Annotated in this window: 60 protein-coding genes and 3 pseudogenes (1 of these 63 cut by a window edge); 28 read left to right on the forward strand and 35 right to left on the reverse strand. The window is 57.7% G+C overall.

The window, feature by feature from the left end; translation table 11 throughout:
* The coding region (locus tag CKW25_RS17090) for a transposase (RefSeq protein WP_141228961.1) at nt 1-121 on the forward strand (121 nt) is incomplete at its 5' end.
* A gap of 182 nt (nt 122-303) precedes the next feature.
* Here CKW25_RS17090 and CKW25_RS17095 read toward each other — a convergent pair.
* The 5 genes from CKW25_RS17095 to CKW25_RS17115 are packed head-to-tail and all read right to left on the reverse strand — an operon-like array spanning nt 304 to nt 4,209.
* The gene (locus CKW25_RS17095) at nt 304-939 is read right to left on the reverse strand and encodes an SCO family protein (RefSeq protein WP_095080889.1); all 636 of its coding nucleotides are present in this window, start codon (nt 937-939) and stop codon (nt 304-306) included.
* Complete coding sequence (cyoE, locus tag CKW25_RS17100; protein WP_095080890.1) at nt 936-1,835, reverse strand: heme o synthase; 900 nt, start codon at nt 1,833-1,835, stop codon at nt 936-938. The genes CKW25_RS17095 and cyoE overlap by 4 nt, the downstream gene beginning before the upstream one ends.
* Nucleotides 1,823-2,902, reverse strand: coding sequence for a heme A synthase (locus tag CKW25_RS17105; RefSeq protein WP_095080891.1), 1,080 nt, complete (start codon nt 2,900-2,902; stop codon nt 1,823-1,825). Before CKW25_RS17105 ends, cyoE begins: the two co-directional genes overlap by 13 nt.
* A 10-nt stretch (nt 2,903-2,912) precedes the next feature.
* Complete coding sequence (locus CKW25_RS17110) at nt 2,913-3,503, reverse strand: hypothetical protein (RefSeq protein ID WP_095080892.1); 591 nt, start codon at nt 3,501-3,503, stop codon at nt 2,913-2,915.
* Nucleotides 3,469-4,209, reverse strand: a complete 741-nt coding sequence (locus tag CKW25_RS17115) for an SURF1 family protein (RefSeq protein WP_095080894.1) — start codon at nt 4,207-4,209, stop codon at nt 3,469-3,471. Before CKW25_RS17115 ends, CKW25_RS17110 begins: the two co-directional genes overlap by 35 nt.
* A 70-nt stretch (nt 4,210-4,279) precedes the next feature.
* On the opposite strand from CKW25_RS17115, the gene CKW25_RS17120 reads away from it, so the two are divergent.
* Nucleotides 4,280-4,483, forward strand: coding sequence for a twin transmembrane helix small protein (locus CKW25_RS17120; protein ID WP_095080895.1), 204 nt, complete (start codon nt 4,280-4,282; stop codon nt 4,481-4,483).
* A gap of 6 nt (nt 4,484-4,489) precedes the next feature.
* Here CKW25_RS17120 and CKW25_RS17125 read toward each other — a convergent pair whose 3' ends face one another.
* The 4 genes from CKW25_RS17125 to coxB form a co-directional block, all read right to left on the reverse strand.
* Nucleotides 4,490-5,377 carry a cytochrome c oxidase subunit 3 gene (locus CKW25_RS17125; RefSeq protein WP_095080896.1) on the reverse strand — a complete coding sequence of 296 codons (888 nt, stop codon included), beginning with the start codon at nt 5,375-5,377 and terminating at the stop codon, nt 4,490-4,492.
* Between the two features lie 33 nt (nt 5,378-5,410).
* Nucleotides 5,411-5,968: a cytochrome c oxidase assembly protein gene (locus CKW25_RS17130; protein ID WP_095080898.1), complete on the reverse strand. Its 558-nt coding sequence runs from the start codon at nt 5,966-5,968 to the stop codon at nt 5,411-5,413.
* A 69-nt stretch (nt 5,969-6,037) separates the two neighbouring features.
* Nucleotides 6,038-7,624, reverse strand: a complete 1,587-nt coding sequence (ctaD, locus tag CKW25_RS17135) for a cytochrome c oxidase subunit I (protein ID WP_095080900.1) — start codon at nt 7,622-7,624, stop codon at nt 6,038-6,040.
* A gap of 83 nt (nt 7,625-7,707) precedes the next feature.
* Nucleotides 7,708-8,835, reverse strand: a complete 1,128-nt coding sequence (gene coxB / locus CKW25_RS17140) for a cytochrome c oxidase subunit II (protein ID WP_095080903.1) — start codon at nt 8,833-8,835, stop codon at nt 7,708-7,710.
* 374 nt (nt 8,836-9,209) lie between these two features.
* Here coxB and CKW25_RS17145 point away from each other — a divergent pair, with 374 nt between their 5' ends.
* On the forward strand, nt 9,210-9,860 hold the full coding sequence (locus CKW25_RS17145; RefSeq protein WP_095080907.1) for a hypothetical protein: 651 nt from the start codon (nt 9,210-9,212) through the stop codon (nt 9,858-9,860).
* A 238-nt stretch (nt 9,861-10,098) separates the two neighbouring features.
* Here CKW25_RS17145 and CKW25_RS17150 read toward each other — a convergent pair whose 3' ends face one another.
* Nucleotides 10,099-10,830: a carbonic anhydrase gene (locus tag CKW25_RS17150; protein WP_095080909.1), complete on the reverse strand. Its 732-nt coding sequence runs from the start codon at nt 10,828-10,830 to the stop codon at nt 10,099-10,101.
* A gap of 382 nt (nt 10,831-11,212) precedes the next feature.
* Here CKW25_RS17150 and CKW25_RS17155 point away from each other — a divergent pair, with 382 nt between their 5' ends.
* Nucleotides 11,213-11,779, forward strand: coding sequence for a hypothetical protein (locus tag CKW25_RS17155; RefSeq protein ID WP_095080912.1), 567 nt, complete (start codon nt 11,213-11,215; stop codon nt 11,777-11,779).
* Nucleotides 11,780-12,222: 443 nt separating this feature from the next.
* Here CKW25_RS17155 and CKW25_RS17160 read toward each other — a convergent pair.
* The 3 genes and pseudogenes from CKW25_RS17160 to CKW25_RS17170 form a co-directional block, all read right to left on the reverse strand.
* Nucleotides 12,223-13,059: pseudogene (locus CKW25_RS17160) on the reverse strand (PA0069 family radical SAM protein); the annotation flags it as partial.
* A gap of 105 nt (nt 13,060-13,164) precedes the next feature.
* A complete protein-coding gene (locus CKW25_RS17165) occupies nt 13,165-13,407 on the reverse strand; it encodes a hypothetical protein (protein ID WP_095080917.1) in 243 nt (80 codons plus the stop codon).
* A 256-nt stretch (nt 13,408-13,663) separates the two neighbouring features.
* Nucleotides 13,664-14,296, reverse strand: coding sequence for a recombinase family protein (locus tag CKW25_RS17170; protein ID WP_095080923.1), 633 nt, complete (start codon nt 14,294-14,296; stop codon nt 13,664-13,666).
* Between the two features lie 166 nt (nt 14,297-14,462).
* Between CKW25_RS17170 and CKW25_RS17175 the strand changes: the two genes are divergently transcribed.
* The 3 genes from CKW25_RS17175 (at nt 14,463) to CKW25_RS17185 (ending at nt 16,297) form a co-directional block, all read left to right on the forward strand.
* Nucleotides 14,463-15,023 carry a hypothetical protein gene (locus CKW25_RS17175; protein ID WP_095080925.1) on the forward strand — a complete coding sequence of 187 codons (561 nt, stop codon included), beginning with the start codon at nt 14,463-14,465 and terminating at the stop codon, nt 15,021-15,023.
* 146 nt (nt 15,024-15,169) lie between these two features.
* Nucleotides 15,170-15,370 carry a hypothetical protein gene (locus tag CKW25_RS17180; RefSeq protein WP_095080926.1) on the forward strand — a complete coding sequence of 67 codons (201 nt, stop codon included), beginning with the start codon at nt 15,170-15,172 and terminating at the stop codon, nt 15,368-15,370.
* A 3-nt stretch (nt 15,371-15,373) separates the two neighbouring features.
* Nucleotides 15,374-16,297 (forward strand): DUF4352 domain-containing protein, encoded by a 924-nt coding sequence (locus CKW25_RS17185; RefSeq protein ID WP_143497361.1) that lies wholly within the window; start codon nt 15,374-15,376, stop codon nt 16,295-16,297.
* Nucleotides 16,298-17,063: 766 nt separating this feature from the next.
* Here the strand turns inward: CKW25_RS17185 and CKW25_RS17190 are convergent.
* From CKW25_RS17190 to CKW25_RS17225, 6 genes and pseudogenes are all read right to left on the reverse strand, one after another.
* Entirely contained in the window at nt 17,064-17,318 is a 255-nt protein-coding gene (locus CKW25_RS17190; RefSeq protein WP_095080930.1) for a hypothetical protein, read from the reverse strand.
* Complete coding sequence (locus CKW25_RS17195) at nt 17,318-17,794, reverse strand: hypothetical protein (RefSeq protein WP_095080932.1); 477 nt, start codon at nt 17,792-17,794, stop codon at nt 17,318-17,320. Before CKW25_RS17195 ends, CKW25_RS17190 begins: the two co-directional genes overlap by 1 nt.
* A gap of 174 nt (nt 17,795-17,968) precedes the next feature.
* Nucleotides 17,969-19,363, reverse strand: coding sequence for a hypothetical protein (locus CKW25_RS17200; protein WP_143497364.1), 1,395 nt, complete (start codon nt 19,361-19,363; stop codon nt 17,969-17,971).
* Nucleotides 19,364-19,596: 233 nt separating this feature from the next.
* Nucleotides 19,597-19,770 carry a hypothetical protein gene (locus tag CKW25_RS26675; protein ID WP_172736556.1) on the reverse strand — a complete coding sequence of 58 codons (174 nt, stop codon included), beginning with the start codon at nt 19,768-19,770 and terminating at the stop codon, nt 19,597-19,599.
* Between the two features lie 1,766 nt (nt 19,771-21,536).
* Complete coding sequence (locus CKW25_RS17220) at nt 21,537-23,318, reverse strand: recombinase family protein (protein WP_095080943.1); 1,782 nt, start codon at nt 23,316-23,318, stop codon at nt 21,537-21,539.
* Nucleotides 23,319-23,365: 47 nt separating this feature from the next.
* Nucleotides 23,366-23,593 (reverse strand): annotated as a pseudogene (locus CKW25_RS17225) (radical SAM protein); the annotation flags it as partial.
* A 234-nt stretch (nt 23,594-23,827) separates the two neighbouring features.
* Here CKW25_RS17225 and CKW25_RS17230 point away from each other — a divergent pair.
* A complete protein-coding gene (locus tag CKW25_RS17230; protein WP_095080945.1) occupies nt 23,828-24,130 on the forward strand; it encodes a hypothetical protein in 303 nt (100 codons plus the stop codon).
* Between the two features lie 216 nt (nt 24,131-24,346).
* On the opposite strand, the gene CKW25_RS17235 is transcribed toward CKW25_RS17230, so the two are convergent.
* Together CKW25_RS17235 and prlC are read right to left on the reverse strand one after the other, a co-directional pair.
* Entirely contained in the window at nt 24,347-24,628 is a 282-nt protein-coding gene (locus CKW25_RS17235) for a YheV family putative zinc ribbon protein (RefSeq protein ID WP_095080947.1), read from the reverse strand.
* Nucleotides 24,625-26,676 (reverse strand): oligopeptidase A, encoded by a 2,052-nt coding sequence (prlC, locus tag CKW25_RS17240; RefSeq protein WP_095081297.1) that lies wholly within the window; start codon nt 26,674-26,676, stop codon nt 24,625-24,627. The genes CKW25_RS17235 and prlC overlap by 4 nt, the downstream gene beginning before the upstream one ends.
* 89 nt (nt 26,677-26,765) lie before the next feature.
* Here prlC and CKW25_RS17245 point away from each other — a divergent pair, with 89 nt between their 5' ends.
* Both CKW25_RS17245 and CKW25_RS17250 read left to right on the forward strand, forming a co-directional pair.
* Nucleotides 26,766-27,311 carry a gamma carbonic anhydrase family protein gene (locus CKW25_RS17245; protein WP_095080949.1) on the forward strand — a complete coding sequence of 182 codons (546 nt, stop codon included), beginning with the start codon at nt 26,766-26,768 and terminating at the stop codon, nt 27,309-27,311.
* A 19-nt stretch (nt 27,312-27,330) separates the two neighbouring features.
* A complete protein-coding gene (locus CKW25_RS17250) occupies nt 27,331-27,981 on the forward strand; it encodes an HAD family hydrolase (RefSeq protein WP_095080951.1) in 651 nt (216 codons plus the stop codon).
* Nucleotides 27,982-28,042: 61 nt separating this feature from the next.
* Here the strand turns inward: CKW25_RS17250 and CKW25_RS17255 are convergent, their stop codons facing one another.
* Nucleotides 28,043-29,134 carry an aminopeptidase gene (locus CKW25_RS17255; protein ID WP_095080953.1) on the reverse strand — a complete coding sequence of 364 codons (1,092 nt, stop codon included), beginning with the start codon at nt 29,132-29,134 and terminating at the stop codon, nt 28,043-28,045.
* Nucleotides 29,135-29,193: 59 nt separating this feature from the next.
* Between CKW25_RS17255 and CKW25_RS17260 the strand changes: the two genes are divergently transcribed.
* Together CKW25_RS17260 and CKW25_RS17265 are read left to right on the forward strand one after the other, a co-directional pair.
* A complete protein-coding gene (locus tag CKW25_RS17260; RefSeq protein WP_095080955.1) occupies nt 29,194-29,610 on the forward strand; it encodes a hypothetical protein in 417 nt (138 codons plus the stop codon).
* Between the two features lie 40 nt (nt 29,611-29,650).
* Complete coding sequence (locus tag CKW25_RS17265) at nt 29,651-30,070, forward strand: hypothetical protein (protein WP_095080957.1); 420 nt, start codon at nt 29,651-29,653, stop codon at nt 30,068-30,070.
* Nucleotides 30,071-30,076: 6 nt separating this feature from the next.
* Here the strand turns inward: CKW25_RS17265 and CKW25_RS17270 are convergent, their stop codons facing one another.
* Together CKW25_RS17270 and CKW25_RS17275 are read right to left on the reverse strand one after the other, a co-directional pair.
* Nucleotides 30,077-30,310: a DUF1161 domain-containing protein gene (locus CKW25_RS17270; protein WP_095080959.1), complete on the reverse strand. Its 234-nt coding sequence runs from the start codon at nt 30,308-30,310 to the stop codon at nt 30,077-30,079.
* Between the two features lie 114 nt (nt 30,311-30,424).
* A complete protein-coding gene (locus tag CKW25_RS17275; RefSeq protein ID WP_095080962.1) occupies nt 30,425-30,856 on the reverse strand; it encodes an OsmC family protein in 432 nt (143 codons plus the stop codon).
* 236 nt (nt 30,857-31,092) lie between these two features.
* Between CKW25_RS17275 and CKW25_RS17280 the strand changes: the two genes are divergently transcribed.
* On the forward strand, nt 31,093-32,094 hold the full coding sequence (locus tag CKW25_RS17280; protein WP_095080965.1) for an LLM class flavin-dependent oxidoreductase: 1,002 nt from the start codon (nt 31,093-31,095) through the stop codon (nt 32,092-32,094).
* 68 nt (nt 32,095-32,162) lie between these two features.
* Here CKW25_RS17280 and CKW25_RS17285 read toward each other — a convergent pair whose 3' ends face one another.
* Both CKW25_RS17285 and CKW25_RS17290 read right to left on the reverse strand, forming a co-directional pair.
* The gene (locus CKW25_RS17285; protein WP_095080967.1) at nt 32,163-32,384 is read right to left on the reverse strand and encodes a DUF1161 domain-containing protein; all 222 of its coding nucleotides are present in this window, start codon (nt 32,382-32,384) and stop codon (nt 32,163-32,165) included.
* A gap of 131 nt (nt 32,385-32,515) precedes the next feature.
* Entirely contained in the window at nt 32,516-32,731 is a 216-nt protein-coding gene (locus CKW25_RS17290) for a dodecin (RefSeq protein WP_071552613.1), read from the reverse strand.
* Between the two features lie 153 nt (nt 32,732-32,884).
* Between CKW25_RS17290 and CKW25_RS17295 the strand changes: the two genes are divergently transcribed.
* Nucleotides 32,885-33,211, forward strand: coding sequence for a YqjD family protein (locus CKW25_RS17295; protein WP_095080969.1), 327 nt, complete (start codon nt 32,885-32,887; stop codon nt 33,209-33,211).
* On the opposite strand, the gene CKW25_RS17300 is transcribed toward CKW25_RS17295, so the two are convergent.
* The gene (locus CKW25_RS17300; RefSeq protein WP_095080970.1) at nt 33,208-34,101 is read right to left on the reverse strand and encodes a LysR family transcriptional regulator; all 894 of its coding nucleotides are present in this window, start codon (nt 34,099-34,101) and stop codon (nt 33,208-33,210) included. The two genes, CKW25_RS17295 and CKW25_RS17300, sit on opposite strands and share 4 nt — an antisense overlap.
* Before the next feature lie 112 nt (nt 34,102-34,213).
* Between CKW25_RS17300 and trpB the strand changes: the two genes are divergently transcribed.
* Nucleotides 34,214-35,434, forward strand: coding sequence for a tryptophan synthase subunit beta (trpB, locus tag CKW25_RS17305; RefSeq protein ID WP_095080971.1), 1,221 nt, complete (start codon nt 34,214-34,216; stop codon nt 35,432-35,434).
* Nucleotides 35,434-36,246, forward strand: coding sequence for a tryptophan synthase subunit alpha (trpA, locus tag CKW25_RS17310; RefSeq protein WP_095080973.1), 813 nt, complete (start codon nt 35,434-35,436; stop codon nt 36,244-36,246). Before trpB ends, trpA begins: the two co-directional genes overlap by 1 nt.
* Before the next feature lie 49 nt (nt 36,247-36,295).
* Here trpA and CKW25_RS17315 read toward each other — a convergent pair whose 3' ends face one another.
* The gene (locus tag CKW25_RS17315) at nt 36,296-36,622 is read right to left on the reverse strand and encodes a DOPA 4,5-dioxygenase family protein (RefSeq protein WP_095080974.1); all 327 of its coding nucleotides are present in this window, start codon (nt 36,620-36,622) and stop codon (nt 36,296-36,298) included.
* A gap of 84 nt (nt 36,623-36,706) precedes the next feature.
* On the opposite strand from CKW25_RS17315, the pseudogene CKW25_RS17320 reads away from it, so the two are divergent.
* Nucleotides 36,707-37,075, forward strand: a pseudogene (locus CKW25_RS17320) (glycine betaine ABC transporter substrate-binding protein); the annotation flags it as partial.
* 185 nt (nt 37,076-37,260) lie between these two features.
* The gene (locus tag CKW25_RS17325; protein ID WP_095080975.1) at nt 37,261-38,829 is read left to right on the forward strand and encodes a SulP family inorganic anion transporter; all 1,569 of its coding nucleotides are present in this window, start codon (nt 37,261-37,263) and stop codon (nt 38,827-38,829) included.
* Between the two features lie 59 nt (nt 38,830-38,888).
* On the opposite strand, the gene aroE is transcribed toward CKW25_RS17325, so the two are convergent.
* Entirely contained in the window at nt 38,889-39,710 is an 822-nt protein-coding gene (gene aroE / locus CKW25_RS17330; RefSeq protein ID WP_095080976.1) for a shikimate dehydrogenase, read from the reverse strand.
* A gap of 13 nt (nt 39,711-39,723) precedes the next feature.
* Nucleotides 39,724-40,638: an oxygen-dependent coproporphyrinogen oxidase gene (hemF, locus tag CKW25_RS17335; protein WP_095080978.1), complete on the reverse strand. Its 915-nt coding sequence runs from the start codon at nt 40,636-40,638 to the stop codon at nt 39,724-39,726.
* A 164-nt stretch (nt 40,639-40,802) separates the two neighbouring features.
* On the opposite strand from hemF, the gene CKW25_RS17340 reads away from it, so the two are divergent.
* Nucleotides 40,803-41,780: an NADPH:quinone reductase gene (locus tag CKW25_RS17340; RefSeq protein WP_095080980.1), complete on the forward strand. Its 978-nt coding sequence runs from the start codon at nt 40,803-40,805 to the stop codon at nt 41,778-41,780.
* Between the two features lie 42 nt (nt 41,781-41,822).
* Here CKW25_RS17340 and CKW25_RS17345 read toward each other — a convergent pair whose 3' ends face one another.
* The 3 genes from CKW25_RS17345 to CKW25_RS17355 all read right to left on the reverse strand — a co-directional run bounded on the left by CKW25_RS17345 (nt 41,823) and on the right by CKW25_RS17355 (nt 44,656).
* Nucleotides 41,823-42,380: an L-threonylcarbamoyladenylate synthase gene (locus tag CKW25_RS17345; RefSeq protein ID WP_095080981.1), complete on the reverse strand. Its 558-nt coding sequence runs from the start codon at nt 42,378-42,380 to the stop codon at nt 41,823-41,825.
* 67 nt (nt 42,381-42,447) lie between these two features.
* Nucleotides 42,448-43,551 carry a DNA-processing protein DprA gene (gene dprA / locus CKW25_RS17350; RefSeq protein ID WP_095080983.1) on the reverse strand — a complete coding sequence of 368 codons (1,104 nt, stop codon included), beginning with the start codon at nt 43,549-43,551 and terminating at the stop codon, nt 42,448-42,450.
* Nucleotides 43,552-43,630: 79 nt separating this feature from the next.
* Nucleotides 43,631-44,656 (reverse strand): LysM peptidoglycan-binding domain-containing protein, encoded by a 1,026-nt coding sequence (locus CKW25_RS17355; RefSeq protein WP_095080984.1) that lies wholly within the window; start codon nt 44,654-44,656, stop codon nt 43,631-43,633.
* 153 nt (nt 44,657-44,809) lie between these two features.
* On the opposite strand from CKW25_RS17355, the gene def reads away from it, so the two are divergent.
* The 5 genes from def (at nt 44,810) to CKW25_RS17380 (ending at nt 49,549) form a co-directional block, all read left to right on the forward strand.
* Nucleotides 44,810-45,316 carry a peptide deformylase gene (gene def / locus CKW25_RS17360; protein WP_095080986.1) on the forward strand — a complete coding sequence of 169 codons (507 nt, stop codon included), beginning with the start codon at nt 44,810-44,812 and terminating at the stop codon, nt 45,314-45,316.
* 70 nt (nt 45,317-45,386) lie between these two features.
* The gene (gene fmt, locus CKW25_RS17365; RefSeq protein WP_095080987.1) at nt 45,387-46,346 is read left to right on the forward strand and encodes a methionyl-tRNA formyltransferase; all 960 of its coding nucleotides are present in this window, start codon (nt 45,387-45,389) and stop codon (nt 46,344-46,346) included.
* Nucleotides 46,343-47,653 (forward strand): 16S rRNA (cytosine(967)-C(5))-methyltransferase RsmB, encoded by a 1,311-nt coding sequence (gene rsmB, locus CKW25_RS17370; protein ID WP_095080988.1) that lies wholly within the window; start codon nt 46,343-46,345, stop codon nt 47,651-47,653. The genes fmt and rsmB overlap by 4 nt, the downstream gene beginning before the upstream one ends.
* Before the next feature lie 22 nt (nt 47,654-47,675).
* Entirely contained in the window at nt 47,676-49,049 is a 1,374-nt protein-coding gene (gene trkA, locus CKW25_RS17375) for a Trk system potassium transporter TrkA (protein WP_095080989.1), read from the forward strand.
* Nucleotides 49,050-49,234: 185 nt separating this feature from the next.
* Nucleotides 49,235-49,549, forward strand: a complete 315-nt coding sequence (locus tag CKW25_RS17380) for a tetratricopeptide repeat protein (RefSeq protein ID WP_095080990.1) — start codon at nt 49,235-49,237, stop codon at nt 49,547-49,549.
* Nucleotides 49,550-49,619: 70 nt separating this feature from the next.
* Here CKW25_RS17380 and CKW25_RS17385 read toward each other — a convergent pair whose 3' ends face one another.
* A complete protein-coding gene (locus CKW25_RS17385) occupies nt 49,620-50,507 on the reverse strand; it encodes a lysophospholipid acyltransferase (protein WP_095080992.1) in 888 nt (295 codons plus the stop codon).
* Between the two features lie 42 nt (nt 50,508-50,549).
* The gene (locus CKW25_RS17390; protein WP_095080994.1) at nt 50,550-51,107 is read right to left on the reverse strand and encodes a DNA-3-methyladenine glycosylase I; all 558 of its coding nucleotides are present in this window, start codon (nt 51,105-51,107) and stop codon (nt 50,550-50,552) included.
* Nucleotides 51,108-51,188: 81 nt separating this feature from the next.
* Here CKW25_RS17390 and glyQ point away from each other — a divergent pair, with 81 nt between their 5' ends.
* From glyQ to CKW25_RS17410, 4 genes are all read left to right on the forward strand, one after another.
* Complete coding sequence (gene glyQ, locus CKW25_RS17395; protein WP_095081300.1) at nt 51,189-52,142, forward strand: glycine--tRNA ligase subunit alpha; 954 nt, start codon at nt 51,189-51,191, stop codon at nt 52,140-52,142.
* Entirely contained in the window at nt 52,139-54,193 is a 2,055-nt protein-coding gene (gene glyS / locus CKW25_RS17400) for a glycine--tRNA ligase subunit beta (protein WP_095080995.1), read from the forward strand. Before glyQ ends, glyS begins: the two co-directional genes overlap by 4 nt.
* 6 nt (nt 54,194-54,199) lie before the next feature.
* Nucleotides 54,200-54,733 (forward strand): D-glycero-beta-D-manno-heptose 1,7-bisphosphate 7-phosphatase, encoded by a 534-nt coding sequence (gmhB, locus tag CKW25_RS17405; RefSeq protein ID WP_095080999.1) that lies wholly within the window; start codon nt 54,200-54,202, stop codon nt 54,731-54,733.
* Between the two features lie 84 nt (nt 54,734-54,817).
* Nucleotides 54,818-55,288: the 5' portion of a 1-acyl-sn-glycerol-3-phosphate acyltransferase gene (locus CKW25_RS17410; protein WP_095081003.1), read on the forward strand. The gene runs 300 nt beyond the window's last position; only the first 471 of its 771 coding nucleotides appear in the window; the start codon lies at nt 54,818-54,820; the stop codon falls past the right edge of the window.

Below are 55,288 nucleotides of genomic sequence, written 5' to 3' on the forward strand. Positions count from 1 at the left end.
CACGGGGCAGTTGGAAGGCATCAATAATCGAATCAAGGTCATCAAGCGGATGGCGTACGGTTACCGGGATAGCGAATTCTTTTTCATGAAGATAAAGAGCGTTTTTCCCGGTAATCCGTGAAGAACCATTTTTTTGCTATCCATTGTGGCGAGGGAGCTTGCTCCCGCTCGGCTGCGCAGCAGTCGTAAACCAATCAACGCGGTCCCTCTGAACCAACGCACTGGACGATATTGGGGCCACTTCGTGGCCCAGCGGGAGCAAGCTCCCTCGCCACAAAAAGCCCCACTCTCCTCCTACAACCCCTACTGACGCTTGAGCATCTCCGGCAATTGCACCACCAGCTTCTGGTTGTTCAACGGCGCTCGAATGAAACCGCGCTGGGTGCCGTCCGGGCCGATCACCGCCAGGTTACCGCTGTGGTCGACTGTGTAGTTGGGTTTGCTGGTATCGGCCGGGATGAACGGAATGCTCATCGCATTGGCGACTTTTTGCAGTTCCTCCACCGAGTTCGGCGTCAGGCCGATGAACTGCGGGTCGAAATAGCCCAGGTACTGCTTGAGCTGCTGGGGCGTGTCACGGTTCGGGTCGACGCTGACCAGGACGATCTGCAGTTTGTCGGCCGCATCGGCCGGCAGCTCGCCTTTGATCTGGCGCAACTGCGCCAGGGTGGTCGGGCAGATGTCCGGGCAGAAGGTGTAGCCGAAAAACACCAGGCTCCATTTACCCTTCAATTCGTTGACCGTGACCGGCTGGCCATCCTGGTTGGTCATCTGCACGTCCGGCAGGTTACGGCTTTGCGGCAACAGGATGATCCCGGCATCGATCAACGCAGTGGGATCGCCCTGCCCCTTGCCATTCAGCACTTTGTTGATGGTCAGCCCCAGCACCAGCGCAATCAGGGCAACAAGTATGAAGACGGTTTTCTGGGTTCGTGTCATAGGTTCAACATTAGGTAGTGGTCTACGAGCAGGGCGATGAACAGCAGGAACAAGTAGTAAATAGAGTACTTGAAGGTATTGATCGCCGCATGCGGCCGAGTGCCACGGTACAGCACCACGGCCCATTGCAGAAACCTCGCGCCCAGGCCCAGGGCACAGGCCAGATAAAGCAGGCCGCTCATGTGGATCACATAGGGCATCAGGCTCACGGCCAGCAGGACGAAGGTGTAGAGCAGGATGTGGATCTTGGTGTAGTGCTCGCCATGGGTCACCGGCAGCATGGGAATGTCGGCCTTGGCATACTCCTCCTTGCGATGAATCGCCAGCGCCCAGAAATGCGGCGGGGTCCAGGCGAAGATGATCAGCACCAGCAGCAAGGGCTCAGCGCTGACATGCCCGGTGATCGCCACCCAGCCGAGCAGGGGTGGCGCCGCGCCGGCCAGCCCGCCGATCACGATATTTTGCGGCGTCGCACGCTTGAGGAAGCCGGTATAGACCACCGCATACCCCAGCAAAGACGCGAGGGTCAGCCACGCCGTCAGCGGATTGGTGAACACCAGCAGCACGGCCTGCCCGCTCACCGCCAGGATCAGCGCAAAGGTCAGCGCGGCCGCGGGTGACACCCGCCCTTCGGCCAATGGCCGCTTGTGGGTGCGGGCCATGACCGCGTCGATCCGCCGATCCACCACATGGTTGACCGCCGCCGCGCCACCGGCGCACAGGGCGATCCCCAGGTTGCCGAACACCAGCACCGTCCACGGCACTCCCGCACGCGTGGCGAGAAACATGCCCACCAGCGAGGTGATCAACATCAACACCACCACCTTGGGTTTGGTCAGCTCCAGATAGTCACGCCAGGTTGCCTGACTGTGACGTTCGCCGATCAGAGTCGCCATGGCATTTCTCCTTTTAGGGTGATGGGTCCGGCGGTGTGCCTACGAGGGCTCAGGCGCCAGCGCCCGAGCGTCTGTTGCTTGACCCGGACCAGGCTGGTTCGTGCGTGATAATTGACCAGCACCATGCTCAGCAGCAGCGCCGCGCCACCGGCGTTATGCGCAACGGCCACTGGCAAGGGCAGGTGAAACAGTACGTTGCTGATGCCCAGGGTGATTTGCGCCGCCAGCGCCACCAGCACCAGCCCGGCGAGCCGGGTCATGCCTACGCTCCGCAGTTGCCAGGCCAAACCCAACAACACCAAGGTGACCAGCAAGGCGCCGATCCGGTGCGTCAGGTGAATGGCCGTACGCGCATCACTGTCCAGCTGCCCGCCCAGGTAGTTGGGGCCGATGTGCTGGGTCAGGTGAAAGCCGTTGGCGAAATCAGCCGGCGGCAGCCATTGTCCGTGACAGGTGGGGAAGTCGATACAGGCCACCGCCGCGTAGTTGGAACTGACCCAGCCCCCCAGGGCAATCTGGCCGATCACCAGCAGCAAGCCGGCCGTTGCCCAATACTGCAGGCGTCGCGGCACGATCAACGCCGGCAAGACGCCAGACAGGCGCAAGGTCAGCAAGAACAACAGGCTCAAGGTGGCAAAACCACCCAGCAGGTGCCCCGTCACCACCTGTGGCCAGAGCTTGAGCGTCACGGTCCACATGCCGAAGGCGGCTTGGGCGACCACCACCACCAGCAAGAACAACGGCAGCTTCAGGGGTTGGTCCTGATGATGCCGATGAGTCCAGGCGCGCGCCGCCAGCAACACGATCAGCAGCCCCAGGGTGCCGGCGAAGTAGCGATGAATCATCTCGTTCCAGCCCTTGTGGGCCTCAACCGGCGTATCGGGAAAATGCCGTTCGGCGTGGGCCAGTTGGGCTTCACTTTGCGGCACGCTGACAAAGCCGTAGCAACCCGGCCAGTCGGGACAACCTAGCCCGGCGTGGGTCAACCGGGTATAGGCGCCCAGCAGGACGACAATCAGTGCCAGCAAGGTGGCAAACAGCGCAAGGCGAAATCCAGGTTTGGCCATGACGAAGCCCTTATCCGATATTCGACAGTTTCAACAGATGGCGCAGATCGTTGAGCAGGTCCTTGCCTTTGACGGTGGGGCCATAGCGCAGCACCAGGTTGCCGTGCGGGTCGATGATCCACAGCTGCGCCGGACCTTTGCCCTGAACAGTTTTAGTGTAGGTCGAAAGGTCCAGTGGATAACGCTGCAATTGCGGGTATTCACGGCTCAGCTTGGCGTCGTAGTCGGCGCTCAGTGGGTGCGCGACGGCCAGCGCATGGCTGGCACGCGAGGCCTCGCGCCCCAGGCCGACCTGGATCTGCCGGGCCAGGTACACCAGTTGCTGGCAATCCACCGAGCACTCCTGCGGCGCGGTGACCAGTAGCTGCCAGCGAACCTCGTCCGCCTGCACGCCCAACTCGGCACGACTCTGACCGTTACCAATCAGCTCGCCGTGATAACTGCGACCTTCCGGTACCCAGAACTGCAATTTGTACATGCCCGTGGCGAGGATCATCGGACCGACCACCATCAGTACAATCAGGATCAACTGCCAGCGCCCGCGACGACGCTGTGGCGCCCCTGTTTCAGACATGTTGGGTGGCTTCATGGCCGCTCCCATGGTGTTTCTCCCTTGCGTTGTGCCATCCGAGGTACAGATAGAGACCGAACAGGGCGAACGCCAGGGCGAACCACTGCACGGCATAACCGAGGTGTTTTTCCGGCCCCATGGCCACCACTGGCCAATCCGCCAGGTAGGACGCGGGACCTGTTTGAGCCCGCAGTTCATAGGTAAAACCACGGCGGCCAAGCTCACGCCACAGCTTGCCCGGCTCGATCGCCGTCACCAGCCGGGGCCAGTTCGCACCTGCCGGATCGGCTTGCAATTGAAAGGTTGCACCGGGTGCGACATAGACCCACGCGACCAGGTCCAACGCCTGTTCCGGGGTGCTGAACACGGGGGGCACGCGCCGGTCCGGCCATGGCAGCCAGCCACGATTGACCAGCAGCCACTGGCCGCTGGCCTGGTCGAGAAACGGTTGCAGCAACTCGACACCCACCCTGCCGTCACGCTGGCGGTTATCCAGCAGCACGCTGTGTTCGGCGTCGAAATGACCGTGCAGCCGTACCCGCCGGAAGGCAGGGTCCGGGTTGTCCAGCAACCGAGCGACAGGCACCGGCTCGGCTGTCCGACGCTCGGCGTAGCTTTCGAGCAATTGCTGCTTCTGCTCGCCACGGCCCAATTGCCAGAAACCCAGCGACACCAGCAAGGGCAGCAACAACGCCACCACCAGTGTCGGTACGAACCCCGGCCGGAAACCTTTCATGACCGCGCCGCAAAGTCAGCGGGTGAGCTCGCTATACTCAAATACATCGCGTTTCCCCCGGAGTCCCAGCATGCTCAAAGCAGCCATCGTCCTGATGCTGATTGCCACGGTTGTCAGCCTGTTCAGCGGCCTGTTTTTTCTGGTCAAGGACGACAGCCACTCCAATCGCCTGGTCATCGCCCTGAGTGTTCGCGTCAGCCTGGCCGCCATTACCCTCGGCCTGATCGCCTGGGGCTTCTTCAGTGGCCAACTGGTTTCTCACGTCCCCTGGTAGCCGGTGTCAGAGCACATAGACGAAGACAAACAAGCCGATCCACACCACGTCCACGAAGTGCCAATACCAGCTCGCAGCCTCGAAGCCGAACTGATGGTCGGCATCGAAATGCCCGCGCATGATCCGCATCAGCATCACGAACAGAATGATCGTGCCGATGGTCACGTGGGCGCCGTGGAAGCCGGTCAGCATGAAGAAGGTGGCCCCGTAGATACCCGAACCCAGGGTCAGTCCCAGTTCGTGATAGGCGTGGATGTATTCCTCGGCCTGGAAGCCCAGGAATGCGCACCCCAGCAGTACCGTCAGCGCCAGCCAGACTTTCAGCGCGCCGCGATGGCCCTTTTTCAAGGCATGGTGGGCAATGGTCACCGTGACGCTGGAGCTCACCAGAATGACGGTATTGAGCAGCGGCAGCCCCCATGGACTGATGACTTCCCGGGGAGGTGGGAACAGTGTCGAGTCGGGGTTGCTGAGCAGCGGCCAAGTGAATTCGAAGTTCGGCCAGAGCATGTGGGCAATGCCTTTGGTGCCTTCGCCACCGAGCGCCGGACCGGCAATGGTGCGCACATAAAACAGCGCACCGAAGAACGCGATGAAGAACATCACCTCGGAAAAGATGAACCAGCTCATGCCCCAACGGAACGAGCGATCCAGCTGGGCGCTGTACAACCCCGCACGGCTTTCCTTGATCACGGTTCCGAACCAGCCGAACAGCATGTAGGCCAGCAACAGGCTGCCCACGAAGAAGATCAGCGGGCCATGGGACTCGGGGCGCACCGCCTTCAGGTCGTTGAACCAGGTACCGAGACCGAACATGGTGACGAACATGCCGACCGTGGCGATGATCGGCCATTTGCTCTGGGCGGGAACGTAATAATGCTCATGAGTTGCCATTTATTGTTCTCCTTATCGGGCACGCTTGAACGTCTAGCCACCGGTCTTTTCAGTTACAGCCACGGGCGGATGACGCGCGGTGATATCGAACAGCGTGTAAGCCAGCGTCAGGTGCTTCACATCCTTGGGCATGTCGCGGTCAACGATGAAACGTACCGGCATCTCGATCTGTTGACCGGGCTGCAGCACTTGCTGGGTGAAACAGAAGCATTCGGTCTTGTGGAAGTACATCGCCGCACTGCTCGGTGAAATACTCGGGACCGCCTGGGCACTCATCGGGTGCTGGCTGGGGTTGCGTGCGATAAAGATCATCTCGTTCACCGCGCCGGGGTTGACCACAATGTCGTCGGACTTGGGATAGAACTCCCACACCATGTCGATGGCATTGGTCGACAGAAACTGCACCCGCACCTGCCGCGATGCGTCGACCTGTTGCTCGCCCTGATACTGCCCACCCGTCTTGCCGTTGATACCCAGCGCCTTGCACATCACGTCATAGATCGGCACCAGCGCAAAGCCAAAGACAAACATCGCCACCACCACCATCAACAAGCGAGTGACCAGTTTCTTCATCGAGATCGAGTCAGCCATGGTGCACGTCCTCCACACAAAACCCTCTGGAAGAAGCGGGCGAGCCCGTCACCACAAGGCCAACGCTGTTCATTTCACTTCCGGCGGCGTGGTGAAGGTGTGGTACGGCGCCGGTGACGGAATGCTCCACTCCAGCCCTTCGGCACCTTCCCAGGGTTTCGCCGGGGCCGCAGGACCGCCGCGAATGGTCTTGATCACGATGAACAGGAAGAAGATCTGCGTGGCCCCGAAGGTAAAGGCACCGATGGACGACACCATGTTGAAGTCGGCGAATTGCAGGTTGTAGTCGGGAATCCGCCGCGGCATTCCCGCCAGCCCGACAAAGTGCATCGGGAAGAACGCCATGTTCATGCCGATGAAAGACAACCAGAAATGCAGCTTGCCGAGGGTTTCGTCGTACATGTGGCCGGTCCATTTCGGCATCCAGTAATACGCCGAAGCGAAGATCCCGAAGATCGCCCCTGGCACCAGCACGTAGTGGAAGTGCGCGACCACGAAATAAGTGTCCTGGTACTGGAAGTCCGCCGGGGCAATGGCGAGCATCAACCCGGAGAAACCGCCGATCGAGAACAGAATCACGAACGCCACCGCGAACAGCATCGGTGTCTCGAAGGTCAGCGAGCCTTGCCACATGGTACTGGCCCAGTTGAACACCTTGACCCCGGTGGGCACCGCGATCAGCAACGTCGCATACATGAAGAACAATTCGCCCACCAGCGGGATACCGACCACGAACATGTGGTGGGCCCAGACGATAAACGACAGGAAGGCGATACTCGCCGTTGCGTAGACCATCGAGGTGTAGCCGAACAGCGGCTTGCGCGAGAAGGTCGGGATGATCGCGCTGACGGCACCGAAGGCCGGCAGGATCATGATGTACACCTCCGGGTGGCCGAAGAACCAGAACACGTGCTGGAACAGCACCGGATCACCACCACCGGCCGCACTGAAGAAGCTGGTGCCGAAATGGATGTCCATCAGCATCATGGTCACGCAGCCGGCCAGCACCGGCATCACCGCAATCAACAGGAACGCGGTGATCAGCCAGGTCCAGACGAACAGCGGCATTTTCATCAGGGTCATGCCCGGCGCACGCAGGTTGAGGATGGTGGCAATCACATTGATCGCCCCCATGATCGAACTGATCCCCATCATGTGAATGGCAAAGATGAAGAAGGTCACGCTTTCCGGCGCATAGGTCGTGGAGAGCGGCGCGTAGAAGGTCCAGCCGAAGTTCGGTCCGCCACCCGGCGTGAACAACGTCGAGATCAGCAGCAAAAACGCCGCCGGCAGCAGCCAGAAACTGAAGTTGTTCATCCGCGGCAACGCCATGTCCGGCGCGCCGACCATCAGCGGAATCATCCAGTTGGCCAGCCCGACAAAGGCGGGCATCACCGCACCGAAGACCATCACCAGGCCATGCATGGTGGTCATCTGGTTGAAGAACTCCGGCTGGACAATCTGCAGGCCGGGCTGGAACAGCTCGGCGCGGATCACCATGGCAAACGAGCCACCCAGCAGGAACATGATGAAACTGAACCACAGGTACAACGTGCCGATGTCCTTGTGGTTGGTGGTCAGTACCCAACGCATCAAGCCCTTGGCGGGACCATGGGCGTGGTCCGCATGGCCATGGTCATCGATCACTGCACTCATGTCCTGACTCCTGGAATCGGATGGGCTGGGCGGCTCGGGCGCATTGCGCCCCAAACCTTCACGGGAACGCGCAATAGACCGGGTCATTTGCTTTGCGCCTGTTTGAGGGCCAGCACGTCTTTCGGGGTGACCATGTCGCCTTTGTTGTTGCCCCATGCATTTCGTTCGTAGGTCACGACGGCCGCGATATCGACTTCCGACAACTGCTTGCCGAATGCGGCCATGGCGGTGCCGGGTTTGCCGTGGAACACGATTCCCAGGTGATCCTCTTTCGGCCCGGTGGCTATTTTCGAACCCTTGAGCGCCGGGAACATCGGCGGCAAGCCCTGGCCTTCAGCCTGGTGACAGGCCACGCAGGTGGTGTGGTACACCTTGTCGCCGCGCGCCTTGAGCTCGTCCAGGGTCCATTCCTTGCTGGTCAGCTCCTTGAGCTGGGCGGCCTCGGCCTTGCGTTCGGCCAGCCAGGTGTCGTAGTCGGCCTTGCTTCTGACATCGACCACAATCGGCATGAAGCCGTGATCCTTGCCACACAACTCCGCACACTGTCCCCGGTAGATGCCGGGCTTCTCGACACGGGTCCAGGCCTCGTTGACGAACCCGGGAATCGCATCGCGCTTGACCGCAAACGCCGGCACCCACCAGGAGTGGATAACGTCGGCGGACGTCACCAGGAAGCGCACCTTGGCCCCCGTCGGCAGCACCAATGGCTGGTCGACTTCCAGCAGGTAGTGTTCGCCCTTGGCGCTCTTGTTGTTGATCTGCTCTTGCGGTGTGGCCAGGTTGCTGAAGAACTCGACGTCCTGGCCCAGGTATTTGTACTGCCACTTCCACTGATAACCGGTGACCTGGATATCGATATCCGACTCACTGGCGTCGTACATCTTGATCAGGGTGGCGGTCGCCGGAACGGCCATGGCGACGAGAATGATGAAAGGCACGATGGTCCAGAGGATCTCGACCGTCGTACTTTCATGGAACTTGGCAGCTTCCTGCCCGGTGGAGCGCCGGTGCATCATCATCGACCAGAACATGGCGCCGAAAACGATGATGCCGATCACCACACAGATCCAGAAGATGGTCATGTGCAGGTCAAATACTGCGTGACTGATTTCAGTCGCTCCAGGCGCCATATTCACAGTCCAGGCCGCTTGCGCCTGACTGAAAATCGACCACAACAGGAGGCCCATCCAGACATGTGGATGTCGCATCATTGCGGGTTCCCCTTATCGTTCTTGTTATCCCGCCGGCTTTCACCTGCGGCAAGGGAGCGGCACTTTTCAGACTACGAACTTGAATCGCCGGGCCTTGCTGCCTATGCAGTCGGGCGTCATCAGCTAACTCCATTCAAGACCGAGTATAGACAGCGAGTCCGACCTCGCAACGCGATGTCGTAAATCAGCTGAAACACCCGGGGCTTGCACTACAGGCCACGGATGGAGAAGGATGAGGGATAGGTGATGGCAAATCGATATAACGTAGTCGCATCAAAGGTGAAACAATTATGACAAATACGTCTTAACGGTTTTCATAAGCAAGCTAACTTATGTCTTCCCCTATTTTCTTGCCTTCGTTTACTGGAGTTTTCATGAACACCGCCGCATTGCGCGAGCAGATCAAACTTGCCCAACAACATGAAGCCGAAACCGGTCAGCTGACCCGTCAGCTGGAAGTCCAACTGCCACACCTGCACTCCGCCATCCAGATACCGGACGTCGACGCCAAGGGCGTGATGACCCGTTTTGTTGCCGCCTATATAGACCAGGTACCGGACCTGCTCGACGCTGCCAATGCGGTCGCGCGCGAAGCCGGTATCGAGTCCCAGATCAAACCGGTGCTGAAGATCGCCGAGCAATTCTTCATCCAGCCACCGGCAATCATGACCGGTCACATAGGCCTGGATAGCCTGCTGGACGAGTCCTACCTGGCTCATCGCCTGGTAGAAGAGGTGAACGACCTCTACATCAAACATTTCGGCCAGCCACTGATCCCATTGGACATGACTGTCGCCAACCTGATTGCCCACCAACTGATCGGCGAAGCGTTCGCCAACCAGCTGGATGAGGCCGTCCATCACGCCGTTGACGAAATGCTCAGCGAAGAAAGCTTCGCACTGGAATCCGTCGAGGCCTACCGGGAAAAACTGAACAGCCCGGACACCGGTGCTGCCTGGAAGCGCTGGCCATGCCTGTCACGCCAGCTCGGCGTAGGGCTGGATCTGGATCAACCGGCCGCCTGAGTCAGCCGTCCCCCCTCCAATACCTGTGGGAGCAGCCTTGCTTGCTCCCACAAGGACATTTACCCGGCTGAACCCACAGCCAGAAACCCCACCCTGCAAACCGGCAGTTCCCTTGGCCAAGCCACATTCAGTGATGCCGCCCCCATGAGACGTCCCCCGGATTGATTCCGGTGTGGCGAAGCCTGGACGCTTTTCAGCAGTCTCGACCAGCCCGCAAAAGGGCGGTTGTTCGAGAGATTTAGAAGCGCGCCTTGGGCGTCGCCATGGGGATCGGAAGACTGCCATCCAAGGGCAGGAAGCAGCCCTTGTCCGCGTCGTAGGCTTTTATTTCACTGGTTTCGATGCTGTAGACCCAGCCATGGATGAACAGCTGACCGTTGGCCATGCGCGACGCCACGGAGGGGTGAGTGCGCAAATGCTGCAGCTGGGCGATCACGTTTTCTTCGGTCAGCACCTGCATGCTTTCGTTTTCATCAGCGCAATTGCAGTTTTCCTGGACCATGGTTTTCGCGACTTCGGCGTGGCGTAACCAGGCCTTTACCGTGGGCATTTTTTCCAGGGTCTGCGGGTTCAGGACCGCCCGCATGGCACCGCAATCGGAATGTCCGCAAATGATGATGTGCTGCACACCCAAGGCCAACACTGCGTACTCGATGGCAGTGGAAACACCGCCGTTCATTTGCCCATAGGGCGGTACGACGTTGCCGACATTACGGGTCACAAACAGATCGCCTGGAGCGCTTTGGGTAATCAACTCGGGAACGATGCGTGAATCGGCGCACGCAATGAACATCGCACGCGGCCGTTGCGCCGTGGCGAGCTTCTTGAACAGTTCTTCCTGTTCCGGGAAGACTTCATGATGAAAATGCAGAAAGCCGTCAACGATATGCTGCAGCGCCGCATCGGCGCTTTCGGCCTCGGGAAGGGCTGAATCCAGCGCCGCCAACGGCGGTCCATTTTCGTCACTCATGACTCATCCTCTTTGGCAGATTAAGGGAGTATCCGAGAGTTTACATCACTTCCAACCTGAACTTTTACTCAGTTGCAATACAGACGACGAGAACGTCATCCACAAAGAACAAGCCCGTCACCACAGTAACCTTTCAACCTTAGTTGAAACTTGACAGAGACCCTTGAGCACTCACCCGACTGTCCAAGAGGTCCGGCACGCGCAATCGCAACGGGCACATCAGCAACATCAAATCTGTTTAATGCACAGACAATCTTAAACGTTAATCCTCAGAAACAAAGCGCAAAAGTTTAAGGCTGTTTTATTATAGAAGCACCACTATTCTAGCCAACAAGTGCACGAGCACTTGAAAACTTTAAGCACACTCAAAGGAATGAACCCAATGACCGCTTTTGTCGAAAACATGAACGAACTTCGCGCCCACCACAAATCCTTGTTGGCGGGTGGCAAACAACAAGCCGCTCGTAGTTTCTCCATGCCAAGCGCCACCGCACTGGATGACGTTTCACCAGATGAAGCAATCGCCCTGGAAGAACTGAAATCGACAGCAAAAATGCTGGCTATCACCCAGAATCAGGGCATGGAGCTCAGCATTACCAAAGATGCCCAGGACTTGAGCAACGCTGCGGGTAATGCCGCTGCCACTGCGGCATTCAAACAGCAAATGAATGAAAGACGTCTCTACGAAAAAGAGCAATCCGAAAAAAATATTGACCGAATCTTCGACAAGGCCATTGAAATCGGTGAACGGCACCCGAACGCACAGAAAGCAATAATGTCCACGACTGAAATAATTTTCAACCTGTTCCGACTGATGTCGGAAAAATTCAATATTTTCATTACAAAAGTTATAGCCGAAACTATCACATGGGTTAAAAATGCCTTCGCCGATATCAAGTCGACTTTTAGCAATATTGGCGGCTGGATTCAAGGCTGGTTTGCCAGCTGATTAATTACGCTAAGAAACTCTAAGCACCCGACGTTCCAGCGCTGTAGTCCAACACTGAAGACTGGCCTGGTGAGTGACGGTCAACTGGGGCGTCGGTACATTACCCGTGTACCGATGCCCCTTTACCACCTGAGTAGTTAGCTCGAGATCTGGTGGGCCGAGGCCGTCGCAGCCAATGGTTGGCTGTCTTGATCAATCATGGTTGGTGCTCCTTGGCAAAGAAAAGGAGCTTTCCCGTTTTTACCTGGAACAGTGTCAGTGACTGGCAGACAAGCATCCAGAGCGCAATCTGGCGACCAATCAGTCACTCGACTTACATAGCAACCGCCAAAACTTGACTCGAACTATGTAAATCGCCCTGGAGCAGGTGATACAGCTCACAAAACGCGAACAACGAATCAATACGCATACTACGTACCACGAAAAAACCGGTCATTTCGTAGCTAAAGCAACGCCATCTGAGCACCTGGAGGGCAAAAAGACGTGCAATCCAGATTGAAGCCTTCGCGCTGGTTGAGCCCCAGGCGTTTTATTGTCTTGGCAAAGCGTTGCGCCAGCAAGTCGGCGAAAGGCCCTTCACCGCGCATGCGAGACCCGAAGCGACTGTCATATAGCTCGCCGCCACGACTTTGGCGAATCAGACTCAAGACATGGGCTGCGCGTTGCGGGTAGTGGGCCGCCAGCCACTCCTCGAACAGCGGTGCAACCTCCAGCGGCAGGCGCAACATCATGTAGGCCGCACTCTGGGCACCGGCCGCGTGGGCTTCGGTCAGCAGGCTTTCCAGTTCGCTGTCGTTGATCATCGGGATCATCGGCGAACACAACACCCCGACCGGAATGCCAGCTTCTCGCATGACCCGAATCGCCCTCAAGCGCGCCTTGGGTGCCGCGGTTCGCGGTTCAAGAATGCGTTTGAGCTCGTCGTCCAGGCTCGTCAGGCTGATCATCACCGCCACCAGTCGCCGCTCGGCCAATTCGGAGAGCAGATCCAGGTCGCGAAGAATCAGCGAGCCCTTGGTGATAATGGTCACCGGATGTCGATAGCGCAGCAGCACTTCAAGGATGCGTCGGGTAATCCTGTGTTCGTGCTCGATCGGCTGATAAGGGTCGGTGTTGGAGCCCAGATTGATCGGTGCACACTGATATCCACGCCTGGATAACTGTTGCTCAAGTACGTCGGCGGCATTGCTTTTGGCAATCAGCCGGGTCTCGAAATCGAGCCCGGGCGACAGGTCCCAATAAGCATGGCTGGGCCGCGCATAGCAGTAGATGCAGCTGTGATGTGTAATTAGTACCAATACGGAACTGGCCAAGAACCCGTCAGGAGATGACGGGCTCCAACGAAAAACGCGATGATGTTGCTACATCAAGCGGGTTGCTGGGGGTTAGGCAGGATATTTTTGGAAGTGAGCGTCGATTTCGGACTGATACCGATTTTGGAAACCAATGCTCTCGTTCAATTTTGCTTTCCAATCACCACCTTCTCGGTAGGTCTCTAGTACAGCTTTGGCATATTCCAGCTGTTTCCTAGCCCAAAACGGAACCGGTGTACCTTCAAGCTCCAGCTGTTCAACTACTCGTTCAGCATTGTGAAGGCATTCCGCTGAGGCACGCTCCATATCATCCATTGGTATACCCATTCCTTTTAGTCGCCACATGGCAACTCTAGGGTAGGTGAGGGTGGAGCTTTGGCAAATATCAGCGCGGGGGCACCACGGTTAAGACCAGCTACAAATGCGAAACGATCCTATCCGGTAAATGTGAAAATATGAGAGCTTTGGGGTGGCTCACTAGCTACCCCTGACAGGGAGAGGGAAGAAGAGCTATCACGTCTCAGAGGGGCTGAAACCGCCTAGAAAAGACGGTTCTAGAGGGGATTCCACCTTATGCTTCAGCGGTCTTCATCTCACGCTTGATCCTGTACACCGTAGCCACGCCACAGTCAGCTAGTTTGGCTACCTGATCAGCCGACATAGATGGGTGCTTGGCCATCAGAGCTACAACCTTGTCCCACATTGCAGCATTCTTTGATTTGCCTGCTGGCTTCCAGTCAGGATCAGCAGCTTTCTTGTTCTCCAGTCCTTGGAGGATGCGTTCCACGCGCTTTTCTTGATCAAGACGGGCCATCGTAGCCATGAGGTCCAACAACATGCTGTTGATGACTTCCATGATCTGCCCGGTGATACCTTTCTCTTCAACCATCATGTGACTAGTAGGCAAGTCTGCTATTACCAAACGCAGCCCCTTGGCCTTGATGGTGGCCTTCAATGTCTCCCAGTCAGCTTGGGAAAGACGACTCAAACGGTCTACCGACTCACAGACGATGCAATCCCCAGCGTCGGCAGTGTTGAGCAGGCGCATCAGTTCAGGACGGTTCAGTTTCGTACCACTGATATTCTCTGCGTAGATAGCGGCTACGATTAAACCCTTCTCTGCGGCGAATGCCTCAAGGGAAGCTTTTGCACGATTGGCGTCTTGGTCCTTGGTACTGGCTCGCAGGTAGAGGTGGGCTTTCATGGCTGGCTATCCTTTAGCATTTGATTTGATAGGCCTATGATAATACGATCATATATCTATCTGAAAGAGTTATTTGATAGCTGGCGACAAACGGTTATCGCACTACCAAACAAGTAGAGTCTTTTGATAGTGATTGGCGACAGCGCGAGGTCAGCAGGGAATGCGAATGTCTAAGGTTGATAAATCAATTGCGAGGGCTAGCCACGAGTATCTCTATACCCTCATGGTCAAAGCTTCCACATTTTCAGTCTACGTCGAAACTAACAACACCCGCATGGAGCCTGAGGGCTCACTCCTGATGCGGTTTCTCTCAACCAACGTGTTAGAACCCGATGAGCTGCTGCAAGCAATGCATTCATACCCATGCCTGGGAGATATCGAATTCCTAACGTGGGGTATCAAGCCGGGATCTAAAAAAGAGCGGAAGCTTGCGGCGGTGTACCAAAGACGGTGCTGCCACCCGCATTCGTTTCACTTTGTAGAAATCCTTGCCCAAGTGGATTGCTACTGCGCGACGGTCGAGGCATCAGCGGGGGAGGAGGTGGAGTACGTAAAGCACAATCTGCATGAGGATTATCAATCCGGTTTCCAGACGGTAGACGGTCGGTTATTTGCCTATCGTCAGGAATACGACAGGGCGAGTACCTTCCTCTATGGTGTGGAGCAGAAGCCATATGACAGGTACGCGTTCGACATTAGCTTTTTGGTGGGGATCGCTAAGGAGTGACTCAGCGACAGAGAGCGTTCTCCTTGTACTGACGCGACACAATGACGGCACATCTGGAATCGACCCATTGACCAGTAGTGAGCCTTGCGAACGTCTCCGTACTAGTGGCACTCTGATACTCTCAAATGCACGCAAGGGAAGCTGACATGAAAGACGGGATCATTCGGTTGAACGACTACCTTTGCTACTTCGCCATTGTTGCCGTTGCGTTTGCGGGTTACGCAATCTATGGCGAGTGGGGGGCAATCGGGGGTTTTGTAGCTGGGGCGGTGATGGCTGGGTTCTGGCTTGTCCTTAGCGGGATTTATGACGAGCTGAAAAAGATTACCGCTGCCAAAGGACTATAAAAAATGCAGTCTGCAAACAAATCCGGAGTTTGCACAATCGCTTGTGTGGCGTTCCTTGTTAGCTATGGGACTGAGGCGAGCGATACAAAATTCAATCCCCTGTCAGACGAAACATGTTCATCGTATTTCAGCTACCTACCGTCCTCAGCCACCGCCGAAGATAAAAAGTCAATAAATAATCTAAGCGTACACCTAGCAATGTCATCGTCATTACGATATTTGCTGGGCAGGGACTCTATCATTAGCGACATGAAAACCAGCTTGGGAAATACTCCGTTCATCGCTAAGCTAGATGATGTGAAGAAAAAGCTTGGGGTTGCACAAGTTGACTATCTTCGTGGCTATATCAGTTATCAAGAGTCACTCCATAAGGGGCAAATGCAGAAATACTTGAACAAAGACTCAGAGTACAAAAAATTTGTAGGAACAGAGTCTATCTGCTCACTTCAATCCCTGTATAAATCTTCCGATACGTCCCAAGTAGAGATGATTGAGAAATTTGTCAATGCGTTGGCCTTGGTTGAAGATGCTAAGTTTGGCAACTTTCAGATAAAGCGTGAAAGCTGCAAGGTCAGCGCATCCGTGGGTACTTCAAATCCTTACTCGGAACCAGAACGTTGGGACGGGTCACAATTCATTGTAATCGATGCACGATTTAAGAATTTAGACACTGAAGGCCGTCTGCCAAGCGAAGGGAGTCTAATCATTCAAACCAGTGATGGTAGAGAACTTCGGTATGATACGACTGAAACTGTAATGCAGCGGGGTTATGGTATCTACTTCAAGTCAATCAATCCGCTTGTCACGATGCCTACGAAAATTGTGTATCGAATTCCAACAGATATTAGTGGTGAGGTACTGTGGGAGCCTGGAAGGAACGCAGGCAAGAAAAGACTTTGGTGTACGTTCATACTCCCAAAGGTTTAAGCTCAGCATTGGCATAAGTTAACGCATACGCATTCACGAAAGTTCTAAACTTTTCTAGATCCCAAGGCCCACCAACTGGCTCGCCGTTAACAAACACAACGGAATTTACCCAGAGACGGGACGCGGCTGTAAGCTCCTCAAACAAGCTGTAGGCTTGACTAGGCGTTACCGCAGACTCTATCTGGACTGACCAGCGCCCGGACCTATCTAGGTATTGCCACTGCTCTCTGAGTGGTGAGAACGAATCGATAGAAAGCTTTGTGCTGCTATCCGGATAGTCCATCGAAACTTTCAGAATAAGCCAATAGAAATACGTCATTGGCTACGGCCCTGTAGTAATTTGATCCTAGCATCTAAAATTCTAAGCTGTGATTCCATGTCGGTAATGATCCTGTCTTGTCTTTCAGCGTTATTATTAATTTTCTGTTCGGTGTAGTTAACCAATGAATCCATTCTAGATCGAAATGCATCGTCACTACTGCGATCAACGCTTACTGTGAGCAATGCAAACGTCAGTAATGACATACAGATAACACTGGCTAGAGCGAACAGCCCCAGAACAGCTATTGCGATGTTATTCAAACTTAAAAACCTTCTTATTTGTTATCGTTTTAACTTATAACTTCGTCAAGTGTTATAATGTTACATTATTGGCGGGAGAATGCATCGTGCTAAACAGAACATTCAAACTCAGTAGTAAACATCGGCCCTAGAAGGGGGTGGGAGGATATTTAGTCCTCAAACACCCCGTATGCATATATCCTGCTTAGGCTGGATTAACTCCATACTTCTCTGTGAGAATCTTATGGGTGAGATCAGCGCTGTCGTACATAAGTTTTTCTAGTTTAGTCATTGGCGGGGTTGCCGCTGCTGCTAACAGGATATCAATGTATACCTGAAGCTCTTCCTTAGATAACTTTGTCGTGGCAGGTTCCACCTTTAGCTCAGGAGCCTTCTTGGCGGCATTGCGGGCCATAGCGCGCTCTAGCTGTTTATTGAATATAGTGTTGGAGACGGTCATCACACAGCTTCCTTTTCAGATGAAAGATTGGCAAAGAACTCCGATGCCTCTTTAGCTGCATCAGCGCGTAGTTTTGCTTCCCGATCAGCCTCTTTCTTTGCTTCCTTATCTACTTGAGCTTGGTATAGCTGTTGCTCCAGGATCTTCTGTTGCTTTTGTTTTTCTACTTCTAGATCTGCCAGATAAGCAGTCTTTGTTTCAATGGCAACATTTTCCAGCAAGTCAGCGATGTCTTCTTTCAGCAAGAATACTGTAAACCCTGCCGTAGTGTTGATTGGATGATTGTCTGAAAGCACTCGTCCTGCTGCAAACAGCTTTTGCAGTTTAGGCATAAGAATGGACACGGGCTCGCTATACCGGTCTACTGCGGCATACGAACGCATAAACATAAATCGTGCGTGTTCGATTCGTTTGTCCAGTACATCCTGATTGTATTGGAAGCTTTGCAGACTTACGCTAGGTTTGATATTAGTCATATTATTATTTCCTTCTGTGGTTTAGATGCCTTTACGGCTTTGTGTAGGCAAAGAGATTGCCTGTATCGCTCTTATTGCAAGAGCAGATTCTTTGGTGTTAATTGTCTGAGAGCCTTATATATCAGGGCTTAGAGTGCGATGTGTGAATCAACTGTACTATCTAGTAGGGTGTTGTTAGAAATCGCAGAAAATAGGCTCGATGAACTTCTTTATCCGTGGGTTGTTTGGGTTGGGGGCGTAATCTTCTTCTATTTGAATATTGAGCGTTGAGTAATCATATTCGTGTTCACACGTTTCATATCCAAAGCTTTCAAAGATCGCCATTTCCCTATCAGCTTCACGGACCTTTTCAAGATATTCGTATTCTTGAATGCTGCTGCACACTCCCACAGCCAATATAGCTTTTTGTATCACTGGCACCTGAGAGTAGAAATTAGCATACTGATCTCTAAACGCTGATTGCATGCTGCTATTACTACGGCTGTAGTCAGGGGTCATTGCGGGAACGTGTAGATACTTGCGCAAAGTGTTCAAGATCATCTTTCTATCAAGTGGTGCTCCCTGCATTGTCTGGAAAGTCTGAAACGCGATGAAATCCCGAAAGTCGGAGGCGTTCAACCCTTCTCGAAGCTCTACAGGGGTCCAATGAACGCCGTAAGGGCGATCCAGAATTGACGCTAGACCATCTTGCTCGTCCTGCCGGCTCAGCCACGCTCCAGCGACGGTTAGCACGGGAATGAGGAAAGCTATGTCGTCTCTTTGTTTACCGTGTGGGAGCTGCTTAGAAAGCCTTACAGCCTCATCCAGCGCTACGACGATTGATCGCTTGGTAGAAAGATCCATTTGATAGACCTCTTTCTCTTCAAACGCAGCCCTGATCTTCCTTAGCTCCGTCATGCCCATGCGCTCAAGCTTCGCTAGCGTGTGAACGCAGCCCGTCACGTTCTTATGAATCCATTTTGCCAACGACAGCCGTTGACTCATGCGAATAGGATTAACCTTGGCATATTCGATCAATACTGGCCCTAGATACTTCTGCACCTTCTGTAAGACTTTCGGATCAGGCATATCGTCAGGGATCAACCAGCGGGATTGGAGATTAAAGCGACTGATGTCCAACCCCACGCCTGGATAAAATTTCGTGCTGTGAACTTGATTCGCTAAGCTAGGGCCGATGAACAGGTTATGAGGATGAAGCAGACCTACTGTGTTTTGACCTTTAACCGGCTGGATATGGCAGAGATGAAACTTGCTTCTCTTCTTTTCAAAATCGAAGTCGTATGTTTTGTATTTGTAGTTGCGGAGTTCGAAAAGCTGTTCAAGTGTTTCTACTGTATGAGAATGCAAGCACTCAACTGTACCAGCGCGGCGAACCTCTCTGGCTACCCACAGCCACTCTTCCGACACGGGTAGTTTTACAACTCGCTTCTCTGCAAGCTTCTGACGTCTATCAACTTGTTTGCCTTTTTTAGCTTTGCTTCTGCATTCAGGGCAATACTTAGCTTTGATTTGACTGGTGGTGAACTCAGTTGTACATATGGTACAAGCCTTTACTCGTTGAATTGCCATTGTTGTTTTTATCCTCGATAGATTGGGATTGATGGTTGAGGGATTCTAGTAGATTGGTGATCATCGTTTGAATGCAGTGGGTGGGGTTATCAAAACCCATTAGATCCATGACCTTATTTAGTTGATCTGTTGAGCGACTATTGAGTGTAACTCTCATATCTATACTTCCTTTAGTTGGCTGGAGCCTTAGAAGAATGCAGCTTTGAGGCATATGCGTGATTCTAGTTGGAGTACTACTTGATCTTAGCGAATTCTTTCTTTAATTCCTGATGGATGAAATACCTACGACAAACTGCATTTAGCATTTTTGTGAAGCTGTCGTAATCCTTTGCTTCTTCTTCGAGAAGAGCGATCAGATCCAATGGCATTGCTACTTTGATCAGTTTTGTATCGTGAGATGTTTTCATTACACGGCTCCTTCCAGTACGTCTTGTAGTGCATTGTCGAATTCGGTGATGGCAGCAGGAGTCTTCAGAAGTTTCAATGCTGCATTAATTTGAATTCGCACTCTCTTACGTAGGGAATACACCTTAACGACGCAGAGATTGCTGCAATATTTGTGACGTTTGTCGGTAGGTTCGAAGCTCTTGTTGCATACTAAGCAGTTAGTCATTTCTTTTTCCTTATGGCGTTTGGTTGTTAGATTTATACATGCATTGCATTGGTTGCTAGTCACCAGACTTAGCGTTCACATCATCCATTACGTTGATAGGATGCTCAGGATTAGAGTGTGTACCTTCACACAATCCCTGTTCAATAACTTTGAATGCTGCGTTTGGCCCTTCTCCGGGGTGGCTCTTATGTCTCCAGTAATGGAATTTGTTATGACAGCTTTGGCTGCACAGCTTTTTTGTACATCGAGTGGTAAGCATTTCCCCACCACACCACTTGCACAATTTTATGATTTCTACGGGCACAGTTTTGGTTCCAGTGTTGTTTGGATATTCAAGAGTAAGGAATTTAGAACAAAAACAAACCACAGCTCGGCTTACATTACTAGCACGAGAAGTGGTTTGAACCTATGGAGGTTTTTGATGGCAGATATTGTAAGAAGGAAAACAATATCTGCCTGCACTGACCAGATGAGAGCAAACTCTAATAAGCGTCATCGGGTCGATGTTCTTTAAACAAGGGCTAAGCGAGAGGATAGAGCTGGTTTGTAGGAAACCCCATTGCGAGATTATTTCCCACCAAATCCTTATCTGTTATTTACCTTATTCAGTTGAGTTTAAATTACCACACTTATAAACGAAATTGCAATAGGGCGAAAACTCACTTACATATACTAAGTTGGCGAAACCCGCATATACAAAGGCGTGTAGCCATATTTGCAGTAGTTCATTATTTTTAAGTGTCCGACGAGCGGTAGTATAACTAGCCGATTGCATAGTTATTTAACAACCGACCCATTAAAATCGGACTGTCCAAATCTTACTTCTTACACTTATTAGACGTAATTAATTAATCAAAAGTCACATGATATTGTTGAAATTACATATATATTTACTTATCAAAATGGGTTTCAGGAAGAACTTCGGTAAAAGCAACCCTTACCCAGCCATACAGAGCAAGCGCTCTGCCTAAGACCGAGTAAGAGCCTTCTACCTAAAGCTCAGCCTGATTCCATACCCGTAGAAGCAATAGATGCCATCAAAATTGGGAACGAGGTGAGTTGAACCCAATTATCTTAGGTTCAGTACAGTCTACACGGGTGGAGTAGCTGCCTTCGGAACTGGGACACTGATAACGCCCAATCTAGTCAGATAGAATTCACACAGCTTTAGCAGAGCTGCTGGGGGGTGCTGACTTTAAGCTCACCCATCGACCTGTCCCATCTCACAGTAGGTCGCTATTTAAGATTGTTGCTGCCAGTTCGTGCAGGAAGAGATGTGTTTACACAACCCCACCACACTAGCCGACCACTTAGCCTGATTAGGGACAATCCGATCTTATAAATTTTACAAGAGCGTAATATTATAAGGCATCTATTCTAAATTGCAATTAATATCTTGCAATAGCTATTATATAAGTGTAGCGGCTCTGAAGCATTCAAATGAGGCGGTAGATGTCAGAGGCTACATAGGTAGCCATTTTCAGAGAACGGCGATTTAGCACCATAAAACACCGCCGAAATAGGCCGTTCTTGATCGACTTGCACCCGCTGACTACCCCTTTACTTCAGAAATGGGTCTGGAGCTTTCCAAACTAGCCCTTTGAATTCTTCTGGAAGGTCTGCCAGCTCAGACTGATTCTTGCACTGAGGCTTACTCTTAGGTAGGAGGGAATACGCCACGCTCTCATAGATCGGCTTCACTTGCTCAAAAGTTGGCGAGGGTATGCCCGCCCTGCGCAGGCGTGCTTTGATACTCCTGATAATCAGCGTCTGTTTATCTTTGGTAATCCAGGTGTGGTGTCCGTAATCATCGCCTGTGCGTTTATCTTTCGGCTGCTGGACGTATGCAATCACCGGGCTGATTCTGTTCGCCAAAGCAGGTATGGGCTGTGTCACCAACTTGTGCGTGGGGAAGTGAAGCTCAAGCTTTAGGAATATTCCCCGCAGGTATCTGTTCAGCCGCTGACGGTCGGTACGGGCTTGTTCACTGTCTGATGTCAGCATTGACTCAAAGGAATCAACGTTACTGTCGCTAAGGGCAAATGCCCCGTCCAGACTGGCAAGCTCTTGCTTGATACGATCAATATCAGCTTTAGCGGTGGCAATTGCTTTCCGGGTGTCAGTGAGCAGGCCGACGTAGGTTTCAGCTTTGTCCTCGTCATCTTCAGCAGCGAATTTATTCTTCAAACCTTCTGCCTTAACTTCTAATCTGCTCAGTTTTGCGACGGCAACGGTTTCTTCTTTCTTCAGTGTCTTCAGCACATCTGACCCAGCGGCAATGTAGTCGCGGATTGCAGTCCAATGCTCAAATTTAAACAATACACGGCGAAGGAATTCCCCCCGGATCGACCTGATCTGATCGTCAACACAGCCACCAGTCATTGATGCTGTGCAGTAATAGAACTCCTTACCACTCCTGAGCATAAACCGTGTACTACCGCCACATTCAGCACAGACCAGAAGGTTGCGGAAAATATTGAGGTTGGTTGCATCCTGCCTGCCTGAAAACGGCTTTCGACTCTTGAGTATTGTCTGTACTTCTTCAAACGTAGCTGGAGGGATTACCTGAGGGTAGTAATGTTCCACCAAATGCCCGGTGGGGACATTTTTGCCGTGCTCCTTGCTGAGTTCCACCGGGGAGTGCTCGCCTATCAGGCGGCGATTGCGCAACAGGTATTGAATCTGGTGCGTTTTGTAACTGGTGCCAAACTGAGCGTTGAGGCGTCTTCCCGTTTCTGCCACACCGTAGGTTTGAGCGAGAGAGAACATGGTTTCAATGTGTAGGCAAATATCATCAAGCTTGCACCACGCCCCATCCTTCACTACCAGCCATTGAGGACATTTCTCTGTGGCTATCGTGCCTTCAGCCATCGCCTTGTGCTTAGCGCGCCACGACGCCTTCGACATATCCGATTTGCGTAAGCTTTCCGAGTGAGCCCTTTCAAACTGGACAATTGCCCGGATGAAACTGTTGCTGGTGAGATCGTCATAAACTGTATCTTCGTCCAACACGGCAATCTTGATACCGGATCGGATCAGGTCAGAAAATATCTCTATGGAGGCGTCGAGCACCTGACGTGATAGCCGGTCCCAGTTCTCAATTAGAAGGTAGCTGCCATTGGGGATCTCACCATCACGCACCCGCTGAAGAAATCCCGATAGCTGACCTTTTTTAGCGTTAGCCCCACGGAAGCTACTGATACCGTGATCCTCAAGTCTGGTATCAACCGTGAGGTTGTGCCTACTGACGAAGGATTCAATGCGCTCAGATTGGCGAACGACTGAATTACCATCCGCCTGTTTCTGGCTGGAAAAGCGAACGTATGGAAAGCATAGAGGCACGGTGGCAAGCTCAGTAACCTATCGGTACGTTTAATCTAACATAGCCAACCATGCTCGCAGCCTCGATAGGGATTGATCGAGCGATCGAAGGGCAGATCGGGTGAGTTGTTGCGGGTGATGATGGTTTTCGCCGTTTCGATACGCACTTCGGTGCCCTGGGTCAGCGGTACTTCCTGATACCAGCCATCGTCTTCGGCGACCGAACGGTTCGGTGCAAAGCGGTTGTGCGGGTTGGTCGCGGTACCGCGGCCACGCGGGGGCAGGGGCGTGATCATCGTAGGGAACCTCGATCTGTATATCCATACAGTACACGAGCGTGCACAGACCAGCCAGTACCGTTCGGCCTGCCATTGGGGGGGATTAACGCTTCGGACTCGGTAAGTAACACGAAATTGATAGAGAACCCGTGAAACACTTGCTCAGTGGTTATACGTAACTATCACTCGTAGTATCGGAAACTTACGGCGACACCTACCTGATGCAATACACCTAAATAAAAGGATTTAGTCATGTCATGTTTAAATCAGCGCGGTATTTTCCTGCAACTTATGCTGCCTAGCCCTTCGGAGCCCAACACCCTTGTTTCCATGCAACTATCCCAGAAGGTAGAAGTTTGGAACGCGGAGAAAGAAGAAGTCATCGAGACACTGATCGATTCGATTTTTGTCACGGCCGTTTCCAGTGACCGCGGCAACTCTTTCAGTATCAAATCCGTAGGCAAGGACGTGAATGATGACGGCATCATCGACGCCGAAGACAAAGCCAGGCTGATTGCCCTGGCCAAAGCTTACGTCAGCATCGTCAATCCTTGACCGGCGCCAGCGCAGTTCACTCGCAACCCAATCCAACTGTCATTTCGGCCGACTATCCTGGCTAACCATATACTCATGCAAATACAGCACTTGCACATGCATTCAAGCAACTGGCAGCAGTCGAACCATGCCTTGGCACGTTTCAAGTACTAATCAATACATTGAACACGCCGGCCCCAATGAGGGCCGGTTGTGTTTTGCAGGATGGGATAACACTTAGTCGGTTTTTTTCTTCAGCTTCGGGTTCACAAAGAACTGCACGGTCTGGACCTTGGCGTCCGGCACCTTCAATGCGCTGGTATTCACCCGGGTACCCAACTCCTTGGGCACTGACAACCCTTGTTCATTGAGCGTATCGGAGTAACCGCAGGCCACGCACTCGCGGTGCGGCACATCGTCCTCGCTCCACATCATCAACTTGTCCGGCTCGCTGCACGCCGGGCAGACCGCCCCGGCGATAAAGCGCTTCTTGGTTTTGCTCACAGGCCCGTCACTCATGCTGCCGCGTCCTCGTCGAGGCCGCTGTGGCGCAAGAGTGCGTCAATCGACGGCGCACGTCCGCGGAAGTCGACGAACAGCACCATAGGCTCCTGGGAACCCCCGCGAGCCAGGATTGCCTCGCGGAATGCGCGACCGGTGGCGGCGTTGAGCACGCCTTCCTCTTCGAACCTGGAGAACGCGTCGGCCGACAGGACTTCAGCCCACTTGTAGCTGTAGTAACCCGCCGCGTAACCGCCGGCAAAAATGTGCGCGAAGCTGTTCGGGAAACGGTTGTAGGCCGGTGGTCGCATGACCGAGACCTCGTCACGCACGCCTTCGAGCACCTGCAGCACGCTACGGCCATCGCCATGCGTGGCGTGCAGTTCAAAGTCGAACAACGAAAACTCCAGCTGACGGACCATCATCAGGCCGGACTGGAAATTTTTCGCCGCAAGCATCTTCTGCAGCAGGTCCTGAGGCAGCGGCTCGCCGGTTTCGTAATGACCGGAGATCAGCGCCAGGCCTTCCGGCTCCCAACACCAGTTCTCCATGAACTGGCTCGGCAACTCGACCGCATCCCAGGCAACACCATTGATACCGGACACGCCCGCATGCTCGACGCGGGTCAGCAGGTGATGCAGGCCATGGCCAAACTCGTGAAACAGCGTGGTGACTTCATCGTGAGTCAGCAGCGCGGGCTTGCCGCTGTCGGCCGGGGTGAAGTTGCACACCAGGTTGGCCACCGGGTTTTGCAGCACGCCTGCGGCGGTACGGCGACGGTCGCGAGCGCCGTCCATCCAGGCACCGCCGCGCTTGTTGGCGCGCGCATAGAGGTCGAAGAAGAAACGACCGACGTGCTCACCGTTTTCCTTGATTTCGAACAGGCGAACATCCGGGTGCCAGGTGTCGAACCCCTTCTGCTCGGCGATTTCGATGCCGTACAGGCGCTGTACGATGGCGAACAGGCCGCTGAGCACCTTGTCGATCGGAAAGTATGCACGCAGTGCTTCCTGGGCAACGCTGTAACGCTGCTCACGGAGTTTTTCCCCATGGAAACCGCTGTCCCAGCTTTGCAGGTCCGGGCAGCCCTGTTCGGCGGCGTACGCCTTCAGCTGCTCCAGATCCTGTGCGGCAAACGGCTTGCTGCGTTTGGCCAGGTCGCGCAGGAAGCTCAGCACCTGATCGCTGGATTCGGCCATTTTGGTGGCCAGGCTCAGTTGCGCGAAACTGCTGTAGCCCAGGAGTTTTGCCAGCTCCTGACGCAAGTCGAGGATTTCTTCCATCACGGGGCCGTTATCGTTCTGACCGGCGTTCGGGCCTTGGTCCGACGCACGGGTGCAGTAAGCGGCGTAGACTTCTTCGCGCAGCGCGCGGTCATGGGCGTAGGTCATCACCGCGAAATAGCTCGGGAATTCCAGGCTGATCAGCCAACCGTCCAGGCCCTTGGCTTGCGCCGCGGCGGCCATCTGCGCCTTGGCCGAATCAGTCAGGCCGGCGAGTGCGGCTTCATCGGTGATGTGCTTGGTCCAGGCCTGGGTGGCATCGAGCAATTGGTTCGAGAAACGGCTGCCCAGTTCGGACAGTTTGCTCTGCACCTCGGCGTAACGCTTCTGTTCGGCTTCCGGCAGGTCGATACCCGACAGGCGGAAGTCACGCAACGAGTGTTCGAGGATGGTTTTTTGGGCAACCTCAAAACCAGCGGCTTCTGGACTGTTGGCCAGGGCTTCGAACGCCTGGAACAGTTCACGGTTCTGGCCCATCTCGGTGGAGTAGGCGCTCAGGGCCGGCAGGCAGGACTCGTACGCTTCACGCAACTCAGCGCTGTTGCACACCGCATTGAGGTGGCTGACGGGACTCCAGGCGGCGCCCAGACGGTCATTGAGCTCGTCCATCGCCAGCACCAGGCCGGTCCAGGTCGGTTGTTTGCCCTGGGTCTCGAGGATCCCGGCAATGGCGGCGCGGTTGTCGGCGAGGATCTGTTCAATGGCCGGTTGTACGTGCTCGGCGCGGATCGCCGAGAACGGCGGCAGGTCGTAGGACTGCAAAAGAGGGTTGTTCACGCTCACGGTTGGCACCTTGGCTGGAAGAAACATTGCCCCATCTTAATTACAATCGGCGCCAACCGCAGCTATCAGCAACAGAGAGAGAGCCTATCGTGTCCCTTCGCAAGTACCAGAACCACACCCCCATGCTCGGCAACGGCGCCTTTGTCGACGGCTCGGCGGTGGTGATCGGCGACGTCGAAATAGGCGCGGACAGCTCGGTCTGGCCGTTGACCGTGATTCGCGGTGACATGCACCGTATCCGGATTGGCCAGCGCACCAGCGTGCAGGATGGCTGTGTGCTGCACATCACCCACGCCGGCCCGTTCAACCCGGACGGCTTCCCCTTGCTGATCGGCGATGACGTGACCATTGCGCACAAGGTCATGTTGCACGGATGCACGGTGGGCAACCGGATTCTGATCGGCATGGGCAGCATCGTCATGGACGGTGCCGTCGTCGAGGACGACGTGATCATCGGCGCCGGCAGCCTGGTACCACCGGGCAAACACCTGGAAAGTGGCTACCTGTATGTGGGCAGCCCGGTGAAGCAGGCTCGCCCTTTGACGGACAAGGAACGGGCTTTTTTTACCTACAGCGCAGCCAACTACGTCAAGCTCAAAGACCTGCATCTGGCCGAAGGCTACGACCAGCTCTGACTCTCACTCGGGAATTTTCATGCACTACCAAAGCGTTTTGTTCGACCTAGATGGCACCCTGACCGACCCGCGAGAGGGCATCACCCGTTCGATCCAGTTCGCCCTGAGCAAGCTGGGGATCGACGAACCAGACCTGACCAGGCTCGAACACTTCATCGGCCCGCCCTTGCTGCAAGCCTTCATGCAGTTCTACGACTTCGACGAGGCCAAGGCCTGGGAAGCGGTCAATTTCTATCGTGAGCGCTTCAAGGTCACGGGACTGTATGAGAACCGCGTGTTCGACGGCGTGACACCCCTGCTGGAAACCCTCGGCGGGCAGGGACGGCAGCTGTACATCGCGACATCAAAACCGTGGATTTTCGCCCGGGAAATTGCCCGGCACTTCGACTTCGCCCGGCACTTCAAGGTGATCTACGGCAGCGAACTGGACGGCACCCACACCGACAAGGTCGAGCTGATTGCCCACCTGATGGCCGAAGAGGGCCTGGACGCGAGTACCACCCTGATGATCGGCGACCGCAAACACGACCTGATCGGCGCTCGACGCAACGGACTGGACGCCGCGGCCGTGGGTTATGGCTTTGGCAGCCATGAAGAGCTAAGCGCCGAACAACCGGCGTATCACTTCGAGACCCTGAGCCAGTTGCATCAGGCATTTTTGCCTCGCTAACTCAATCGCGGGCACGCCAGCAGCACCCAGCGTGGGGCTGGCGTGCCGCGCAAGGGCCCGTTCAGCCACCAGGCTTTTCTGGCGCTACCAAGGCTTTCAACGCCGCCTTGCGTTGTTCGATCGGCAACCCTCCCAGTCTCTCGACCGCCGCATAAAACGTCGTCCAATCACCCCCCGACTGCTTGAACAGTTCGGCGAACGCCGGCACCCATTGGTCATACAGCCCGAACGGCAGCAACCGGGCGTTGTTCATCGGGGCGTTGACCCAGGCATCGAAGCGCTTGTTACCGGCCCAAAGGCTGTCGCGCAGGGTTCGATAGTCGCTGCGCATACGTTCGAACTCGGCCGCTTTGCGCTGGCGCATCGGCTCCGGCGCCAAGGGCAGCGCATAGAGTTTTTCCAGGCGGGTGCGGGTATCCAGAACCAGCCGGATAAACTGTTCGCGTTGCTGCTCCTGGACCTTACTGGCCGGCGGCAATCCCCGTGCCGTGCGCCATTGGCGGGTGCCTTCCTGTTCGACAAACGTGGCGAAAGACTCGTTGAACTCGGTGTCGTCCTTCACATAGCAACGTTGATGCGCCAGCTCGTGAAAAATCAGGGTCGCCAGGCGTTCATCGCCCCAACCGAGCATCGAATTCATGATCGGGTCATTGAACCAGCCCAGGGTTGAATAGGCCTCAACCCCGCCGATCGAGACATCCATGCCTTGCAGACGCTGCAACGCCGCTTCCCCCCTCGCGGAGCTCTGGCTGTAGTACCCGCGGTAGGCCACGCACCCGGCTATGGGAAAACAATAGTTCTGCGGGTTGAGGGAAAATTCCGGCGTGACGAACACATTCCACACCACATAAGGCCGGCCGATATCGGCGTAGAGGCGATAGCTCTGGTTATCCGGTAGGTGCAGGTGCTGGCTGGCAAAGTCCCGGGCTTTTTGTGATTGCCTGAGATGCGCGCGCAGTGTTGCATCGCTGGCCGGGTTGCCGATCACCGTGCTCACAGGCTCGCGCGCCCGCAGCAATTGCAGCTGGCCACTGGCCAACTGGCCGTAGTAACTGACACTCGCACAACCGTTCAGCCATAAAAACAGCACAGCCGGAAACAAAACGCGCAAAACGCGATCAAGTAACCGATGGCTTGGAAGCAGCCTGATCACATCGAATCATCCTTGGAAAATCTGCCCGCAAGACTATCTCGCCTGACTGGAGCTTCGCTATGCGCGTGTTACTGCTGACTGGAGGCCTGCTGATGTTGGCCGGCTGTGCTGGACTGCCCCAACCTGACCCTACACAAGCCTGGATCGACCTGGCCCCCCATCCGGAAGACACCACACTGCATGCGCTGGAAGTCGACGACAAGGCGACCCTTGATAAACGCTACTTCGAAGTCTCGCCGGGCCGTCACGAATTGAAGGTGCGTTATCAGTTTGCGGTGCAACCGACCAACATTGGTCCCGATGCCCAGCCGCTGTGGCGCGATTGCCAGCTGAGCGTGAAGTTCAGCGAGTTCAATGCCGGCCAACGCTATCAGCTGCAAGCAGGGAATATCGGTTTTCGGCCGTGGGCCAAACTTTACGATCAGCAGCGAAAAGTCGTAGGCCAGGCGCAACCGGCAGGCTGCCAGGGCACTTGATCGGCGCTATGCTTAGCCAATTACCGCCCGGAAGTTGAGCATGCGAAGGTATTTGTTGTTATTTGCCGTCAGTTCGCTGGCCGCCTGTGCCAGCCCCTTGCCGGACGTTAACCCGGCGATGGCCTGGGTCGACTTCGCCATGCCCACGCCCGGTGGCAAAGTGCTGATGGCTGAACGCCTGGACAACCAGCCGCAGCGCGACGGACGGTTCTTCCAGGTCCCGCCTGGCAGTCATGAGCTCATGGTTCGCTTTGATTTCGAGGTATTCGGTGGCGGGATGAGCATGAACACCGACCCACAGGAACGGCTGTGCTACATGACCCTTCGCTATGATCATTTTGAAGCGGGCCAACGCTATCGGCTCGAAGCCCGCTCGCTGGCCTTCACACCCAGCGCCCGGCTGTACAACGCCCAGCGCAAGATCGTCGCCGAAGAACGTCAGGTCAACTGTGTGCCATAAGGCTGATCAGTTGTCGTTCTTCTGATAGATGATTTTCTTGGTGCCATTTTCGCAAGTACCGACCACCATGTTCTGGTCATGCACTTCGTCATTGCTGACAATTTCCAGCGTATAAGAGGACACGTTGTTGGCCTGGATCTTGGCTTCGATCTCGGCCTTGAGTTCTTCGCAGGGTTTCGGCGCAGCCATGGCCGATGTGGCCAACGCACCGCAGAAAACCGCCAAGGCAAAACGTTTCATGGTTGAAGCTCCCTTGAAGCAGCGCGTACGAACATACACTTAAGCCGCTGCCATTCATTCGACCACAGTTTTACCCGGCGAGTTCTGATTTGTGGCAATTCCACAAGGAAGCTGTCAGCTGACGAGTGTGCCATCAAGGGTAATGGTGGCATTCAGCACTTTGGACACCGGACAGCCTTCTTTGGCCTTTTTGCTCAGTTCTTCAAATTGCTGCTGGCTGGCACCGGGGATTTTCGCCTTGAGAATCAGGTGCACGGCCGTGATCGCAAAACCACCGTCGACCTGATCCAGCGTGACTTCAGCCTGGGTATCGATGGTGATGGCCTTGAGGCCAGCCTCGCCGAGGATCATTGAAAAGGCCATGGAGAAACAGCCTGCGTGAGCCGCGCCGATCAGTTCTTCCGGGTTGGTGCCCGGGCCACCTTCGAAGCGTGCCTTGAAACCATAGGGGGCGTTTTTCAGGACGCCGGTTTCGGTCGAGATAGAACCCAGGCCGGTTTTCAGATCGCCGACCCAATGCGCCGATGCTCTCTTCTTGATGCTCATCTTTGCCTCCTCACTGGCGCGAGCGATCGCGCCTTGATGGTTTTCGGTTGTCAGGGATTCTGAGAATAGAAGGCCGGGCACGGTTCATCCTGTCGAATCGAGCCGTTGATCGGGTAGGCAATTTCAGCTCGGCTATTGAAACTCGGGTATATGCCCACATTGCATGAAACACGCTTACACATTCGGCAGGTTTTCATTCGAGAGAAAAGCCTGCGCCCCCATTGGAGAAGCAGGCCATGAAACAGCTGTCCGAGATCAAGTTCTCAACCCTGGACCTGGTACCCGTTCGCGAGAACGGCAGCCCCGCCCAATCGCTGCGCAACTCGCTGGACCTGGCGCAACACGTTGAAAAATGGGGCTACAACCGCTTCTGGGTGGCTGAACACCACAACATGGACGGTATCGCCAGCTCCGCGACCTCGGTATTGCTGGGTTACCTGGCCGGCGGGACATCGAGCATCAGGGTCGGCTCAGGGGGCGTCATGCTGCCCAACCACGCACCGCTGGTGATCGCCGAGCAGTTCGGCACCCTGGAAAGCCTGTACCCGGGCCGCATCGACCTTGGGCTGGGCCGCGCCCCGGGCTCCGACCAAATGACCGCTCGCGCCTTGCGCCGCGAGCGCTCTGGCAGCGCCGACGACTTTCCAGAAGATGTCGCCGAACTGGTCCGTTACCTCGGCCCACGTACACCGGATCAACGCATCATCGCCATGCCCGGCACCGGCACCAACGTCCCGGTCTGGTTGCTGGGTTCCAGTCTGTTCAGCGCACAACTGGCGGGCGAACGGGGTTTGCCTTACGCCTTTGCCTCGCATTTCGCACCGCGCTACCTGCACGAAGCGATTCGCGTCTACCGCAATCACTTCAAGCCATCCGCCGTGCTGGATAAACCCTACGTCATGCTCGGCGTGCCGCTGGTGGCCGCCGACACCGACGAGCAGGCGGACTACCTGGCCACCTCGGTCTACCAACGGATTCTGGCGCTGATGCGCGGGCAAAGCCTGGTCCAGCGCCCCCCGGTGAACAGCATGGACGGCCTGTGGCTGCCTCATGAGAAACAAGCCGTAGGCGATTTCCTGGGGCTGGCGATGGTCGGCAGCCCGGCGAAGATTCGCGGCAAGCTTGAGGTCTTGATCGAACAGACCCAGGCCGATGAGCTGATCTTCACCTGCGACCTGTACGAACACGCCGACCGTTTGCATTCCTACGAATTGCTGGCGCAGGTGATGAAGGGCTAAGGCTCAGACAGCGGCCAGAAAAAAGCCGACGCCCTGGCGTCGGCTTTCTTCTGCACTGTGCTCAAAGTCTATTTCTTGTAGACGATTTCCTTGGCACCGCCTTCACAGGTACCTACGACTTTTCCGCCAGCGGCAGTACCTTTGTCGACGATCTCCAACGAATAACCGGAAACACCCTTGGCATCCAGTTTCGCGGCAATTTCGGCTTTCAGCTCTTCACACGGCTTGCCTGCCGCAAAGGCTGTTCCCGCCATGCTCAGCAAACCTACAGCCAGAATCAACTTCTTCATCGGTCTCGTTCCCTGGTCAGATCAAAAGGATGAGCCTCGGCACTCAAGCGATGAACACCCAAGGCTCAATAGCGCTTTGCCATCTCCTGTGGCAATCGGCCAGCGCATAAGTTCAAAAGCCTAGTTCAACCTCAGCTATTGGCAATCCGGAAACCGACCTTGAGCGTCACTTGAAAATGCGCCGCCTTGCCGTCCTTGATGTGCCCGCGGGTTTCAGTCACCTCGAACCACTCCATATGCTTGATGCTCTTGCTGGCCTCGGCCAGTGCGTTATTGATCGCCTCTTCTATGCTGGTGGGGGACGAGCCAACCAGTTCGACTTTCTTGTAAGTGTGATGGTCAGTCATGGCGTTCTCCTTGAAGGTAACTACAGCCTAGCAGTGATTTTTTGTATTTCTTCTGCAGGCTACGGCCATGGACCGGTTCAGATTTTCTGCACTTTCAGGAACGGCTGGAGTCCCAACCCACACACGCCACTCAATCAATGCAGGAGAGTCACCATGGCCAACACCTCGCTACGTAAAGCCTCATTGCAAAGCATGGAAGCCGAGATCGAGAGTCTGCTCAAGTCGTTGGAAAGCCTGAAGAGTGATGCCTCGGACGAGTCGCTGAAAACCCTCAAAAGCCTGAAAAGCAACGCCGAGAACGCGCTGAGACACTCGCGCAGCCTGCTCAGCGATGCGTACGAAGAAGTCAAAGTCAAAACCCGTGAAACCGGGATCGCGACCCGCGATTATGCTCAGCAACACCCATGGACCACGACCGGTGTCGCGGTCGGGGCGCTGGGTTTGCTGGCGGCATATCTGCTGTGCAAACGCGGTAGCTAAAGCGACTGCTGCAGCTCATTCTTGAGCCATTGCGCCAACTGCCGAGCGCGCCCATCCGCGGCGCGCTTGGGTAGCCACAATGCCAGCTGCGCCGGGGTTTCGGAAAAACCCCAGGGCGCAACCAGGCGACCGGCCTTCAAATCCTCGGCCACCAGCGGCTGCGGGGCAATCGCCACTCCCAGACCGGCCACCGCCGCCTCCAACAGGTAGTACAAATGCTCGAAACCCTGCCCGTACTTCAACGCCCTGGCGTCGAGGTCATTACGCTGCGCCCAGCTGGGCCAGGCCTGCGGGCGTGAAGTAGTGTGCAGCAAGGGTTCGTTGAGCAGGGCACTGGCCGGTGCCTGGCGCAGCGTTTCGTAACCGGCAAAGCGGGGGCTCAGCACCGGGCCGATGCGCTCGCTGGTCAGCTCATACACGTGCATGTCCGCCGGCCAGGGCGGCTCGGCAAACACCAGCAAGGCATCCAGCCCCGGTCGACGCGGGTCGAGATCGCCTTCCCCCGCCGACAGGTGCAAGCGTAGATCCGGCAGGTCGGCATTCAGCCGGCCCAGGCGCGGTATGAACCAACGCGCCAGCAAGCTGCCGGAACATCCCAGCACGAACGGCGCATCGGCATGGCCTTGGGTCAGTTCGCTGCACACCGTGCGCAAGCGCTCAAAGGCCTCGCCGCTGGCATCGCGTAACCGCACACCGGCATCTGTGAGTTTCAGGCCGCGCCCATCCTTGACGAACAGGCTGATCCCCAGATGCGCCTCCAGCACTTTCAATTGCCGGCTGACCGCACCATGGGTGACGTGCAATTGCTCAGCCGCCTGACTGACGCTGTTCAACCGGGCCGTCGCCTCGAAGGCGCGCAGGGCGTTGAGCGGGGGAAGGTCGTGGCTCATTTGATCTGTGAGTTTTCCTGACAGGTTGTGGCGATCTTATCGGTTTTCAGCGCAGAACGTCAGGGGTAGAGTGAACCCCATTGTCACTTCATGCATTCACCTGGAGCGCCCCATGACCCAGACTAATCTGCGCAACGGCCCTGATGCCAACGGCCTGTTTGGCGCGTTCGGCGGCCGCTACGTTGCCGAAACCCTGATGCCGTTGATCCTCGACCTGGCCCGCGAATACGAAGCCGCCAAGGAAGATCCTGCATTCAAGGAAGAACTGGCCTACTTCCAGCGCGATTACGTCGGACGCCCAAGCCCGCTGTACTTTGCCGAACGCCTGACCGAATTCTGTGGTGGCGCCAAGATTTACCTCAAGCGCGAAGAGCTCAACCACACCGGCGCGCACAAGATCAACAACTGCATCGGCCAGATTCTGCTGGCGCGACGCATGGGCAAGAAACGCATCATCGCCGAGACCGGCGCCGGCATGCACGGCGTGGCCACGGCCACCGTGGCCGCGCGCTTTGGCCTGGATTGCGTGATCTACATGGGCACCACGGACATCGAGCGCCAACAGGCCAACGTGTTCCGCATGAAACTGCTGGGCGCCGAAGTCATCCCGGTGGTGGCGGGTACGGGCACCCTGAAAGACGCAATGAATGAAGCCCTGCGTGACTGGGTCACCAACGTCGACAGCACGTTCTACCTGATCGGCACCGTGGCCGGCCCGCACCCGTACCCGGCAATGGTCCGCGACTTCCAGGCCGTGATCGGCAAGGAAACCCGCGAGCAGCTGCAAGCCCAGGAAGGCCGCCTGCCGGACAGCCTGGTGGCGTGCATCGGCGGCGGCTCCAATGCCATGGGCCTGTTCCACCCGTTCCTGGATGACAAGAGCGTCGAGATCATCGGTGTCGAAGCCGCCGGCTACGGCATTGAAACCGGCAAGCACGCTGCCAGCCTGAACGGCGGCGTACCCGGCGTACTGCACGGCAACCGTACCTTCCTGCTGCAGGACGACGATGGCCAGATCATCGACGCCCACTCGATCTCCGCAGGCCTCGACTACCCGGGCATCGGCCCTGAACACGCCTGGTTGCATGACATCGGCCGCGTCCAGTACACCTCGGTGACCGACGACGAAGCCCTCGACGCGTTCCACAAATGCTGCCGCCTGGAAGGGATTATTCCTGCACTGGAAAGCGCCCACGCCCTGGCCGAGGTGTTCAAACGCGCACCGACCTTGCCCAAGGATCACCTGATGGTGGTCAACCTGTCCGGTCGTGGCGACAAAGACATGCAAACTGTGATGCACCATATGGAACAGTCCCAGCAGGAGAAACACTGATGAGCCGCCTGCAAAAGCGCTTTGCCGAACTCAAGGAACAGAACCGCGCGGCCCTGGTGACCTTCGTCACCGCCGGTGATCCGAGCTACGACACCTCCCTGGCAATCCTCAAGGGCCTGCCAGCAGCGGGTGCCGATGTGATCGAACTGGGCATGCCCTTCACCGACCCGATGGCCGATGGCCCGGCGATCCAGCTCGCCAACATCCGCGCCTTGGGCGCCAAGCAGAACCTGGCGAAAACCCTGCAAATGGTTCGCGAGTTCCGTGAAGGCAACCACGACACGCCACTGGTACTGATGGGGTACTTCAACCCGATCCACCATTACGGCGTACCGCGCTTCATCGCGGATGCCAAGGCAGCCGGCGTTGATGGCCTGATCGTGGTCGACATGCCACCCGAGCATAACGGCGAGCTGTGCGACCCGGCACAAGCGGCGGGCATCGACTTCATCCGCCTGACCACCCCGACCACCGACGACGTGCGCCTGCCGACCGTGCTCAACGGTAGCTCCGGGTTCGTTTACTACGTATCGGTGGCGGGCGTGACAGGTGCGGGCGCAGCCACCCTGGAACACGTCGAAGAAGCGGTGGCCCGCCTGCGTCGCCATACCGATCTGCCGATCAGCATCGGCTTCGGTATCCGTACCCCAGAGCAAGCGGCGTCCATTGCCCGCCTGGCGGACGGCGTAGTTGTAGGCTCGGCGCTGATCGACCACATCGCCAATGCGGCCACGCCGCAGCAAGCCATCGATGACGTATTGCGCCTGTGTTCGGCGCTGTCCGAAGGCGTGCGCAACGCTCGCGTCGGTTGAAACCTGGCGGATCGTTCCCGCGTTCGCGCGCGGGAGCGATCCGGCTCGCTCAGAATATCGACAAATCCAGCGGCCGGATCTCGCCCATCCAGACGGCGTGATCGGTGTGATCGGCCAGGTCATCACCGGTGTCTGGATGCAAGAACACCACCAAGCCTTTGCGATTGAGCGCCAGCCACGGCAACACCACGCCCAGATATTGCGGCTCGAACGCCAACTGACAACTCCAGTCCGGGTGTGGGCCGACAGGCCGTTCGTGAACCCGCCCCATCTTCAGCGGAAACAACTGTGCCGCCTGCTCACACAAGGCCCGCGCCTGGTCGATCGTGTTCGCGTCGAAATAAACGTGGGCGTGGTAGCCCTTGATCCTTTGCATAGTGCTCTCGTGTATCGGAGTTCATTTCCCTCACCCAACGCTACACCGCAATCGCCGGCAGGGCCAAGCCCGTCAGCGAGTCTGCGCGCGGTGAAAAAACAGAAATTCGTGACCTTCCTCGGCTGGACCCCGCACCCGATGAACGTGCAATTGAACATGCACTACCTCAAGGGCGGCGAGAAATACTTCGGTGACACCGGCAGCGTCCACACCCTGACCCGCAAAGGTTATGCACAGGCCTGCCCGAATGTCGGCAGACTGCTGACCAACCTGAGCTTCACCCAGGCAATGGAAAACAGCATCATGGCCGAGGTGGTGAACAGGAAAATCAGTAACGCCGACGCCGCGAAAGCCTGGATCAAGGCCAACCCGGCGGTCCTGGACAAGTGGTTGGATGGCGTGAAGACCGTGGATGGCAAAGACGCATTGCCAGCCGTCAAAGCCAAGCTCTAAATCACCTGTGGCGAGGGAGCTTGCGCCCGCTCGAGCACGAAGCCGTCGCAACCCCGGACACCGTATTGCATCCGAGAGAACCGGGGTGGGCGGTTTTTGGGTTGCTTTGCAACCCAGCGGGAGCAAGCGCCGTCGCCACAATGCTTTATCCTGTCGCCTTTGAACGATTCCGACCAAGAGGCCCCATGGCAATCCCCAGTCGCCATTCGCTCTTTCCCTTTCTTCGCTGGCTGCCCCGGCAAACCCGCGCCAGCGTTGGTCGTGACCTGGTTGTAGGCCTGAGTGGGGCGATTCTGGCGTTACCGCAATCCATTGCCTACGCGCTGATCGCGGGCCTGCCGCCGGAGTATGGCCTTTATGCGGCCATCGTCCCGGTCCTGATCGCCTGCCTGTGGGGCTCGTCCTGGCATTTGATCTGTGGCCCTACGGCAGCCATCTCCATTGTTCTGTACGCCAGTGTCAGTCCTCTGGCTGTGCCCGAGTCACAGGACTACATCACACTGATCCTGTTGCTGACGTTCCTCGCGGGCGTTTTCCAGTGGCTGCTCGGCTTGCTGCGCTTCGGCGCCCTGGTGAACTTCGTTTCCCATTCCGTAGTGCTGGGGTTCACCCTGGGGGCGGCGGTGGTGATCGCCGTCGGGCAGCTGCCCAACCTGCTGGGGCTGGACCTGCCGAATCAGGCGACTGCGCTCAACAGCCTGGTGTCGTTGGTCAGTCATGTCGATGCGCTGGATAAACCGTCGCTGGTGCTGGGGCTCGGCACACTGGCTGTGGGCATCGCCCTGAAACTGCTGCTGCCTCGCTGGCCGAGCCTGTTGATCACACTGGTGCTCAGCACGGTCGTCGTGTGGCTGTGGCCCTCGATGTTTGGCCATGTGCAGTTGGTCAGTTCGTTCGAAGGCCGCTGGCCACCCCTGAGTCCATTGCCACTGGACCTGGACCTGGTGTTGCGCCTGCTGCCCAGCGCGGTGGCCGTTGGCATGCTCGGGCTGGTGACCAGTCTGTCGATCGCCCGCTCGTTGTCGGCACGTTCACAACAGCTGCTCGATGCGAACCAGGAGGTTCGCGCGCAGGGCCTTTCCAATATCGTTGGCAGTTTTTTCTCAGGCTCCTTGTCGGCCGGCTCCTTTACCCGTTCGGGCTTGAGTTATGAGGCGGGTGCCTGCTCCCCCCTGGCCGGGGTGTTCTCCGCGCTGTGGGTCGCGTTGTTCGCCGTGGCCGGCGCGTCTCTCATCGCGCAGATCCCGATCCCCGCCATGGCCGGCAGTATTTTGCTGATCTGTTGGGGGCTGGTGGATCATCGCGGCATTCGGGCCTTGTTCCGCGTCAGCCGGGCCGAATTCGTGGTGATGGCACTGACCTGCGTCGCCACGCTGTTGCTGGAGCTGCAAACAGCGATCTATGCCGGGGTGCTGGTGTCGCTGTTTTTCTACCTCAAGCGCACCTCGCAGCCCCGCGTGCAGCAATGGCGCGAAGGCGATGAAGAGATTCTGCGGGTAGGCGGCTCGATCTTTTTCGGCGCCAGCCATTACTTGCAAGTACGCCTGCAACGCACGAAAGGCCTGAAGGTGGTGATTGAGGCCCAGTACATCAACTTCATCGACTATTCAGGCGTGGAAATGCTGCACCAGGAAGCACGAAGGCTGCTCAGGCAGGACCGCAGCCTGACCCTGCGCCGAGCACGTGGGCATGTGGTCGAGGAACTGAGAAAGCTCGAAGGGGCACAGAAGTGCCCGATCCGGTTTGAGGACTGATCAACGTAGAACTGTGGCAGGGGGGCAAGCCCCGTCGCCACAACGGTCCGTGTTGCCCGCTACATCGCCAGCTGGCGTCGCAACTCGGCCAGCACCGGCGCTGTATCCGGGCGCACACCACGCCACAGGAAAAAGGCTTCGGCCGCCTGCTCGACGAGCATGCCCAGACCATCCATCGCCACCGCGGCGCCCTGTTCGCTGGCCCAGCGGCAGAACGAGGTGGGGTCCTTGCCGTACATCATGTCGTAGCACACCGTCTTGCCGGGTTCGATCAGGCTGCTGGCAATGGGCGGTACATCACCTGACAGGCTGGCCGACGTCGCATTGATGATCAGGTCCACCGGCTCACGCAGCCAGTCGAAACCACTGGCAGACACAGGCCCCAGGTCGGCGAATAGCTCAGCCAGCCGTTCAGCCTTTTCTACCGTGCGATTGGCGATGATCACCGACGATGGCTGCTCGGCCAGTAGCGGCTCCAGCGCGCCCCGCACTGCGCCGCCAGCGCCCAGCAGCAGAATGCGTTTACCGCTCAGGCTGAACCCGGCGTTGATCGTCAGGTCCCGCACCAGCCCGGCACCATCGGTGTTGTCCCCCAACAGACTGCCATCGGCCAGTTTGCTCAGGGTGTTGACCGCCCCGGCCCGCTGCGCCCGGGCGGTCAGGTTATCGGCCAGGCGATAGGCTTCTTCCTTGAACGGCACCGTGACGTTGGCACCGCACCCGTCGCTGAAAAACGCCCGGGCACAGCCTGCAAAGTCATCCAGTGGCGCCAACAGGGTGTTGTAGTCCAGGTGTTGAGCGGTCTGTTTGGCGAACAGGCGATGGATCAATGGCGACTTGCTGTGACCAATCGGGTTACCGAAAACGACATAACGGTCCATCGGGATTCCTCGTTCAGGCTTCAGCCAGCCAGTCGCGGTCTTGCAGGAAATACTCGGTCAGGCGCGCTTCTTCGCTGCCAGGCTCGGGCTTCCAGTCATAGCCCCAACGGACTTGCGGTGGCAACGACATCAGGATCGACTCGGTACGCCCGCCCGATTGCAGGCCGAAGAGCGTGCCACGGTCGTAGACCAGGTTGAACTCGACGTAACGCCCACGACGGAACTCCTGGAACTCGCGCTGCTGCTCGGTGAAGGCCTCGGCCTTGCGCATTTGCACGATCGGCAGGTAGGCGTCGATGTAGGCATCGCCAATGGCGCGCATAAAGGCGAAGCAGGTGTCGAAATCCCACTCGTTCAGGTCATCGAAGAACAGGCCGCCGATGCCCCGGGGTTCATTGCGATGCTTGATGTGAAAGTAGCTGTCGCACCAGTCCTTGTACCGGCTGTAGACGTCCGGCCCGAACGGCGCGCAAGCCTCGGCAGCCACGCGATGCCAGTGCACGCAGTCATCGACGTTGCCGTAGTAAGGGGTCAGGTCGAAGCCGCCGCCAAACCACCAGACCGGCTCTTCGCCTTCTTTTTCAGCAATGAAAAAGCGCACATTGGCGTGGGAAGTCGGCACATGAGGATTGTGCGGGTGAATCACCAGCGACACGCCGAGGGCTTCGAAGCCGCGTCCGGCCAATTCTGGCCGATGAGCACTGGCGGACGGCGGTAGACCACTGCCAAAGACGTGGGAAAAATTGACGCCGCCTTTCTCGATCACTGCGCCATTCTCGATCACCCGCGTTCGACCGCCACCGCCGGCTGGCCGGGTCCAGGCGTCTTCGACGAAGTGCGTGCCACCGTCTTCGGTTTCCAGCGCAGCACAAATGCGGTCTTGCAGGTCAAGCAGGTAGGCTTTAACGGCTTCGGTGCGGGTAGTCATGGCATCACCTTGAATCGGGCAAAGCTACGCGGCGCTCGATCAGAACGGCGGCCAGCGCAAATGGGCGCGTAGCATACCACTGCACCCGTGCTCGCCGCAGTTGACGAAGATCAAGCTTAGGAGTCCGATAGGGCGCTACGCAACACCCCCCAAGGAGAGTGCAGATGGCCAAACGTATCCAGTTCCGCGCCCACGGCGGCCCCGAAGTGCTTGAGTATGTGGATTATCAGCCGACCGAACCGGGCCCGCAGCAGGTACGTGTCAGCAACAAGGCCATCGGCCTGAACTTCATCGACACCTACTTCCGTAGCGGGCTCTATGCTCCGCCAGCCCTACCCTCGGGCCTTGGCGCAGAAGGTGCTGGCGTGGTCGATGCGGTGGGCCGTGACGTGACGCGCTTCAAGGTCGGTGACCGCGTGGCGTATGGCAGCGGCCCGCTGGGGGCCTACAGCGACCTGCATACCTTGCCGCAAGACAATCTGGTGCACCTGCCGGATGCCATCAGCTTCGAACAGGCCGCAGGCGTCATGCTCAAAGGGCTGACCGTGCAGTACCTGTTGCGTCAGACCTATGAACTCAAGGGTGGTGAAACCATCCTGTTCCACGCCGCCGCCGGGGGTGTCGGTTCGTTGGCCTGCCAATGGGCCAAGGCCTTGGGCGTGAAGCTGATCGGCACCGTCAGCTCCCCGGAAAAAGCCGCTCTGGCCAAGGCCAACGGTGCCTGGGCAACGATCGACTACAGCCATGAAGACGTCGCTCAACGGGTGCTGGAGCTGACGAACGGCAAGAAGTGCCCGGTGGTCTACGACGGCGTCGGCAAGGACACCTGGCTGACCTCGCTCGATTGCACGGCACCACGCGGGCTGGTGGTGAGCTTCGGCAACGCCTCGGGCGCTGTGGACGGGGTGAACCTGGGGATTCTGGCCGCGAAGGGTTCGCTGTATGTCACCCGCCCCACCCTGGGGACTTACACCAACAATGCTGAAAAACTGCAAACGATGGCCGATGAGCTGTTCGCGATGATCAGCAGCGACAACATCAAGGTCGACATCAGCCAACGCTACTCATTGGCTGACGCGGCGAAGGCGCAGACCGAGTTGTCGGCGCGGCGTACCACCGGGTCGACGGTGTTGCTGCCTTAAACCTGAAGGGCGGCGAGGGGACATCCCCCTCGCCACAGGGCCTCAGCCCGCACGCACCACCTGGCCGGTCGCCAGGTCGCGTATCACGCTCGGATTTTTACGGCCGCCCAGATTTCCGCCGAGCACCAGGTCGACTTGCCCGCGGAAATACTGCTCGACGCGAATCCGCGTGCGCGCCGCCGGCCGCCCCTGGGGGTTGGCGGAGGTCGACACCAGCGGCCCGACCAACGCGCACAGATCCCGAACCAGCGGGTGATCGCTGACGCGCAAGGCCACGGTCTCATGGACCCCGGTGATCCACTGCGGTAGCAGGTTCTGATGGGGGACCAGCCAGGTGTTCGGCCCCGGCCAGGTACTGGCCATGCGATCGAGCCACAACTCCGGGAAGTCTTCGAACAGGAAGTCGAACTGGCGAATATTGTCGGCAATCAGGATCAGGCCCTTGTCCACCGAGCGCCCCTTGATCGCCAGCAAGCGATACACCGCCTCTTCGTCCCACGGGTCGCATCCCAGGCCCCACACAGCTTCGGTTGGATAGGCAATCACCGCGCCTGCGCGAACTGCTTGTGCGGCTTGTTGCACACGCCAACTGTTGACCATGACCGACTCTCCAAAAATAAGCTGCGCGCAGTTTACCGATCTTCCTTACAAAACCCAGCTCATGAAACTAGCTTAGGCGTGCATACCAGCGTCCGCCTTCGCACACCGCTCGCCCATCCATTTCCAGCTCGGTCAGTGCGACCAGGACCTTGGGTAAGGGCCAACCAACTGCATCGGCCAGGGCTTCGCTGGTATGCGCCGCCGCAAACAGCAGGCACAGCAGCGGGTGCTCGACAGGTTCCGGTGCCCCTGTGGATAACGGCAGATATTGCCAACCGCGCAGGCCTTCGAGAATGTGCTCGATGGTTTCCACCAGCACCGCGCCATCGCGAATCAATTGATGACAGCCACGGGCAGCGGGGTGATGGATCGACCCTGGAATCGCGTAGACCTCGCGCCCTTGCTCCGCCGCCAGCCTTGCCGTGATCAACGAGCCGCTGGCGACGCTGGCCTCGACCACCAGCACGCCGAGGGACAAGCCACTGATGATCCGGTTGCGGCGCGGGAAGTTGCTGGCGTGCGGACCGGCATCCAGCGGGAACTCGGAAACCACTGCACTGCCGTGCGCGAGCATCGCGTCAAAAATTCGCCGATTACGCTGTGGATAAAATTTTTCCAGGCCCGTGCCGAGCACCCCGACCGTTTGCCCTCCGACATCCAGGGCGGCTTGATGGGCGACGGCATCGATACCCAGCGCCAGGCCGCTGGTGATGACAAAACCGGCGCCCGCCAGGCTGCGCGAAAATGCCACGGCGGTGTCCATTCCCGGTCTCGATGCGCGCCGGCTGCCGACGATCGCCAATTGCGGTTTGTCCAGGATCGCGGGGGCCCCCGCGACAAACAACAGCGGGGGCGGATCACTGATCTCGGCCAGCAATGCCGGGTAGCCTGGCTGGCCAAGCATCAATAAATGCTGGTCCTCATGCTCTAGCCAGGCCAATGCGTGATAGGCAGCATCACGAATCAGCGGACTGCGCCGGGCCTCGGCACACGCCATCGGCAACCCCAGGGCACGCCAGGCACTGGCCGGCGCACTGATGGCTTTGGAGGCCGAGCCAAAGGCATCAAGCAGCTTTTGAAACCGTCGCGGGCCGAGCTCCGGCAGGCAATGCAAACGTAAACGGGCTTCCAGTTCCGCCGGTGAAACCGACCCGCATGCAGACTGCGACATAAGATCATCCTTGATCGTGAGTGGCCTGTAGAGCCGGGAACAAGCTGTGGATAAGTCTGTTGGTAACTTGTTGAGTCTTTTACGGATTGCGTACCTTGTCCATCACCGCCAGGGATCGTGAAGCACTGAGCACCAGGCCATAGCTGAGCTTTTCGTAGGTCCGGAAAACCATCAACAGACCGGCGCGCTCATCGGGCATTTTCACTTCATCGCCGGCCACTCGGTCGCGCACGGTCTCACCGGTCTTCATCACCGCCAACACGTTGCCTTCGGTCAACCCGTCGCGACGCCCCTTGTTGAGGGTCACCACATCCAGCACACCGATCTGGGTCACGCCCCGCGGCACGTCGATGATCAAGCCCTGAACCTCGGCGTCGGGGGCCGTGGGCATGAAGGTCGAATTGATCGCCCGTACCTCGCCACTCAACAGCCGATCACCGAGTCGAACCTCCTGGGTAATGCGCTGCAAGGCGAGGGTGGTGATATCACCCTGGGTATCGATGATCTCGCCCGTGCCGATGTCATCGGCGTTGATGCCTAATAGCTCCTGGCTCTGCGGATCGGTGTACACCTTGCCCTGACGGAAGATGCCGTACACCGACTGCGCCGGATCAAAGGTACCGCGGGCGAACACCCGGTCACCGCCGCCACTGAGCACCCGCTCGTCATCACCGGCCACGACGTAGGGCGCGCGGTCGAAATCCTGCGCCTTGTCGACGATGCGGTTGCCCAGCAGGAAGCTGTTGATCGCATGCAGCGGAATGCTGGCGATGGCGTCGACCACAGGTGCGCGACGAACCTGTGGTGAAAGCTTGACGGTGCCCCGCGAGGCGCCGCGATTGAGGGTCAGGCGTGGCTGCCCGTCGATGTAGACCAGCGACAGCGTGTCGCCGGGGTAGATGAGGTTGGGGGTTTCAATGTACGGGTTGACCTGCCAGAGCTCGGGCCATTTCCAGGGCTCTCGCAGGTATTTGCCGGAGATGTCCCAGAGTGTGTCACCGGCCATGACGGTGTATTGCGCAGGAAAACCCTCGCGAAGTTGTACTTGCCCGTGTGCGAAACCGGCCGAGACCAGAAGCAGCAGGGCGAGTAGTGATTTCCTCATGCGGTGAATCCCTTTATTATGTAGGTTCGCGTAAAACGCCAGAGCCTCTGTGGCTCGCTCCCCAGGGGCGACGTTTTACAGCCGTCGCCGGCCTCATCGCAGCCACCAGGCGATCGGCCCTGACCTTACTTCACACGTGCAGCAATTACGCTTATGGCCATTTTGAACATCCTCGAATTCCCCGACCCGCGCCTGCGTACGATCGCCAAACCGGTGACCGTAGTGGACGACGAAGTGCGGCAGTTGGTCGATGACATGTTTGAAACAATGTATGAAGCTCCAGGCATCGGCCTCGCAGCGACCCAGGTCAACGTGCACAAACGTATCGTGGTCATGGACCTGTCCGAAGACCGTAGCGAACCCCGGGTGTTCATCAACCCCGAATTCGAAACCCTGACCGACGAGATGGATCAGTATCAGGAAGGCTGCCTCTCGGTGCCGGGCTTCTATGAAAACGTCGATCGTCCGCAGAAGGTCAAGATCAAGGCCCTGGATCGCGACGGCAAGCCGTACGAGCTCATCGCCGAAGGCCTGTTGGCGGTGTGCATCCAGCATGAATGCGACCACCTGAACGGCAAATTGTTCGTCGACTACCTGTCAACGCTCAAACGCGACCGGATCAAGAAGAAGCTGGAAAAGCTCCATCGCCAGAACGCTTGATTCCTTTCTTCCAAAGGCTTGCTGCGGCAAGCCTTTTTCTTTTGTGACCGTTTTGTAATCGAGAGTTTCAATGACTGAGCCACTGCGCATCGTCTTTGCCGGCACCCCCGAATTTGCCGCCGAACACCTCAAGGCCCTGCTCGACTGCCCTTACGAGATCGTCGCGGTCTACACCCAGCCGGACCGTCCGGCAGGTCGCGGGCAAAAACTGATGCCCAGCCCGGTCAAGCAACTGGCTCTGGAACACAACATCCCGGTGTTGCAACCGCCGACCTTGCGCAATGCCGAGGCTCAGGTAGAACTGGCGGCGCTGAAGCCAGACTTGATGGTGGTGGTCGCCTATGGCTTGATCCTGCCGCAAGTGGTGCTGGATATCCCGCGCCTGGGTTGCATCAACAGTCACGCCTCCCTGCTGCCACGCTGGCGCGGTGCGGCGCCGATCCAGCGCGCCGTCGAAGCGGGCGATGGTGAGAGCGGCGTGACCGTGATGCGCATGGAAGCCGGCCTGGACACCGGACCGATGCTGCTCAAGGTCAGCACACCGATCAACGCCCAGGACACTGGCGGCATGCTGCACGACCGCCTGGCCGAAATGGGCCCGCCCGCCGTGATCCAGGCCATTGCCGGGCTGGCAGCGGGGACGCTGGAGGGTGAAGTGCAGGACGACAGCCTCGCCACCTACGCCCACAAGTTGAACAAGGACGAGGCGCGCATCGACTGGAGTCGCCCGGCCGTTGAGCTGGAACGCCTGGTTCGGGCGTTCAACCCGTGGCCGATCTGCCACAGCACGCTCAATGGCGAAGCCTTGAAAGTCCTCGCCGCCAGCCTGGCCGACGGCAAAGGCGCACCGGGCGAAATCCTCGGTGCCAGCAAGGACGGCTTGATCGTTGCCTGCGGTGAGCAGGCGCTGTGCCTGACCCGCCTGCAATTGCCCGGTGGCAAGGCGCTTAACTTCAGCGATTTGTTCAACAGCCGTCGTGAGAAGTTCGCCATCGGTACCGTGCTCGGTCAAGCGGTGGACGCCCAATGAATCCACGTCTGGCCGCCGCCAAGGCATTGGCTGCCGTTCTCAGCGGAAAAGCCTCGCTCAACAGTTCTTTGCCGACGCAAATGGACAAGGTCGAAGACCGCGACCGCGGCTTCACCCAGGACCTGGCCTTTGGTACTGCACGCTGGCAGCCACGTTTGTCGGCGCTGGCGAGCACGCTGCTGCAAAAACCGTTCAAGGCCGCCGATGCCGATGTCGAGGCGCTGCTGCTGGTGGGGTTGTATCAGCTGCTTTACACCCGAGTCCCGGCCCACGCGGCCATCGGCGAAACCGTGGGGTGCGCCGACAAGCTGAAAAAACCATGGGCCAAGGCCCTGCTCAACGCCGTATTGCGCCGCGCCCAGCGTGAGAGTGAAGCGCTGCTGGCCGAGCTTGAACACGACCCGGTGGTTCGCACCGCCCATCCGCGCTGGCTGCAAAAGTCCCTCAAGGCCTTCTGGCCCCAGCAGTGGGAAGCCATTTGCGCCGCGAACAACGCACACCCACCGATGATTCTGCGGGTCAACCGCCGCCATCATGCCCGCGATGCCTACCTCGCGTTGCTGGGCGATGCGGGCGTGGCGGCCCAGCCGTGCCCGTTCAGCCAGGACGGTATCGTGCTCGAGGAGCCAGGTGACGTGCGCAAGCTACCCGGCTTTGCCGAAGGCTGGATCAGCGTGCAGGACGAAGCCGCACAACTGGCCGCGGACCTGCTGGACCTGGCGCCAGGCCAACGGGTACTCGATGCCTGCTGCGCGCCGGGCGGCAAGACCTGTCACATTCTCGAAGTCGAGCCTGCGCTCGCGGGCGTGGTGGCGGTGGACCTGGAAGCTAAACGCCTGGTACGGGTGAAGGAAAACCTTGAGCGACTGGGGCTGAACGCCGAACTGATCGCCGCCGATGGCCGCGACACCCAAGCCTGGTGGGACGGCAAGCCGTTCCAGCGCATCCTGCTCGATGCGCCATGCTCGGCCACTGGCGTGATTCGCCGCCATCCGGACATCAAGCTGACCCGTCAACCGGATGACATCGCGGCGTTGGCGGTGCTTCAGGGCGAACTGCTCGATGCCCTGTGGCCGACCCTGGAAGTCGGTGGCATTCTGCTTTACGCCACCTGTTCCACATTGCCCACCGAGAACACCGAAGTCATCGAAGCCTTCCTGGGCCGCACCCCGGGTGCTCGCGAACTGGACATCGCCAGCCAGGCCGGCATCAAGCAACCCCACGGCCGCCAGTTGCTCGCGCAAGAAGGTGGGCACGACGGGTTCTATTACGCCAAGCTGATCAAGATCGCCGCCACACGCGGCTAAACGGTTTTAAGGGAGTGACTGGATGAAGATCATCATCCTCGGCGCAGGTCAGGTTGGCGGTACGCTGGCAGAACACCTGGCCAGCGAAGCGAATGACATCACCGTGGTCGACACCGACGGCGAACGCCTGCGCGACCTCGGCGATCGCCTCGACATTCGGACGGTGCAAGGGCGCGGCTCGTTGCCGACCGTGCTCCGTCAGGCAGGCGCCGATGACGCCGACATGCTGGTCGCGGTGACCAACAGCGACGAAACCAACATGGTCGCCTGCCAGGTCGCCCACACGCTGTTCCACACGCCGACCAAGATCGCCCGGGTTCGCGAAGCCGCGTACCTGACCCGCGCCGGCCTGTTCGACAACGATGCGATTCCGGTGGACGTGTTGATCAGCCCGGAACAAGTGGTGACCAACTACATCAAGCGCCTGATCGAACACCCCGGTGCCCTGCAGGTGATCGACTTCGCCGAGGGCAAGGCCCAACTGGTGGCGGTCAAGGCGTACTACGGCGGGCCGCTGGTGGGTCATCAACTGCGTCAATTGCGCGAGCACATGCCCAACGTCGACACCCGCGTCGCGGCGATTTTCCGACGCGATCGCCCCCTCCTGCCGCAAGGCGATACGGTGATCGAAGCCGACGACGAAGTATTTTTCATCGCCGCCAAAGAGAACATTCGCGCGGTGATGAGCGAAATGCGCCGCCTCGATGAAAGCTACAAACGCATTGTGATCGCTGGTGGCGGGCAGATCGGCGAGCGTCTGGCCGAAGCCATCGAAAGCCGTTACCAAGTGAAGATCATCGAAATGAACCCGGCGCGCTGCCGCTACCTGTCGGACACCCTCGACAGCACGGTCGTGCTGCAGGGCAGTGCCTCGGACCGCGACTTGCTGCTGGAAGAGAACATCGCCGACGCCGATATCTTCCTGGCCCTGACCAACGACGACGAAGCCAACATCATGTCGTCGCTGCTGGCCAAGCGCCTGGGCGCGAAAAAGGTGATGACCATCATCAACAACCCGGCCTATGTCGACCTGATCCAGGGCGGTGACATCGACATTGCCATCAGCCCCCAGCTGGCGACCATCGGTACCTTGCTGGCGCACGTACGTCGCGGCGATATCGTCAGCGTGCATTCCCTGCGACGTGGCGCGGCAGAAGCCATCGAAGCCATTGCCCATGGCGATATGAAGTCGAGCAAGGTCATTGGCAAGGCCATCGAAAACATCGCCTTGCCGCCTGGCACCACCATCGGCGCGATCATTCGCGACGAAAAAGTGCTGATCGCCCACGACGACACCGTGATCGAAGCGGGCGACCACGTGATTCTGTTCCTTGTGGATAAAAAGCACATTCGCGATGTGGAGAAGTTGTTCCACGTGGGCCTGAGCTTCTTCTGACCCCCGACCGACGCTCAGCTGTGGCGAGGGAGCTTGCTCCCGCTCGGCTGCGAAGCAGTCGTAAAACCTTTGATCGCGGATTGTCAGGTATAACCCGGATTACGGATTGCGACCGCTTCGCGCTCGAGCGGGAGCAAGCTCCCTCGCCACAGAAGCCATTTACTTCCAATTGAAGGACATTACCCATGCTCGAATCCCTGGAAAAAATGCTCGCCAAGGGTGTGGATAACTCGCTGTTGCGGTTCGGGCTGGGCAAGGGTTATCTGGATCTTGGGGAAAATGCCAAGGCTGCCGAACATTTCCAGCGCTGCGTCGAATTCGATCCGAAATACTCCGCGGCCTGGAAGCTATTGGGCAAGGCCCATCTGGCGCTGAAGGATTATCCCGCCGCGCGCCAAGCCTGGGAACAGGGGCTTGAAGCCGCCCGCGTCCATGGCGACAAGCAGGCGGAAAAGGAAATGACCGTGTTTCTGAAGAAGCTCGAACGCCAGGCGCAGTGACTACGCTGCGCCTGGCCTGCGGGAGCCGACGGCACCTGTGGCAGGTTATCCACAGGTCGGTCCGGTGAACTCAATACCAGCGCGCTTCACCCGGCGGGCGTTTCTTGAAGCGCTTCATGCTCCACAGGTACTGGCTCGGATAAGCGCGCACGTACCGCTCGACCACCTGGCTCATCGCCGCGCAGGAGGTCTCGGTATCGGTGCTGTACATGGCCTCTGGCGCCGCTTCCAGGATCACTTTGTAACCTGAACCATCCGGCAGGCGCAGGGCATGCAGGAACACACCAACGGCTTTGCCGCCGGCCAGCATGTTTGGCACAAACTTGCTGGTCAGGGCCTTGGTGGCGAAGAAGGGCACGAAGATACCGGCGGATTCGGCCGGCTCCGGGTCGGCCGGAATGCCAACAGCCCCGCCTTTGCGGACTTCCTTGATGACACTGAGGATGCCTTCCTTGGTCGAAGCGGCAACCCGGTTGCCCAACTGCACCCGTTGCTTGCGCAGCAACTCGTCCACAGCCTTGAGCTTGGGCGGACGGTAGAAAATGATCGGTTTGCACTGGCTGCAGTAAAAATGGTTCAGCACTTCCCAGTTGCCCAGATGGCTGGTGATGCCGACCACGCCCTTGCCCGAGGCCAGCGCCGCCTTGAGCACATCGAGGCCTTCGACTTCACGCACCAGGTCGATGGAGCGCTGGGCCGGCCAGATCCAGGCGCAGGCGCTTTCGGTCAGGGATTTACCGATGTCCTTGAGGCTCTGCCCGACCAGGCGTTCGCGCTCGGCGGCGTCCATTTCAGGGAAGCACTTGGCGAGGTTGATCCGCACCACGTCGCGGGAGCGGTTGGGGATTTTCCACATCATCCAGCCAATCGCGGCACCGACCGTTTGTACTGCCCACCACGGAAGCAGGGCAAACAACCGCAGAGCGCCTACCAGCAAGGCGCCTTTCAACTTATCCACAGGTCACTCCTGATCTCTTGTGCTGTGTGCGAACCGCATATTCTAACCGCGCGCCGCCAAAGTGGCGTAACGATCACAATCGGTGGTGTGATCCATGACCATGCCCGATGCCTGCATCAGGGCATAACAAATGGTCGGCCCGACAAAGGTGAACCCGGCTTTTTTCAAGCCTTTGCTCATTTCCACGGCGACCGGCGTCACGGCCGGAACCTGACTGCGATCCTTGAAATGGTTGATCGCAGGCGCGTCCCCGACGAACGACCAGAGAAACGCCACCGGGTCTTCCAGCGCCAGCCAGGCCTGGGCATTGCGCCGGGCGGCGTTGAGTTTCAGTCGGTTGCGAATGATCCCCGGATCGAGCATCAGATCGTCTATTTCGGCGTCGCTCATCTGCGCCACGCGCTGCACGTCGAAGCCGAACAGTACCTCACGGTAGCGCTCGCGCTTCTTCAGTACGGTGATCCACGACAGGCCCGCCTGGAACCCTTCGAGCAAAAGCAACTCGAACAAGCGCTGCGCATCGCGTAGCGGTACGCCCCACTCCTGATCGTGATAAGCCATGTACAACGGATCGTCGGAACACCAAAAGCAGCGTGGCATAAGGCTCCAGGGGGCGTGCGCACGAACGAATCGGGTATACTCCCGCTCTTTAAATCGCAGCCCAAGAAACAGGTGAATTTCGTGAGCCAGCCTACGCCAGCCGTGCGTACCTTCCAAGACTTGATCCTCGCCCTCCAGCAATACTGGGCCGAGCAAGGTTGTGTGGTACTTCAGCCCTACGATATGGAAGTAGGCGCCGGCACTTTCCATACTGCCACGTTCCTGCGCGCCATCGGCCCGGAAACCTGGAACGCCGCTTATGTGCAGCCCAGTCGTCGCCCGACTGACGGCCGCTACGGCGAAAACCCGAACCGTCTGCAGCACTACTACCAATTCCAGGTAGTCCTGAAGCCGAACCCGGACAACTTCCAGGAACTGTACCTGGGCTCCCTCAAGCACGTGGGCCTGGACCCGCTGGTGCATGACATTCGTTTCGTCGAAGACAACTGGGAATCGCCGACCCTCGGCGCCTGGGGTCTGGGCTGGGAAGTCTGGCTCAACGGCATGGAAGTGACCCAGTTCACCTATTTCCAGCAAGCGGGCGGCATCGAGTGCTACCCGGTGACCGGCGAGATCACCTACGGCCTGGAACGCCTGGCCATGTACCTGCAAGGCGTGGACTCGGTCTACGACCTGGTCTGGGCTGACGGCCCGATGGGCAAGGTGACCTACGGCGACGTGTTCCACCAGAACGAAGTGGAGCAGTCGACCTACAACTTCGAGCACGCCAACGTCGAGAAGCTGTTCGAACTGTTCGACTTCTACGAAAGCGAAGCCAAGCGCCTGATCGAACTCGACCAGCCACTGCCGCTGCCAAGCTACGAAATGGTGTTGAAGGCCTCGCACACCTTCAACCTGCTGGATGCGCGCCGGGCGATCTCGGTGACCGCGCGTCAGCAATACATCCTGCGTGTGCGCACCCTGGCGCGTTCCGTTGCGCAAGCCTACCTGCTGGCGCGCGCCAAGCTGGGCTTCCCGATGGCGACCTCGGACCTGCGTGATGAAGTACTGGCCAAGCTGGAGGCTGCACAATGAGTGCGCAAGATTTCCTGGTTGAACTGGGCACCGAAGAGCTGCCACCCAAGGCCCTGAACACCCTGGCCGAGGCCTTCCTGGCCGGTATCGACAAGGGCCTGCAAGCCGCTGGCCTGAATTACGAGAGCAAAACCGTATACGCCGCGCCGCGTCGCCTGGCCGTGCTGATCACCGCGCTGGCCACCCAGCAACCGGATCGCAGCATCAACCTCGACGGCCCGCCACGCCAGGCGGCCTTCGATGCCGAAGGCAACCCGACTCAAGCCGCCCTGGGCTTCGCCAAGAAATGTGGCGTGGACCTGAGCGAAATCGACCAGAGCGGGCCCAAGCTGCGTTACAGCCAAAGCATCGCCGGCAAGCCGACCGCCAGCCTGTTGCCGACCATCGTCGAAGACTCGCTGAACGACCTGCCGATTCCCAAGCGCATGCGCTGGGGCGCTCGCAAGGAAGAGTTCGTGCGTCCGACCCAATGGCTGGTGATGCTGCTCGGCGACCAGGTGGTCGACTGCACCATCCTCGCTCAGAAGGCCGGTCGCGACTCCCGTGGTCACCGCTTCCATCACCCGGACAGCGTGCGCATCACCTCGCCAGCCAACTACCTCGATGACCTGCGCGCGGCCTATGTACTGGCCGATGCCAACGAGCGTCGCGAGCTGATCAGCAAGCGTACCGCCGAGCTTGCCACGCTGCAGGAAGGCACCGCGATCATGCCGCCGGCCTTGCTCGACGAAGTGACCGCCCTGGTTGAATGGCCGGTGCCGCTGGTCTGCTCGTTCGAAGAACGCTTCCTCGATGTACCGCAAGAAGCGCTGATCACCACCATGCAGGACAACCAGAAGTACTTCTGCCTGCTGGATGTCGACGGCAAGTTGCTGCCACGTTTCATTACCGTGGCCAACATCGAGAGCAAAGACCCGCAGCAGATCATCGACGGTAACGAGAAAGTGGTTCGCCCACGCCTGACCGACGCCGAATTCTTCTTCAAGCAAGACAAGAAGCAGAAACTCGAAGACTTCAACCTGCGCCTGCAGAACGTGGTGTTCCAGGAAAAACTCGGCAGCGTCTACGACAAGGCCGAGCGCGTTTCCAAACTCGCCGCCTTCATTGCCCCGCACATTGGCGGCAACGCACAGTGGGCGGCCCGTGCTGGCCTGTTGTCCAAGTGCGACCTGGCGACCGAGATGGTCGGTGAGTTCCCGGAGATGCAAGGTGTTGCCGGTTACTACTACGCCCTCAACGATGGCGAGCCGGAAGATGTCGCGCTGGCGCTGAACGAGCAGTACATGCCGCGCGGTGCCGGTGCTGAACTGCCCGTCACCCTGACCGGGGCGGCGGTGGCTATCGCCGACAAACTCGACACCCTGGTCGGTATCTTCGGTATCGGCATGCTGCCTACCGGCAGCAAGGACCCCTATGCCTTGCGCCGCGCCGCGCTGGGCGTGCTGCGGATCCTGATCGACAAGAAACTCGACCTGGACCTGACCGATGCCGTGGCTTTCGCCGTCGCAGCGTTCGGCACCAAGGTCAAGGGCGCCGGCCTGGCCGATTCAGTCCTGGAGTTCATCTTCGACCGTCTGCGTGCCCGCTATGAAGACGAAGGCGTGGATGTGGCCACCTACCTGTCGGTACGTGCCCTGAAGCCGGGTTCGGCTCTGGACTTCGACCAGCGCGTACAAGCGGTGCAAGCGTTCCGCCAGTTGCCGGAAGCGGCTGCACTGGCTGCCGTGAACAAGCGTGTGTCGAACCTGCTGAGCAAGCTCGAAGGCAGCGTGCCGACCACTGTCGAAGCCAAGTATTTCGACAATGCCAACGAGTTCTCCCTGTACTCGGCGATCCAGCAAGCGGATCAAGCGGTGCAGCCGATGGCCGCGGCCCGTCAGTACAGCGAGTCTCTGGCACGCCTGGCCGCCTTGCGCGAGCCGGTGGATGCGTTCTTCGAAGCCGTGATGGTCAACGCTGAAGACGCCAAGGTGCGTGCCAACCGTTATGCGTTGCTGGCACGTCTGCGTGGCCTGTTCCTGGGCGTTGCCGACATTTCGTTGCTGGGGTAAGACGGCTTGAAACTGCTGATTCTCGATCGGGACGGGGTGATCAACTACGACTCCGACGCTTACATCAAGTCGGTGGAGGAGTGGGTTCCTCTGCCTGGCTCGATCGAAGCCATCGCGCGGTTGAGCAAGGCCGGCTGGACGGTAGCGGTCGCTACCAACCAGTCGGGCATTGCTCGAGGCTACTACGATGTCGCCACCCTCGACGCCATGCACGCGCGCCTGCGCCAGCTCGTGGCCGAGCAGGGTGGTGAACTCGGCCTGATCGTCTATTGCCCCCACGGGCCTGACGAAGGCTGTGAATGTCGCAAGCCCAAACCCGGCATGCTTAAAACCATTGCCGCACATTACGACGTGGCGCTGACGGGCCTGTGGTTCGTCGGCGACAGTCTCGGTGACCTGAAGGCGGCAGAAGCCGTCGACTGTCAGCCAGTTTTGGTAAAAACCGGGAAAGGCGAGAAGACTCAGGGCTTGACCCTGCCGGCAGGCACTTTGATTTTTGACGATCTGGCGGCGATTGCCGCAGAACTTATCAACAACTAGGGCGATTCTGACATCCTGATCAAGGACTGTTCGGGAGCGCGCTTTTTAGAAGGCGGGCATTGCCCCGCAACGGTAAACGCGACCATGTCGATCTTGCAGGCAATCAGAACCTTTCTTTTTTACCTGCTGCTGGGCACCAGCTCGTTGCTGTGGTGCAGCCTGAGCTTTTTTATCGCGCCGTTCCTGCCGTTCAAGGCGCGTTATCGCTTCATCAACGTCTATTGGTGCCGTTGCGCACTGTGGCTGAGCAAGGTGTTCCTGGGCATCCGCTTTGAAGTCAAAGGCGCTGAAAACGTCCCTGAACAGCCCTGTGTGATTCTGTCGAACCACCAGAGCACCTGGGAAACGTTCTTCCTCTCGGCCTATTTCGAGCCCCTGAGCCAGGTGCTCAAGCGCGAATTGCTGTATGTGCCGTTCTTTGGTTGGGCGATGGCCATGCTGCGACCGATCGCCATCGATCGCGACAACCCGAAAGCCGCACTCAAGCACGTGGCGAAGAAGGGCGACGAGCTGCTCAAGGACAACGTCTGGGTGTTGATCTTCCCGGAAGGCACT

Origin of the sequence: Pseudomonas sp. Irchel s3h17, from assembly GCF_900187505.1 — a bacterium.
Classification (GTDB): Bacteria; Pseudomonadota; Gammaproteobacteria; order Pseudomonadales; family Pseudomonadaceae; genus Aquipseudomonas.

Coding starts and splice junctions, on each gene's coding strand:
- CKW25_RS17125 (WP_095080896.1), bottom strand. CDS start 5,377: ATGGCAACTCATGAGCATTATTACGTTCCCGCCCAGAGCAAATGGCCG.
- trkA (WP_095080989.1), top strand. CDS start 47,676: ATGAAGATCATCATCCTCGGCGCAGGTCAGGTTGGCGGTACGCTGGCA.
- CKW25_RS17355 (WP_095080984.1), bottom strand. CDS start 44,656: ATGAGGAAATCACTACTCGCCCTGCTGCTTCTGGTCTCGGCCGGTTTC.
- CKW25_RS17270 (WP_095080959.1), bottom strand. CDS start 30,310: ATGAAACGTTTTGCCTTGGCGGTTTTCTGCGGTGCGTTGGCCACATCG.
- CKW25_RS17235 (WP_095080947.1), bottom strand. CDS start 24,628: ATGAGTGACGGGCCTGTGAGCAAAACCAAGAAGCGCTTTATCGCCGGG.
- hemF (WP_095080978.1), bottom strand. CDS start 40,638: ATGACTACCCGCACCGAAGCCGTTAAAGCCTACCTGCTTGACCTGCAA.
- CKW25_RS17345 (WP_095080981.1), bottom strand. CDS start 42,380: ATGGTCAACAGTTGGCGTGTGCAACAAGCCGCACAAGCAGTTCGCGCA.
- glyS (WP_095080995.1), top strand. CDS start 52,139: ATGAGTGCGCAAGATTTCCTGGTTGAACTGGGCACCGAAGAGCTGCCA.
- coxB (WP_095080903.1), bottom strand. CDS start 8,835: ATGATGCGACATCCACATGTCTGGATGGGCCTCCTGTTGTGGTCGATT.
- CKW25_RS17165 (WP_095080917.1), bottom strand. CDS start 13,407: ATGGATGATATGGAGCGTGCCTCAGCGGAATGCCTTCACAATGCTGAA.
- fmt (WP_095080987.1), top strand. CDS start 45,387: ATGACTGAGCCACTGCGCATCGTCTTTGCCGGCACCCCCGAATTTGCC.
- ctaD (WP_095080900.1), bottom strand. CDS start 7,624: ATGAGTGCAGTGATCGATGACCATGGCCATGCGGACCACGCCCATGGT.
- CKW25_RS17155 (WP_095080912.1), top strand. CDS start 11,213: ATGACCGCTTTTGTCGAAAACATGAACGAACTTCGCGCCCACCACAAA.
- CKW25_RS17340 (WP_095080980.1), top strand. CDS start 40,803: ATGGCCAAACGTATCCAGTTCCGCGCCCACGGCGGCCCCGAAGTGCTT.
- CKW25_RS17290 (WP_071552613.1), bottom strand. CDS start 32,731: ATGACTGACCATCACACTTACAAGAAAGTCGAACTGGTTGGCTCGTCC.
- CKW25_RS17185 (WP_143497361.1), top strand. CDS start 15,374: ATGCAGTCTGCAAACAAATCCGGAGTTTGCACAATCGCTTGTGTGGCG.
- trpB (WP_095080971.1), top strand. CDS start 34,214: ATGACCCAGACTAATCTGCGCAACGGCCCTGATGCCAACGGCCTGTTT.
- CKW25_RS17105 (WP_095080891.1), bottom strand. CDS start 2,902: ATGGCCAAACCTGGATTTCGCCTTGCGCTGTTTGCCACCTTGCTGGCA.
- CKW25_RS17115 (WP_095080894.1), bottom strand. CDS start 4,209: ATGAAAGGTTTCCGGCCGGGGTTCGTACCGACACTGGTGGTGGCGTTG.
- CKW25_RS17175 (WP_095080925.1), top strand. CDS start 14,463: ATGTCTAAGGTTGATAAATCAATTGCGAGGGCTAGCCACGAGTATCTC.
- CKW25_RS17170 (WP_095080923.1), bottom strand. CDS start 14,296: ATGAAAGCCCACCTCTACCTGCGAGCCAGTACCAAGGACCAAGACGCC.
- CKW25_RS17110 (WP_095080892.1), bottom strand. CDS start 3,503: ATGGGAGCGGCCATGAAGCCACCCAACATGTCTGAAACAGGGGCGCCA.
- CKW25_RS17180 (WP_095080926.1), top strand. CDS start 15,170: ATGAAAGACGGGATCATTCGGTTGAACGACTACCTTTGCTACTTCGCC.
- cyoE (WP_095080890.1), bottom strand. CDS start 1,835: ATGGCGACTCTGATCGGCGAACGTCACAGTCAGGCAACCTGGCGTGAC.
- def (WP_095080986.1), top strand. CDS start 44,810: ATGGCCATTTTGAACATCCTCGAATTCCCCGACCCGCGCCTGCGTACG.
- CKW25_RS17285 (WP_095080967.1), bottom strand. CDS start 32,384: ATGAAGAAGTTGATTCTGGCTGTAGGTTTGCTGAGCATGGCGGGAACA.
- CKW25_RS17195 (WP_095080932.1), bottom strand. CDS start 17,794: ATGACTAATATCAAACCTAGCGTAAGTCTGCAAAGCTTCCAATACAAT.
- CKW25_RS17250 (WP_095080951.1), top strand. CDS start 27,331: ATGCACTACCAAAGCGTTTTGTTCGACCTAGATGGCACCCTGACCGAC.
- CKW25_RS17260 (WP_095080955.1), top strand. CDS start 29,194: ATGCGCGTGTTACTGCTGACTGGAGGCCTGCTGATGTTGGCCGGCTGT.
- rsmB (WP_095080988.1), top strand. CDS start 46,343: ATGAATCCACGTCTGGCCGCCGCCAAGGCATTGGCTGCCGTTCTCAGC.
- CKW25_RS17380 (WP_095080990.1), top strand. CDS start 49,235: ATGCTCGAATCCCTGGAAAAAATGCTCGCCAAGGGTGTGGATAACTCG.
- CKW25_RS17390 (WP_095080994.1), bottom strand. CDS start 51,107: ATGCCACGCTGCTTTTGGTGTTCCGACGATCCGTTGTACATGGCTTAT.
- CKW25_RS17200 (WP_143497364.1), bottom strand. CDS start 19,363: ATGGCAATTCAACGAGTAAAGGCTTGTACCATATGTACAACTGAGTTC.
- CKW25_RS17265 (WP_095080957.1), top strand. CDS start 29,651: ATGCGAAGGTATTTGTTGTTATTTGCCGTCAGTTCGCTGGCCGCCTGT.
- CKW25_RS17275 (WP_095080962.1), bottom strand. CDS start 30,856: ATGAGCATCAAGAAGAGAGCATCGGCGCATTGGGTCGGCGATCTGAAA.
- aroE (WP_095080976.1), bottom strand. CDS start 39,710: ATGGACCGTTATGTCGTTTTCGGTAACCCGATTGGTCACAGCAAGTCG.
- CKW25_RS17120 (WP_095080895.1), top strand. CDS start 4,280: ATGCTCAAAGCAGCCATCGTCCTGATGCTGATTGCCACGGTTGTCAGC.
- CKW25_RS17095 (WP_095080889.1), bottom strand. CDS start 939: ATGACACGAACCCAGAAAACCGTCTTCATACTTGTTGCCCTGATTGCG.
- CKW25_RS17230 (WP_095080945.1), top strand. CDS start 23,828: ATGTCATGTTTAAATCAGCGCGGTATTTTCCTGCAACTTATGCTGCCT.
- CKW25_RS17295 (WP_095080969.1), top strand. CDS start 32,885: ATGGCCAACACCTCGCTACGTAAAGCCTCATTGCAAAGCATGGAAGCC.
- CKW25_RS17315 (WP_095080974.1), bottom strand. CDS start 36,622: ATGCAAAGGATCAAGGGCTACCACGCCCACGTTTATTTCGACGCGAAC.
- CKW25_RS17190 (WP_095080930.1), bottom strand. CDS start 17,318: ATGACCGTCTCCAACACTATATTCAATAAACAGCTAGAGCGCGCTATG.
- CKW25_RS26675 (WP_172736556.1), bottom strand. CDS start 19,770: ATGAAAACATCTCACGATACAAAACTGATCAAAGTAGCAATGCCATTG.
- CKW25_RS17130 (WP_095080898.1), bottom strand. CDS start 5,968: ATGGCTGACTCGATCTCGATGAAGAAACTGGTCACTCGCTTGTTGATG.
- CKW25_RS17325 (WP_095080975.1), top strand. CDS start 37,261: ATGGCAATCCCCAGTCGCCATTCGCTCTTTCCCTTTCTTCGCTGGCTG.
- CKW25_RS17150 (WP_095080909.1), bottom strand. CDS start 10,830: ATGAGTGACGAAAATGGACCGCCGTTGGCGGCGCTGGATTCAGCCCTT.
- CKW25_RS17280 (WP_095080965.1), top strand. CDS start 31,093: ATGAAACAGCTGTCCGAGATCAAGTTCTCAACCCTGGACCTGGTACCC.
- dprA (WP_095080983.1), bottom strand. CDS start 43,551: ATGTCGCAGTCTGCATGCGGGTCGGTTTCACCGGCGGAACTGGAAGCC.
- CKW25_RS17145 (WP_095080907.1), top strand. CDS start 9,210: ATGAACACCGCCGCATTGCGCGAGCAGATCAAACTTGCCCAACAACAT.
- trpA (WP_095080973.1), top strand. CDS start 35,434: ATGAGCCGCCTGCAAAAGCGCTTTGCCGAACTCAAGGAACAGAACCGC.
- CKW25_RS17300 (WP_095080970.1), bottom strand. CDS start 34,101: ATGAGCCACGACCTTCCCCCGCTCAACGCCCTGCGCGCCTTCGAGGCG.